This window comes from Nitrosopumilaceae archaeon (assembly GCA_035631875.1).
In the GTDB taxonomy this organism is placed as follows: domain Archaea; phylum Thermoproteota; class Nitrososphaeria; order Nitrososphaerales; family Nitrosopumilaceae; genus TA-20.
The window spans coordinates 287,382-332,633 of record DASQHX010000010.1 but is presented as its reverse complement, the minus strand read 5'-3'; the positions used below and the strand labels follow the sequence as shown (position 1 = coordinate 332,633).

The following is a 45,252-nucleotide window of genomic DNA, read 5'->3' as shown; positions in this document are numbered from 1 at the left end:
CGTTACTGTCAACGGTGGCGGTACACTTGTCAACGGTGGCAGCATTACTGTCAACGGTGCCGGCACACCTCTCAACGGCGGTGGCGTTAATGTCAACGGCGACGGCTCATTTGTCAACGGCGGCACCCTTACTGTCAATGGTGCCTCCATCAATCTGAGCGATACTGGTTTACTTGACATCAACGGCGGAATTCTCAACCTTAACGGCGGAACCATGACCATGAGTGGCAACGCCAAAGAAACTATCAGCGGTAACTCACTCGTTACCCTAAGTGGCAACACTCAAGAAATTTTCAGTGGTGACAACACCATCACTATAACTGGTAACAGCCAAAAAACCGTCAGCGGCAATGAAAATATCGTCATAACAGGTCAGAGAACAGAAACTATCAGCGGTGATGAAACCATAATCGTTCATGGCGACAGAACAGAGTCGGTGAGCGGTAAAGAAACCATTACTATACATGGTTCAAGAACAGAGACTGTTGACGGTAACGAAAAGATCACAATAACTGGCCAGAGAACAAAGACCATAGACCATGATGAAACCATAACAATACATGGCGACAGAACAGAGTCTGTCAGCGGTAAAGAAACTATTACTATACATGGTTCCAGAACAGAGACCGTAGACCATGACCAAACCATAACTGTAGGTGGCTCTAGAACAAAGACCGTAGACCATGACGAAACCATAACAGTGCATCACGACAGAACAGAGACTGTTGACGGTAACGAAACCATCACTATACATGGCAACAGAACAGAAACTGTGGACAAGAACGAAACCATCACTATACATGGCAACAGAACAGAAACTGTAGACCAGAACGAAAACATCACAGTTGGTGGTCACAAAACAGAAACTGTCAGTTCTGGTGGCACTCTTACCTTAGGTGGTCATGGAAAAGAAACTATCAGCTCAGGCACCACCATCACAGTTGACAAAGGTGGCACCATCACTAACTTATCAGATCATAGCATCGATAACTCTGGTACCATTACGATTGACTCTACCAGTACCCTAAACAACTTTGGTACCATCACCAACTATGGTACCATTAACGAAGAATGTGGATCCAATATAACAGGGAATCCCATTCAAGGTAAATCTCCAATCAATACATGTCCTACATCAATTCCAGATTTTCCATTTTCCTTTAGCTTGGTAATCATGTTTGTTGTTGTAGCAGCGGTGTATATGGGTATAAGACAAAAGATGATACCAAACTTCAAGCGATTTTAGCTACAAGAAATAATTCATAACATAAACGAGTCTTACAGGGTCTGGACTAGAAAATATTGATTCTAAAATTATGAATGACCATGTCTGTATCACTGAATAATTTTTGACATTTGCTAGATTGTTTTGGAGCAAATTTGTTTATGCAAGCGTTCCATTGCAAGATCTCTCATTTTTCCATCCAGCAGATCAAAGGTATCTATTTCTAGAGCTTGTATGTTCGTATTGTTTTTCTGGGGTTTATTTTCCACATACTATATTACAATCTGCCTATGATGAACTCTAGTGAGTCTTTTGTGGTTACATGCTGTTTCCACATTTGAAAATAAGATCTTCCCAACAAATCATAACGTATCTCATAATGTAACGAGTCTTACAGGATTCGAATCTTCAGTGAATTCAGTGCTGGTTCAGTTTTTTCCTTATAGATTCGACAAGTTCTGGAAATTCATCTTCCATGAAATGACCGCGATTTGTAAATTCATAGTATTCAGAATTTAATTTGCCATTAATATGACGTGCCTCGGATATTGGTATGTAAGGATCATCAGTTGAGGCAAACTGAATCATCCATTTTACATTTTTTCTAATTTTTTCCCAGTTCCAAGGCTCATCAAAATAGCCGCTGATTTTTTCCTTTTTATCGTTTAAATCAGTATGAGATGTGCCAACTAGCACAATCCCTTCAGCTTTGTTTTTTTCTAAATATCTCAATATTGCTACGGCTCCAGAAGAATGGCCAACAAGTATGGAATTATGATTTTTTACATGTTCTTCAATAAAGGGCAACCAAAACTGACTTCTTGCCAAATCAGGGTCTGGCATATTTTTGGCTATGACATCTAAACCAAGTTTCTCCAGTTCCTTTTTTACATATGGATACCATGATTCCGAAATATCCGTATTGTTGTTTCCAGGAATTATCATTGCGCGCATGCTCTTTGATTGTAAACCGAATTTAAAAATCTGATATAATATATCAAAGACTCATTTTTTTCTTTGAATAATTCAATACATACTGCATTAAATTATTTTGAGAAAAATGAGATTTAAATTTCAAAATTTTAATAGTTTCCAAAAGTGGAAGATCATTTTATATACTCTAGCGATCTGTCGATCATCGGGTTTGGGGTTTGGTAGGGTTAAAAAAATTTAATCAGTTTACGACCGTATTCATGGTTTCATTTTTTGCCCTAGCCTTCTTCTTAACATTTTCAATTCAAAATGCAAGTGCATCCAGTGAAGTTGTTCCATATGGAAGTGTATGGACACAGATTTCTCCTGGCAGTGGACCAGTGACCTTGCCTTTAGGTGATCAAGCTGGTTCTGGACCCGGAGGAACTGGATCTTTTACATGTTCTGGTTATGATTTTAACACATATTGGACTCCTGATTCTGAGATTGATATACAAAAAACCGTTATCCTTCCTCCAGGGACTAAAAACTTGGTTGTTGCTGGTGCACTTGACAATGACATCGATATCTTTGTTAACGGCCATGAAATTACACCTGGAAAACAAATTCGTGATGGCTGTGCTTTTCGGGATAACTTTGCATTTACCGCGCCAGATGCTGATTTGGTATCTGGCAACAACGTAATTACCATTAAAGCATATGACAGAGGAGTTGTGGATTTCCTAGATGTTCATGTAACTGCGGATCTTGGACAAACGTCAATTCCAGACTTTCCATTTCCATTTAGCTTGGTAATCATATTTGGTGCAGTCGCAGCTGTGTATATGGGCATAAGACAAAAGATGACAACCAACTTTAAGAGTTTCTAGCTAAAAATAATTCTTAAAATAAAAAATCAGTAAGAGTATTACAGGACTCGAATCAATGCAATTTATCAGCAATCCCTAAAAACACTGTAAACTGAAAATTAATGTGAAAACTCTACATCTATCCATAATTGTAATCTTGCTTGTAACTACTTTCTTTGGAATACATGATGTATTAGCACAGAATGTAACCAATTCTACAAATTCCATGCCGCCAAACGCAATCAGAACACCAAATGGAGGATGGATTACACCACTTCAAACAACTGATCAAAACGGCAAAAACCTCACCATACATTATGAAACAGGTGTTCAGGTTTCAAGCTCTGTCATGCCTCCGGGTCCTCCGCCAAATATTCAAATGAATTATTCACAAAACATTTCCCCCGTACTTTATATGCAACAAGAATTGTCTCCTCTACAACAGTCCAAATCAGGAATTGCGGCAAAAGATGTTGCGTGCAAAGAAGGTCTTCAATTAATTATCAAAGCAGAAGATGATTCTCCTGCATGTGTATCGTCTTACAACATCAATAAACTAGTAGAACGAGGATGGGCAAAACAAGAGCTTTACTATGTTGATTCTCACATGAATCCCAAGGTTACACTGTATGATTATTACTATGATGGAATATACAAAGATAACACAACAGTTTCAATTAACAATCAGACATACCATCAAACCACACTTGATTATGCAGATTATGATTTGAAAAAGGGAATCTCAATTCAGTTTCAAAACGTTACATTTGCATTTCCAGAGGGAACTATGAATACTCCAGGTGGTTCGTTCATAATGCTTGATATAAAATTCCAAGATGGTTCACAAGAAATCTATGGAGAAAATAAAAAAAATCCTGATGGTTCTGGTGCCATAGGTGGAATAGAAATTCCAACACAATATGGACCTCATTTAGCTACAAATTCAACTACTGTTCTTAGTAATCATCTAAATCCACAAGCAGGGTTGACAATCTATAATGATAAAATAAAACTTCTAGTCAGTACGGACAATCAAGCTTCATCTGCCCTCAAGCTTTACCTATCGGCTGATTCTGATATCATACAACCAGGAAAGTCAATTGGGATTACAATCTCAGTCAACAATACACTTGCAACTCCTGTAGACATTCCAGCTCAAAATAATTGGTCGTATTCAAATGTAAGTACAGGACCATGTGATACAATTGGATATGGAATTTCTATCCTTGATGGATTTTATGATAAAAATAATGTAACACAAGGAAAGATTTTGAATCTGTTTAATCCTGGTATTCTATGTCCAGTTTTTCAAGAGACTGCCAAGGTGTACAAATTCCAACCTAACAGTGGTGATGTAAAACAAGTCCAGTGCAAACCAATCGAAGGTTTGCAATGTGAAACTGGATCATACCAAATGGGACAAAATTACAAGTTCAATGGCTACTGGGATAGTGGCATGGTTCAACCCTTCAAGTCTGGCATCTATACTCTGGTTGGTAGTGATGAGTGGGGTCATGTTGCCATAGAACATTTTGTGGTAACTAACAGTACGATATTTGCAGGAGATCTTGGTACCACTAATTGTCCAATGATGTATAGTGGAGTCCAATTTGGTACGACAATAAAAAACTCGACAGGTTTTGCAAACTATTATAATTCTACTCAGTATGGTCATACGTTCTTCTTTTTACATCCAGGAATGCAGGGAACAATAAGTGTGCAATACACATCTCCTGCCAATGCAGCTTGGTTCCAAAACAATGGTAACGCACCTTTCAACATGACTAATGGCGCTGCTCTTTTCTACATGGCAAATGTAACCAATGGTAAGATGATAACATCATATGCTGTCTCACTCTACAATGATGAGACGGGGCATCACTCACAGATATGTCATTATGGTATGCCATATGGAGGATTCGAAGAACCATGCAATTCAGATAACAAAGGAGACATTCCGACATCGGAGCTGGCAGATGCCTCTAAATTACTACATCCTGGAATCAGCACTTCGTTTGAACCAAATTCTGTAATGTTTTATCCAAACAATAATCCCACCTTTACTGCTACTGTATATACAAATTCTGATGCCATGCCAGGAATCTACTGGCTCTCTCTTGAAAGAAGTATGTGCGGTCCTGGTGTACTAGCTAAACTTGTTGTCTTACCATAAGGAATTTAGAAAATGAAAACTCTACTCTCAATAATTGTAATATCTGGAATTGTTTTTGCCATCAATATACTTGCAAACACTAGTCTGGCATTTGCACAGGAAGCTATAACTGGTCCTCCTCCGGGCGAAACGCTTACTGTTGTTACTGATAGTCCATCCTATGAAACAAATGACATGATTACAATTCTAGGTGTATTAGAATCTGCTAATGATGGAAAGCCAGTAGTGATTCAAATTTTTAATCCCACAAATGTAATTGTAAAAAACTATCAAGTTCCTGTAGATAATAATGGTAAATATAATTTAAAAATAAATGGCGATTTTGGTGTCACAGGACAATACAAAGTTCTTGCGTGTATACACAATGGATGCTCTTCTACATATTTCAATTTCAATGTAAAACAAACGCCGCCTGTTATAATCACCAAAGTAGAGCTTGACAGCCCATTTTTAATAATGCCTGACAACAGAACATGCACTTTGCCAGCAAAACCAGGTTTCATAAATAACTGTCTTGCAGATTTGATTCCAGGGAAAAAGGTACAATGCGGATATTTTATTGGCAGCAAAACGTGTGAACCCATACACCAATCTACTGGCACCCACCACAATTGTTTTAATAATCATGATACCTCAAGTGCACCTCAATGGTTTGATGTGTATAATACACAAAATACGACAGTTAATTTGCAAAACTTTACCGTGGTAGAAAATTGGAATCAGCAATTCTATGGACAGATTGGACCATATGATATCGTTTTGGAATTGAAACCTCATGAAAAATGTACTTTTGCATTTTCTCCAGTTAATGAACCATTAGCCATGCCTTTGAATAACATGGCAATGGATATTTCATACAATTATAACAATAAAGATTACAATGTGTCTACGCCATCTTTGTCTGATAACTATAATGACATGAGGACGTGGCAATATGACGGAAATAAATGGACTTTTGCTGAAGAAAAAACTGCAATGGTTCCAGAATTTTCTCTCACACTTCCTGTCTTGTTGATTGGTATATTATCAATGATTGTATTTTACAGGATGAAATTTAGAAAATGAAAACTCTACTTTCAATAATTATTATAGAATTTAATTAAAATAATTTGGTGATTTTAAGATAGGATGATTTCACGTTTGCCAGACTCTTCGACATATTCTAATAACATGTCTGTAATGCCAGAAATTGCTCTGTCTATCTTTAAAATACGTTCTTGAACCCCTTTGTTATCTCTCTGCGATGTTCTAACCTTCAAGATCTCAACTTCAATTCTAATATCTGACAGGTATTTGTTGAATTTATGTGCCCATTTTGAATTATTTGTTTCATATTCTTCTAAAACCAAGTAACTCTTTGGTTCATAGTTTATTTCGTTTACAATGTTTGTTGAAGATTGGGTGCGCATCATTTGTAAATCACTATTATCACATTATCTTATTCACAATCATTAAAGAGCATGTGTATGTGCTTGATCTTCACAAGGTAAAGGCTATAATAGAATAATGTTACTAATCTTGATTCCATATGATTTTTCTATTTTCACTAGACCTGAACTTATCTGACTATAGATTAGGTTTAAAATAAAAAGTCAACATAGTAGATGGGTCTTAACAGATCCGAGTCTCCCATTTATCAGCAATCTCTAAAGGCATGATATACAAATTAAGCCTAGATTGCATTTTTGGTCAGGATATTATTGTCTAGATGACAGAGAGGGCGGCGTATCGGATCTTTCAAAGTATATGGCAATATCGGATGTTATTACGGTTGTCTCAGATTTAGGAAATAAAATTCCAGACAAATCATGGATGCTTTATCTTCTTGAGCTCTTTAACAAACAGCACATTCCTGTTGAACTTAATCTCATTTGTTCATTTAATGATGATGGCAAATTTCATGCAATATTTGAAGGTGAAAACAAATACGAATTTAAGATAAAACCAACAATAGGAAATTCATACCTGCGTCAAATAATCATGGAACCATCAAAACAAAGAATTGGTTACCATCTAAAAGATGAAATTTCTGGTCAGACTGATTCCTTCTTTTTTGATATAGATGAAAATTCATTTGATTTTTCCATATCAAAACATTTCACAGGTCTTGAATGGCACAACAGAGTAGGAAACATACCCTATCCAGTAAGATATGAAGTTGAAATATCAAATCTTGCCTATGGCATAAATGACCATGCTGATTTAGAATCTTTAGCATATTTTCCATATAATCAATTACTCTCTGATAGTGGAGGTTTTGCAAAAGAGTACCCTGTCTCTTTTCATAATTTTGAGATTAGAAATGGATTTATCACTTATATAATTGGTTCTGGCAAGCATCACATTGGTATAGTAAATAAATTCTTCAAGTCACATCTATAAGAAAATGAAAATTCTTCATAGAAAAGGATCGACAGATCTATAAACAATGATCTCATTAACCTAGAAAGAATTGAATCCCTGGTGGAAAGGTTTCAAGGAATTGGAATTAGATATCGAAGAATTATCTCTGGTTGAAACTGACAATGAAACATTGCAAACTAATTGATATTTTAATAATGTATCGTTGATTTTTGGTTGTTATTCTTTACTGCCAGCCTAGAATCAATCCAGTCCTAGCATTTACTTTAACCGTAATCGTTCGTTCCTTATCAAATGATGTCACTAGAAAATCAACAAGCCAAGTCCTGCCGTCTTCTTCCAAGACTGACTTTTCCAGCTTGATCATTGAATATTGTTGTTGTAAAAATCCTAGTGCTATCTCCTCAGCTTGCTTTGCTTCCATGCTGTATAGCAACATGTACTATTTTGATCCTAGAATTGATATTTAACGCTCTAGGTATATTATTACAGAAAACTCTTCTATTTTGCTCTCTATCTTGAGCATGTTTTACAGATAAATATTCTGAACATCATTTTACATATCTGACATGCTAAAATTAATACAGACAACATTTTTTATTATAATTTAATAATTTTCAACAAATCAACCCTAACATTTCTACTTACTAAAAGTTAATCTGCTTTCCATAAATGCCCTTTCCAATTTATATAGATTGCAGATGTATAGTGGATATACAAAAATGACAAATCAAAAAGTTGCTATTGTTACTGGCAGCTCAAGTGGCATAGGATATGAGACTGCACTTGTACTTGCAAGAAATGGTTTTCGTACATATGCAACTATGAGAAATCTAGAAAAAGCAAAAGCTATTTCAGATGTAGCAAAAAGAGAAAAACTTTCATTACATACCATAAAGCTAGATGTCACAGATGAAAAATCTGTAAACGATGCTATCAAAACCATCAAGTCTGATGCAGGAAGAATTGATGTACTAGTAAATAACGCAGGCTATGGTCTTATGGGATCTCTTGAAGATCTATTGATGAGTGAGATAAAGGCACAGTATGAAACAAATGTCTTTGGTCTGATAAGAGTAACTCAAGCAGTTCTGCCTATTATGAGAGAACAAAAAAGCGGCATTATTGTAAATATCAGCTCCATAGGGGGAAAAATGGCAATGCCGTTGTCATCACCATACATTGGTACAAAATTTGCAGTTGAGGGCCTCAGTGAATCTATTGCATATGATCTTGAACCATTTGGAATCAAAGTTGTTATGATAGAACCAGGTGCAATTAAAACCAATTTTGACACTGGCATGGTAGTGGCTCAAAAAAATCAAAATCCAAGTTCGCCTTATTATAAGAACATGCAGAAATTACAAAATTCCCTGAACTCAATTTTAAAGAATGGAACACCGCCTACCAAGGTTGCTGAAGTAATATTAAATGCAATTACAACACCTAATCCTAATCTAAGGTATACTGTAGGTGATGATGCTGCATTGCTTGCACAAAAAAGAAAAGAGCTACCAGATTCAGAATTTCAAAAACTTGTTTTCGAGTTTTTGAAATAAAAAATTTGAAAACTAGCAGAATCATGTGATAACTGTTCTAGTAGATTGCTCCTAAAAGAATAGATGAATGTTCTACTACCTCTCACTCGCTAAATATCAACAAAAATTCTCATCCTTCCAGTAATTACAGTTTTGGTTCTCGTCTTGTTATACAATAATGCATATGCATCTACCCTAACTGGTACTGCGACAAAATGCACAAATTTTAACGCTTGCTCCTATACAATCACAAGTGGCAGCAGTAATGGAGTTGCCTCTACCAATGGAGGCTTGAGTTTTCGGCTGCCTGGTGAAGCCAAAACTACTGCTACTCAATATAGCATATAAAAAATGTGGGTTTGGTCATTGCTGGGGGAGGATATGTTCACAATCATGTGCGCTCGTAGGATGCCCACAACCTACCACGCCTCATTCCGATCTGCTATTGATAAAGTCATTGTAAGATTCTTCTATGTTATTGATACCGATTAGAAATTCTATGCCAATTTTTTAAATTATAGACCAGATTGAAATCTATTCATGAAAACTACAATTTTACTATAACATTTGTACAAGCTGTTTTTAGCATATCTTGTCTATCTATCATTATGAAATATCGTGATATGAAAGATATTACTGCAATAATTCTACAGGTCATGATGATTTGATTACAACACAAAACAAAATGTCCATGGTTGCTGGAGACCAAAGCCAGATGAATATAGACTCACAACATGCAAAATCAATTGCAAGAAGGTTTCTTGAACAGTCTTACTCGCTAATTATATTCAAAAACGCAATCTTGGAAGAAAATACTTGGAATGTAATAACTGATGTGGGGCATCGTGATGAACATATCGTATGCACAAAAGTAGATGCTCATACAGGCAGAATACTAGAGTGTTTGTGAAATTGATTTTTTAACAATTCAGAGCCATCTCATAACAGTTTACGGCTTCCTTGCGTTTATTTAATTTTAGAAGGGCAAATCCCTTGTAACCTAATGCAGTTTTGGAATATGGGGTTAGTTTTAAAATTCTATCATAGTATTTTATTGCTTCCTCATATTTACCTGAACATAAATGAAAATTACCCTCATCATAAAGTGAGTTAATTTCCATGTTTTTTCTTTGTATCTCTTTTGGAGTGTTTATTGAATATTCCAATTTAATTAAGTATAAGGATAAATAGTCTTTAAAGAGATAGCAATTTTCATCAAGAAAAGTCTTACAGATAATTATTCAGAAAAACTGATGCGGGATTTGCCGGGTCTAATTAATTACCTGTCTTGATCATAGCAGGACTAAAGATAGATCATATATCAAAACGTGACAATTTTATAAAAATAGAAGAATATCATAGAACATTGTTACAACTCATTTTAATGCTAGTTTGTTATAGAATCTATATGCAATATGATAGAAGTTCCTATCAAATTGTGGGAAGGTAACTATGTTACTTCAAATTCCTGAAAACAAACAACTCCTCTTACAAAAGTCTACAATGATTGATCCAAGTATTATGCAAATTGGTATTATTAACAAAAAAGGTAGATTGGTAGAGTCCATGGGAACAGTCTCAACAGGCATGTCCAATCAGAAGAAAGAGATGTTTTTCATGGGATTTGCGCTTATCAGATCAATGCAAAAGGACTATGACGAAGACATGGGACCTATAAATTATATTCTGCTACAGCGTCAGAATTTAAAATTTATTTTAATCCCGATAGATGATGACGAAAGTGTTCTGATTATATCCAAAAAGGATTTTGATCATAAAAAATTTCTAAAAAACTATAACCAATTATTACAAAACGAAAATCACTTTTTGACATGAAAATATTGGAACGAGGAACGACAAATTGAATCTTTATGATACCAAACAGATCACGTGCTATAGATGTGGTAAGTTTATTGGAGAAGTTGATATAAATGCAGAAATTTTGTGTCCAAAATGTGGTGACTGCGCAGATCCATTTCCATATGGAGATGACAAGATATTGTATACTATGAATTGCATCATTAACAAAAAGAAAATCTAATAAAAGATCTAGTCAACATCCAGTAATTTCCTTTATCCTCTTACACGTGAAAACTCTACATTTTCCATTGAAAAGGATCGACAGATCTATAAAGAATGACGACTAGATTACAAAAAGGATTGAATCCGTGGTGGAAAGGTTTCAAGGAATTGGAATTAGATCTTGAAGAATTATCTCTGATTGAAACAAAAAGTAGAGAAAATAAGCTGATTTAGGGCAGAATAAGATTGAAAGTTTGATAAAGTTAAGCTCAAAAAAATAGGCTATTATTTTATTTCTAGTAATAGAAATAGTTTAAGAGCTAAATTATAATGAGTCAGGTGGAGTTATGCTTAACCCTTCAAAGAAAGTTTTCATTAGTCCAAATTGTTTGCAGGAGGAAAATAAGGAGAAATTCATACTGGAAAAACTTGCTAAACAAAAAATATCATCACAAAACATCTTCAAGAACGTGAATCTTGATATTGCCAATAATGGAGACTATATCATTCGATGTATTGATGATACTATTCAGGTTTTTATCTTGGAATTTATGTTAAACTTTGGTTTCGTAACAAAGAGAATAAGCGTACTATGATAACTTCTGTTAACTTATCGAGATTTGTTTACTAGAAATTTGTTGTGTTAACTTTCGAGGTTTAAGGTACTAGAACAGAACAAGATCAACGTTGTTTTTGAGAAGCCCACTTGATCAAGCTTTCAAGAAATATTTAGTTCTAATTTTATATGTGAAATTAGATCCTTAATACCGATTGGTTTTCGAATAAAACATTGTACATTAAGAGTTGGAAATATTCTTCTGAACTCATCATGGTATATTTCAAATGCCGTCATCAAACAGATCTTGGCATTGGTTTCCTTCTTTTTTATCTCTCGACACAGTTCAAAACCATTCATTTTGGGCATTCTGATATCAAAGAGAGATAAATCGTATACATTTGGCTTAAAGTCATCTAATGCTTTTAGTGGTTCAGTATATGCATCAACTTCAAAGCCATTATTTGTTAAACCATTTTTGAGGGATAAAGCAATATCAGGTTCGTCATCTACGACAAGAATTTTTGCCACGCTTCAAAACCTTGAAGGATGTATAAATCAATAATGGCAGATAGAACAATAGTATACAATGACATGATGTAAAATGATATGCCGCCTTTTTTATAATAATAAATAGTTGCAAAACAATTAGTTTTTAGGGTTTGGTATGATCAATAGGACGTTCATATGGACATAGATAAAATTCATCAATCAGAAGAATTCAAGTCCATCCTACATGTCAACTGTATGGAGATGGTAAATGAACTTCATTATAACCAAACCCAGATAATGGAAATGTACAAGCAGAATCCAACCTTCCCATCTGATTTCTATAATTTATCTTTGAGAGAAATTGATACAAAAATCCAAGTAATTAGAGAACTCTACAGACGGATCATACACGAAGAATTGTCGTAGACGATTTTTGACAGTTTGAAAGACCGATATAGATTTGACAGGACCGTTTTAAGATAATGCATTACAATCTGGTAGATTATAATAGAAAATTGTATCTATACTGCTTTACGTTATCGAATCCATATATGTAATGGATTGTAAACATGGAAAAAAATACCAATGATAGTAATCGTTGGCTAACACTAGTTTTTGTCTCGCTTCTTATATTGTCATCACTGGTCATTGTAGTGAACAATAATGCATTCGCATACACCGTAACAGTTACACCTGTGACCACACAGGTTACAACCATATCTGCAGACTTGGCTAAAAGGCTTGGAGGTAATGACACAGGCATCTATTATCCATTGTATGACCTAAACGAGCTTCCTCAAGTGCTTGCAGCAAAGATTGCTTTCCCTAATGTTCCATTTGGTGTAAACATAAATCCTGCATCAGGACCTGGAACTGCACCTTCAATAGAATGGACAAATGCAATTACCCAACTAAAGAGTGTTGGGGCTGTAGTTACGGGTTATGTGCCTACAGGATATGGAAAAATGAGCGTTACAAATGTAGAAGGTATGATATCCTCATATCAGCAGTTCTACCCAAATATGCTAGACGGTATATCACTTGATCAAGTCTCTGGATCTCAATCAAACTTTACCTATTACAAGACAATCTCAGACTATGCAAGGTCGATAGGTTTTTCATATATGGGAGCAAACCCGGGAAGTCCAATATATCAAGGAGATGTGCCGCTCTTCAACCTGATTGAGATATACGAATCAGCGGGTTATCCAAGTGAGTCAATACTTGCAACAAGAACTTTTTATCCTCAATATTCAAAGGATGTAGTTGGGTTTCAAGCCAAAATCCATACTCAGCCAACATATGATTCAGCTTGGCTTCATATGGCCACAAAATATGTCAAGTGGATATACATCACAGACAAGACAGAACCAAATCCATATGCTGTATTTCCATCATACTTTAACCAATATCTTTTTGATCTTTCTTCTTTAGCCGGAACAACACTAGGAGAATTACAAGTTGATAATTCCAATGGAGCATGCCAAGTGATAGGTGGAACTTGGGATTCTGGTACTAATACTTGTACTATTAATGCCAATCTTACTATTGATACTGGGAAATTGCTAACAATCGATTCAGGTGTAACATTAACGGTCACAGGCACTATCTCAAATTCTGGCACTATCTCAAACTCTGGTACCATAATAAATAGCGGTACTGTCTTGAACAGCCTCTCTGGCATCATCAACAACGCTGGAACAATCATAGATAGATGCGGTGCAACCTTTACCAATAACGGACGTCTCAATGGAAACCAAGTCCAAAATGCCTGTACATCAATTCCAGAATTTCCATTTTCCCTTAACTTGGTAATTATTTTTGCTGCAGTAGCAGCAGTGTATATTGGTATAAGGCAAAAGATGATTACTAAACTAAGCGAACAAAACCACTAGTCATACCTATATCTAAATTCTGTTTTCTGTCACTTCATCCCAAAGTATTTCTCGAATTATTGCAAGATATTCTATACTGCCTTGATGCTTTGTGTTAAAGTCAGGAATGTTTGTCATGAAATATCATACTTTGAAAATTATTTATGACCAGCTCGAGATTGTTATAGACGAACAATTCGTTTCCCTTGTAAGCAAATTTTATATGATATTAAAAATTTGACAAGTTGGTTGTTTTGTTATGCCAAGACAGGATACATGTTTTCTATCATGGACTGCCTTGTTTGATATGCGTCTGATTCCAAATGGCATCGGTGTAACCCCGCTTCAGTTCTAAAACCACATTGCAAACAAATATGCTGCATAACTTGCTTGCATATTGCACACAAGGAATATTTTGTGAGAGTTTCTCCGCATATTCTGCACGAATGATCTGGCAAATTACACAACTCCATTTTTTATTTGAGATGATCTTGTCATTTTATTTTGTTTTGGTTTTATGATTATTAAGTCGTGCTTACTATTGCAGTAAGTTAGATTGCTAGCTAGAATTATTTCATAAGATCAGTACAGTTTAGAAGTTCTATGCAAATTTTTTTAAACCAAATGACAAATTCCACTATGGATCTAAAATAAAATCAAAATAATAACTGCTCTTACCAGTTCCAAACGTTCAATTTCTCAGCAAGCTCTAAAAGTACCACAACTTTAGGTAAAAATAATGAAAAAAAATCAAGATGGTTTAGAGCCAAGTGAGAATAATTCTGTAAACTCTGTTTCGCCTTCTGCATGGCTTGCCCTTTCCATCATATGCGGACTAGCTCTTGTGACAATGTATGGAGAAACGATGGTCCTGCCTGCTATTCCTGATTTTATCAAAGATTTTAGCATATCATATAACACATCGTCCTGGATTCTTTCTTCATATTTGATAGCAGGCGCAGTAATGACGCCTATTGCAGGCAAGCTTTCAGACATCTATGGCAAAAAGAAGATTCTGCTAATTGTGATGATGATATATTCTGTGGGAATTTTGACTGGAGGATTTGCAAACTCTTTGCCTTTTTTGTTAAGTGCTAGGATTGCACAGGGTATAGGGATATCGATGTTCCCAATTGCGTTTGGCATAGTACGTGATATCTTTCCAATTCAAAAGCTTGGAATGGCTCAAGGAATATTTACTTCAACATTTTTTGGCGGCGCTGTAATAGGTTTGATAGCTGGAGCAAAAATAATTTCTGATTATGGCTGGCACGCAACTTTTTTTTCTGTATTTCCTATTGCGATAGGGTTGGCCTTTATAATGAACAGATTCATCAAAATAAAAAAAACGGAACAAGATACCATGACAATAGGAATAGATGTCAAGGGCACTCTGGCGTTATCTTCTACGGTAATTTTGTTTTTGATAGGCGTATCTTTTCTTCAAGAGATTAGTTCGGGGAATCTAGATTCTCTGGGATTTTTTGCAGGATCTGCCATATCATTGATAATTTTTGCAACTCTTGAAAAAAGAGTTGCTCATCCTCTAATTGATCTCAAAGTTCTTTCAGACAAGGTGCTATTACCATCAAATGTTATCATGATTATAGTTGGAGTTTCTACTTTTATGGTATACCAGACAATTCCTATACTGATACGCAGTCCAAAACCTCTTGGCTTTGGTGGTGATGTATTAACAATAGCTACAGTTCAGCTGCCTTTCATGATTGTCTCACTTGTAGTATCTGCGGCAGGAGGTTTTTTCCTCTCAAGAGTTGGTAATTTCAAGCTCACAGCACTTGGAACAATGTTTTGTACAGTTGGATTTTTTAGCATACTGACATTTCATTTTACCGAATATGCCATATCTGTCACATTGGCAATAATTTCTGTGGGGCTGTCATTTACTATTGTAGGTTGTTTTAACATAATTTTGATGTCATCACCGCAAAAGGTACAGGGAGTATCTCTTGGCATGAGTGTGCTGTTGATGCTTGTAGGGAACTCGCTTGGGCCTTCACTTGCTGGCATGTATCAGCAAATGTATCGGAGTACGATACCAAACCTTTCTGGCAGCTTTCCGTCTGCGCAAGCATATGATCAGATATTTCTAACTGCTGCATTGTTATCTGTAGTTTCAGTTTTTCTTGTAATTTTTTTGCGAAAAAATATGAGAGCTAAAACTAATACCATTCCAAGTTGAAACTCTACATCTCTTTGAAAAGAGGATACAAAGCTAACTGAACAATTCTCCTAAATGGGGTATGAATTGAAAATAAAGAATTGGAATGAACTAATTTATACATTTGATTAACAGAATATTATCTGTGCATGATATTACATGAGTAATAGCACAAATTCTGCGTCAGAGAGCCCTCTGAAGAATACGCTGTATAGATTTCTATGGGTTACAATGTTTGCATCAGATATAGGTGCTGCCATGCAAACTGTTGGATCTGGCTGGCTGATAACATCGCTTGCCCCATCTCCTTTTGTTGTATCACTTTTACAAGTGATGACAAGCCTATCCATATTTCTGCTTGCACTTCCTGCAGGAGCTCTTGCAGATATTGTTGACAGACGTAAGCTCTTTCTTGCCACACAATACTTTTCACTTGCAGTGGCTGCTACACTGAGCATCCTTACCTTTGGAGGTTTTACAACATCATCAATTCTTGTCGTGTTTACCTTATTGCTTGGCTTGGGCAATGCAATGAGCTTGCCTGTAAATATTGTAATTCAAACTGAGCTTGTGCCAAAGAAAAAAGCTCTTGCTGCAATGACTTTGTTTAGTGTAGCAATTTACATTGGACTTGCAGTTGGTCCCTTTCTTGGTGGCTTGGTAGTTGCCGCAGCAGGACCATGGGCCGTGTTTATGCTAAACGCACTTTCATTTGTTGGAGTAATTGTTTTTCTTCACAGATGGCACAAACCGCAAGAACGCAAGCTTCTTCCACCTGAACAGGTAATTGGAGCTATTCGCACAGGATTGAGATACATGCGGCACTCTTTGCATGTACGCGCACTCTTTGTTCGCGACTTTGCATTGACAATTTGTGGCAGTGCGCTGATTTCACTCTTGCCTCTCTTGGTTCGTAACCAAGCGGGATCAAACTCTATTCTTTTTGGAATTCTGGTGGGCGCGTTTGGCATAGGCGGAATGATAAGCGGTTTGGTTATAGTGCCGCGGATAAAAAAGATCTCAATAGAAAAGCGCGTATCAAGTGCAACAATTTTGTATGCTATTGCATTGGCTGTCTTGTCATTTCAGCATGACATCATTATTGTGTTTATTGGGGTATTTGCAGTTGGAACTGCCTTGATAATTATAACATCTAGCTTGAATTTTATTGCATACAATTCGGTATCATCATGGGTAAGAACACGTGTAGTTTCAGTTCACCAGCTGGTGTATTGGGGCGGAGTAGCTATTGGAAGTATGATATGGGGAATTGTTGCAGAAATCTGGGGAATTCCAACTGCATTACTTGCCGCATCTATTGGATTGATAATTGGTCTTGTTACCTCAACTCGTTACAAATTAAAGCCGCTCACAGATGTAGATATGACTCCATCAATGCATTGGTCTATGCCGCGCGCGATGATTGACATTGATGACCACGAGGAGGGATCCGTACTAGTAGAGATGGAATTTCAGATTGATCCGGCACGTTCGCACGAGTTTGAATCTGCAATGAACGGCTTACGTTCTGTAATGTTACGTGATGGCGCAATCAATTGGGAATTATTCCATGATGTTGAAAATCCAAGTAGATATGTTATGATGTTTACATCGGAATCCTGGACTGAACATTTACGCCAACATGAACGCATAACAAAAGCAGATCGTGCCATAGAACAACACGCCATTTCATTTCATATAGGAAAGGACCCACCACGTGTTTCCCATCTTATTAGTGAAAATATTTCCAAACAAAATCATAAAACGAAAAAGGAAGACAAATCTTGATTTTTTTAAAAAGAGAACTAAACTAACTTAACAAAACATCTGTCCTACAGAACTCATCTTTGAAGTTGTTAGTGTAATTTCATGATATTAATGGTCTGCCACATTTTGAGCATTTGATATGAAACATTTCCATGTATACTTGTTCTTTGGTATCTACTTCGATACACTGTTTGCCACCTTCTTTGCAAAAATGACAAAATTCCTTTTTCATATTATATTATCGCATTTTATTCATATAAAATTTCGCACAAATTTAGAATCAGTTTTAGTTGAATCCTTAATGTGATGATGCTTAGCTTTAGCTGGAGATTATCCTGATAGTCGTACTTTTCTTTTTATGCTGATCTGAATACTAGTGCTATGTAGCCGATAAGGACGCTACCCAAGATCAAGCCAGCTCCTTCAAAGAAAGCTAGCGGGTGAGCACCTCCTGCATATCCGTACTGTTCTGGATTTATTACAAAGATGGTTATCAGGGTACAGATAACCATCAGTGCAGCTCCTATTGGCATTAATTCGTGGTGTTTCCTTGCAGTTTCGGAATATCCTGAATGTATAGACATTAACTATTATAACGTGATTCAAAGATATACGGGTTTTGTCATAGATATATCTGATATAAAGCCAAATTACTTGTATATTTGTTCTTGAACTAAAACACGATTCTTTTCTACTAAAATATTATATGACCCACATACTATTGTTGTTTGAATAAGGAGACAACAGATAGACTGTCATTACCATGTGGGAACAAAATAAAAAATCCAACAAATTAAAAGTAATTATTCTTATTTCTATGATTTTTGTTTTTATTCCATTTACAATAGCTTGGTATGACTCACTAACTAATTTTGATTGTACAGAGTCAAAATCTCATGAATTAAGCCATATCAAAATAGGTTCGATTGAAGACAAGCAGCAAAATTGTTACCAAGAAACCGATCTCCATTGGGCCATGTTCTATGGCATTAATGGTATGATATACAGCTCCCCGTTACTAGTACTGGTTCTAAAAGTAAGAAATAATTCGCCTTAAATTATAAACAGAAAAATTGGTAGGGAGCTTTGTCACTTCTCAATGGAGTTTCACCATCTCGTGAATCTTGAAAATCAAATTTCTTAAAAAACCAAAATATCAGATATAAAGATCCTAGAGTAGTAATGAATACTGATTATACTTTATTAACTTCAACAATAGAATATCTATTATAAATAATATGAAGACCTCGAATTTGCAAAAGGCATCTTTTGCGGCTGTATCGTTTTTATCGTTATTTGCCATACATGATATGGATGATTTTTTTGGAAAAACTGACGAGTCTTCAGATGAGCAATATTTTTTGAACATCTCAAATTACTCCTATGGTAGTAATGATAATTCCAACGATCAAATCCGTAACCGTTTAATGAAAAAAACACTAGTCACATCCATTATAGAAAATGCATTGGTTAACATGGGAAAAGGTACCTATGCTACAGTTATCAATCAACTTGCTTCAATGCAAAATTGTACCTTGCAAGATTGTTTTGATCATCCAGAGTATTTGAAGGGTATACTAATGCGACATGGCTTTTACATATACAATTCCATCATCAGTTCAATCAAATCAAAGCTAAAGGAATTTGAATATGATAAAGAAATTGTAGATTTTATGAAGGGAATAAGCGAATAGCCTGATTTTAAAACTCTTTGTCGCTAAAAACTCTTGAAGCCTGGTATCATCTTCTGTCTTATACCCATATACACAGCTGCTACTGCGACAAAAATAATTACCAAGCTAAAGGAAAATGGAAATTCTGGAATTGATGTTTGAGAATTGAGACCTCCTACCAGTACATCATCAATACCATATCCATCACCACCTTGTCCATTCCCATGAATTATGATGGTTCTGATATGTGGAACAGTAAGACTAAAGGGATCTATATTGTTTAAACCACTGTCTGGTGAGTGTGGTCCAAATGTGTGCGTGTATAATGTATTACCAAGAGAGTCTTTTGCTGTTACAGTTACTGGATTCATGCCTATGCTAATAAGTTGAAATGAAATCGAACTTGCATCAGTTGGTAAATGTGAAACTGGATCAACAATATTGATGTCAAGATCTCCACTTCTGGTTTGATCCCATATTGCAGGAACAAGGATGTTGGGCTTGGAAGTTGCCTCGGATAAATCTAGAAAGATATGTGCATCAGATGTAAAGGAGACGCCGTCATTTTCATATTGATTAGTAATTAATGTTCCAGATGGGAAAGTGTCAAAAGTAATTGTGCTAGTTGCAAGGACATGTTGAGTTGAAACTGATGCAATAGCGATGAAGACTGCAATTACAGGTAAAACTAATATCTTTTTCAAATACCCAGACCCGTATTTAATTAAAAATAAGAAGTATTTATTGATGATCTTCCAACTTTGAAAGGTACAAACTTTGTATTTTAAATCTCGTATTTCTCAAAATAATTCATTAAAATTGGCAATTAGGATTTCATAGTTTGATTTTAGGTCCTGTAAGGCATGTGTTATGATTTGATAGAGAGTCTTTAAGATCATATAATGAAAATTATGATGTTGTGAGACGTAGTTATAAAATTCTGATTATTGGAAGCAGTATGGAACTTTTTGTTTTGTTTAATTTATTAATTTATCATATTTTCTTTTATCATGCTCCGTATAACTTGTTACTTGATGTTCTTGGCAATCTAATACACCCTATACTATTTGGTGGAATGGTTATTTTATTGATAGGAGCCATGATCTTCTTTAGAGACAGAAAAAGGATTCAGAAAGTGTAAGACTTGCTACAAAACTCTTTCCCAAATTTTATTTTAATTTAATTAGGAATTTATTCAAATTATGGAAAATGTGTTATGAAAAAAGCTAATACACACTATCGATTTAGAAAGAAATATCTGCATCATTGTAAGACTCCTGTCTTGAATACACCTCTAAGATTTGTATAAAATAGAAAAATGTTCTAGACAATTGTTACAATTTATTTTTATGATGGCCTTTGATTTAATGTTATAATGAAATTTAGTAAAATATTCTATAATGTTGCAGAAAAGCAAACCATCTCACTCCAAATCCATGAAAGCAAACAATTTCTTTTTGCGTCTCTAATTGCGCTCGTATTACTTGGTTCCATATTTGTTCCAACCTTATCCTCTTATGCAGATACAGGCAAAGAGAAACCAAAGAAGGATGATCCTCCAAAGAATACAAAAAACAACAAGGATAATCATGAAAATGAAGGAAAAGAAAAAGACAGAAAAGACAAAGACAAGGACGACCATCATAAACATTGTGAACATCAGGATGATGAAAAGTACAAACATCACTGTGATGAATAATCAAATTTCATCATTTTCTTTTTTATAATTACATTGTAAAAAGAATCAAATTTTTTTGTCGTTGCTGATGACCTCAAAGGTATTTCAAATGGATAATTGCAACTTGACAATCTCCAATTTTATAGGACCTTGAACCAGAGTTTTTTGTAATCAAGATTCTGCAAATGATTTTTGTGCTGCGGTACGTTATGATTTGTTCTAAAATAAAAAAAGGGGAATAATTTAGACTACTGGAGCTTCCCAGTCGTCTTGTGCGGTGATTCCGCCATCAGTCCAAGTCCATGTTATTTTCTGGTATGTGAAAGAGATCTCCTCATATTCTCCATACATGTTCAAGTGTGGATCATCTGCAGAATTTAGACTAGTCTGGCTGAGTGAAGAAATGTTGGCGTTGGTTAACTCTATTTTAAAGTACAAGGTTTCCTTGCCGTCCTGTCCAGTTTGATAATAATCAAGCTCAACAGTTGGAAGATTCTCGTTACTTGTTATAGCGTTGTAAAGTAGCGGTGTTGCCTTGTCTATGTGTGTTATAATCACTAGTGGTTGATGCACTCTCTTTCCAGTTGGCAGTCCAGATGCCGGATCCCTTGGACTTATTATCGCATGCTCTACTGCAATTACAGCAATCGTGCCTTCTTTTCCTTTTTGTGTCACACTGCCTGTGATAGCTCCCTGCTTTTGTCCAGTTACTTTAAGGAACTTTGTTATTGGTGGAGATTGCTCATCACTAGAACCGCCAGTACCAGATGAACCTGCTGGACCTTGTGGACCTGCGGGACCTTGTGGACCTGCTGGACCTGGAACTGTGCTAGCTGGACCTGCTGGACCTTGTGGGCCTGTCATGCCACAGTTTACGGTCTCATAGTTGTCAGAAATTATCTTGATGTTCAAGCTTGCTTTCTGTGCTGGTGTAAGAGAAAATTGAGTTGCCAAGGTATCACTGATTTCCTGTTTTAGGTTTGCCACAACACCTGGCTGATCAGATATTTTCAGATCAAGCTCTGTGTTGAGCATCTGTGCTGGAATATTTCCAATTGAACGTGGCCCATTATCACTTCCTTCCCTAAACGATTGTATCATAAAGACAATCTTGTCCCAGTGTTGGACTTGATCACCTGGAGGACATGCTGATGTAGTGGGAGGTGGTGATGTTTGAGCTAGTGCAGTACTAAGTGTGTTTGATGTAAGAATAACTCCGCTTAGAATTATTGTTGCTGCTATACTCAGAATGAGTATGGTCTTGTTTGTTTTGTATGTCATTAAACGGGTTTATGGAATAATGGGTATTTACGTATGATCTCTATAGAATTAGTTTTACCAAATTTGGAAATAAACTTGATACAGAAATATTATGATATAAAATAAACCAGTTTCAGAAAACTTTCTTAATAATTAAAATACCATTTCACTTTGAATTAACCAAAATCTCATCTAAAATGATTCCAAAGCAAGACGGTTTACCTAAAATTGCTAACATAAAACAATTAACCAAATATGACTATCAAGAAATCAATGTCAATCTATCATACGTTAGGCAAGACACTTTTGATAGCAGGAATAGCACTGGGAATAATTATAATATTTGATTATACTATATTTCTTGCAAATAACTCTGGAACTCTACATGTCAATCCATACGAGTACATCCAGTATTTTGTAACTGCACTTTTGATCATATCCGGGATTATACTAATTAAAAAAACTTGAAGAAACAAATTCCAAGATAAATATTAACAAGTACAATTATACAAAATAGCATGGGAGAGATGAGAGGAACCTGCATCATATGTGAATTTCAAGTGCGGGGAAACACATTAGACGAATTAGATATCAATTTCACATCGCATTTTGAAAATACTGGTCATGAGGCCTATTATACAGGTGAAGGAGACCAAAGAATAGAAAGAAGCGTTTCATGATACTTTTCATCAAATCAAAAAAGTGAAATAAGAAACTATGGAAAGTAAAGAAACGCAATACGTTCTTAGATCTTCAATTATTGGTGTTAAAACTAGTACCCACGCTTGCTAAGCCAGTCTGACACGATTTTGTTTGCAAGCTCATTTGGGTGTAGATCCTGACGTCTTGATTGTACATCTAGTCCACGTGTTTTTCTCTTTGACAGCCTTAATGAAACATTTTGTTGTAATGCCAATGATCTTGCCTTTTTCATTATCTTTTTGTGGGATGAATTTGGATTGCGTTCTAAAACTTTAAGATATCGCTTTTTTATTTGCGATTCGAGTTTTGATATTTGATTTGCAATTTTAACTGCTTTTGAAACATCTGGGATGATTTGATGCAACTTTGTTGCAGCATCCCTTGAGATTATCTTTGGCACAAGTTCTTTTAGCTTGTCTGGTACTCCTGCAAAACCATGGAATTTCTTAAATGTCGACATTGAAAGTCCTAACGACTGGGCAGCCTTTGACTTGCCCATCTGTTCTGCCAAAAATGCGCATGCATCAGCCATCTCCTTTACATTCATGTTTTTGCGGTGAATGTTTTCAACAACAGAAGCCGCCTTGGCATCTGGTGTGTCATATTCTGTTTTTCTGGTCAAAACCAAAACAGGAATCTTTTTTGCACCCAGTCTTTTCAGTGCAGCCAATCTACGTTGTCCTGACATCAAAAGATACCTATTTCCTTCTTTTTGTACCATTGGAGGATTTTGCAGTCCCTCTGTTCTAATTGACTTTGATAGTTCTGAAATTCCCGCCCTGTCAAGCTTTCTTGCCTGAGCCTCTTTCCAGACCTGAATCTGTTTTATTGGAATCTCCTTTAAACGATAGGAAACCTTTGACGTGTATCTTGTCTTTCTGACAGTACGTCTTTTAGCGACTCGTCTGAGTTTCTTTTTTTTAGCCTTTGTCAACCCTATGGTTTTATTTGAATTTTGTAAAAGGGAATTGGTTGAATCTGATTCGCTTGTGTGTAATGAATAATTAGGTAATAATAGATCTAAATGTCATCTCAAAAACCATCTGACCAGCACAACCCAGATTTTATGAATAAACCGAGTCCAAAAGCCCTTATGGGTGGTATAATCCCACTAGTGATGTCACTAGCGTGGGTTTGAAATTATTACAGAATAATATCTGGGTTTTACCCAAGCCAAATAATACAATTTGTAAGCAATCCCTAAACGTGATAACAGTACCATCTCTTACACATGAAAACTCTACATCTATACATAATTGTAATTCTTGCTTCAAGTCTTGCTATTGTTAGCAATACCGCATTTGCTGACGTGACAAAAAATGTAGGGATTCAAAATATCCAAGTGCAACCGCCTACAATCAAAGTCGGAGACACATTCACAGTCAATGTAACTCTAGCAAACAATTCTCCAAATCAGATATTACTTCAACATGGCGTTTGTGACGGACCGTTCTCTGTAGTCTTTGATAATCATGTTACAATTAACCAAAACCAAATAATATGTCCAATGATTGTCATGTTACAAAAAATTGAATCTGGTGAGAAAATTACAATAACTAGTCCTGGTTCAGCCCTTACCTATAGGGCAACAGTAGCTGGAACTGCAAATGCAACTGTAACGATTCCATACACCGTGAGAAATCAAGCAGACCAAAACCAGCCAGAAACCGTAAAAATCATCTCGAAATCATTCTTGTTTACAATATCTGATAACAATACAGGAACCAAAATAGTAAATGAAAACGTATTATCTCCACTAAAGCAATTCAAATCAGGAATTGCAGCACAAGATGTAAAGTGCAAAGAAGGTCTTCAGCTAGTTATCAAAACCAAAGACAGTTCTCCAGCTTGTGTACGATCATTAACTGCTGCAAAACTTGTAAGACTCGGCTGGGCAAAAACCCAAGAAAATACTGGAATCCTTGTAACGCTCATTGAAGGCCAAAGAGAAGGTCCGTTACTTGTGAAAAAGATCTTTCCAGATAATATTCAGGGTTTGGATTTTCGAGAATATCCTCTTGCAACAAATGTTGGTTACCCGATAACTTTGCACATTGGAGATAGTGCAAGCAATGGTTGTACTGTTGAGCTGACACTTGTCAAGATTAGTAACGGTACTGCTACATTTCTTAAAAAAGAATATCAAAATAGGCCATGCCCCATCTGTCTTTCTGAAAACACTGTAATTGATACGCCAAACGGTCCTGTCAATGTCAAGGATCTAAAGGTTGGAATGACTGTATTGACACAAAATAATTCTGGTCACAAGCAAGCTGGAATAATATTAAAGACAGGAAGAACTCTGGTTACTCAAAATCATATCATGGTTCATCTAGTTTTGGCTGACAAGAGAGAGCTGTACGTCTCACCAAATCATCCAACAGCAGATGGCAGACTCTTTGGAGATTTGTTGGTAGGAGATACACTTGATGGCTCTAAAATAAAAAGTGCAGAACAGGTGCCATACAATGGTACCTATACATATGACATATTGCCGTCTGGCCAGACTGGATTTTACTGGGCAGATGGAATTCCTGTTGCAAGTACGCTCAAATGAAAACTCTCACTAGTTTTTATGAAAAGTAGGACCAATTAATCCATCAAATCATATACTAAAATAAAAAAAATTGGATCTACTGAGTTCCTGTTGATGGAGCTGTAGTAGATGGTGTTGTGGTGGATGGTTGTTGTGATTTCCATGCATTGCCTCCCATGTGGTGTCCACGCATTTCATGTCCACCACCAAGAAGTTCTCCTAGATGCATTGGATGGCCTAGCGAAGTGTTTAACACTTTGCCGTCTCCTGCGTCTACTATTACAGAGTAGATGTTTGTACCATCAAACACTCTAAAGCTGTAGACGACAGATCCTTGGATCACTGTCAAACTTCCTCCTAACACCTGTCCATTAGTTACAGCGCCTGCAGCAGTGTTTGCCGCATCGGTGAACTTTGTATGGACACTAGACAAAAGCATCTGTTGAAGATTAACAGATCCTTGTATCTGTAGGGGTGTAGTTGGGGAAGTTGTCCCAGAAGTTGTTCCAGCAGTCTGTGCAAATGCTAATGTTGTTCCAACTGTAGCAATCACTGCTACACCTAGAATCATTGCAAGCAACTTTGTATTGCTGTTTAGATGTTTTGTGTTCATTTCATCATTGCTACTACAGTTGATTAATAAAGAATTGCGACACATTGTTCACTAACATGGTTAACTAACAGCTTTGTCATCATATTATTTCAGGTGAATACTGTTTTGATTTTGGGTCCAAAACAAGATCGGGCTTTATACATACACAAACTAGATTCTTACAATAACAAGTCTTACCGGATTCAAATCCGGATTAGGTTGACTATGGTTTTTTTGAAGGCAGAATTTTAATAACAATATTGTTTTTTTCTATGTTAATTTCTACATTTTCAAAAATTGATCTGTATTTTTTTACCCTTGTTCTATCAAACATGGTTACATATCCTTGAACTATTAGCAAACCATTATCAATCAAGGCGTTTACTTTTCTATAACCAGAGGTTTGTGGCATCTCTGCAATTTGAAGGATTTCTGAAATAATTCTTGGCTGATCTAAAACAGCATTTAGAATGTTTTTCGTATCTCTATCTCCCAAGGCATTGAAAATTAATTTGACGTAAGATGGATCTTGTATCGTAATCCAATCTGAATTTGGAGTTTTTGAATCATGTGCAATGATGTCTTTTAAAAACGGGTTCTCAACGCGTTCATGCATTTTGTGTGTTTGACTCACAATTGTAATTCATCACATGAACACATAAGCAGGCTGGAATTTTTGTGAAAAAATGCCTTCCTTTTTGGCATTATGTCATGGATTTCCAGTAAATCATAACATTCCATATTACGCTGTTAGGTTCAGTTTTTACAAGTTAGGCATGTTCATGATTTGTTGTGTTTCTTTATTTTTTCAATATATTCTTCTAAAAGTTTAATCATTTCCTGTTCTCTTTTTTGACGTTTTTTTTGTTTAATAAGATTATACAGTATAGAAATATCTTTGTTAGTTGTATGGGATGTCTCTAATGTTTCTCGCTTAATTCCGTATGTTTCTATGACTTTTATCATTTCTTCTAGCGATGGTTCTTTTCGCTTATACAAGGTAACTATAGGAAATAATTACACAGTCTAAATTATTTCTTCCTACCTCCATATTAATAACACATTTCATACTCTATTTTTTTTCCTTCTTCTCTGCCAGTTATTTTGTTTAATAAATTATACTTTTGATACATACATGTGAAGAAAACCTATTATGAGATTATCATAACAAGCAAAAAGATAAAGATGATCCATTTGGTTAATTCTAAAATTATGAATGAATTTGCGACTATCTCATTGAATTATTTTGAAAAAAATAAGATCTGAAAAATATTCTTGACATTACTACCACACCGATAATGCCTACAAGTATGATCATTTCAGCCACAGGGCCAAACTCTGGAACTATTTGTGTACCACTAATTACTACCACATGAGTCCCATCTATGAAGGGAATTGTAATAGTTCTTTCAGTTGATGTTTCTGAATTTTCTTTAGCATCTCCTGATATGTAACCGCCAATTACAAAAAAGAATGGGCTATCAATACCACGGTCCTTTCTGTCTATCAATTCTCTTGGTAGAGTTATTGTCAAAAGACCGTCTTTTGTTGCTTGCACAGTAATAACAAGAGATTTGGCTTGTACATCTGTTTTAGCAGATAAAATTTTGGCAATTCCTGTATTGCTGTACTGAATTGAAAAATTTGTGTATGTCACATTGACGACCTTATTTGGAGCCGTATTTGCTTGCTCCTGAGCAGATACATTACTAGACAAAAACACCGCTACTGAAATTAAAATACCAATAGCGACAAGCCAAGAAAATGACATGAAGGTAAGAGGATTTGCAGACTCAAAAGTATTTGGATGTAATTCTACTTTTGGACAGAAATCATAACATCATAATTTAGACTAAAACAAAATTATTGTTACTAGACAAAACAAAATCCAGTACAAAAATTTATGATTAACTTTAATTTAACCAATTCATATCTAAAATGGTATTAGCGCAAGAAATTCAATTATGGATACTATGCATATCATAAAGATGTTAAATTTTGACCTGTGATGATATGCCCACTCTGTGAATTTGTAGGTATTTCCGTTTAAAATTATATCATGAGATTTGTTCTCAATCTGGGCGTGAAGTATTTTTGCAACCCTTGACCAAAAAATTGCCATTCCAATTGGAATTACTATCCCCAAAATTACTAATCCGATATTGATTACAAACATGATATTATATGAAAAAAATGGTTAACAAACGGTTTAGATCAATTCCTTTTTCCATTTGCTTTAAAAATATTATTCTTAAACTTCTCATCTAAAATGTTCGTCAATTAATGTTTGCAATAAAAAATTTGTAGCTAGTCTAAAGAATCAGAATGAAAAATCCAAGTATTTATTTTATATTCCAGCTAAATTTGCTTCTAATGGAAACAAGTATTATCGAAATTAATCCTATTGTCAAAACCAGAACTGAAACTGGTCCAAATTCTGGGGTAGATGCCTGATTTTGTGTACTTGTTACAGTCGAATTATCTTGTATAGTTGCAAAAGGATTACTCGAGTTGTCTTGTGGCATTGCATAAGGATTACTGGAATTATCTTGTGGCATTGCAGAAGAGTCAGTGTAATTATATTGTGAAATTGCATTAGGATCAGTGGAATTGTTTTGTGGGATTGCATTAGGATCAGATGGGTTGCCTGCACCAGTGGCATCTGTCTGTGCAAAAGCAGAACCAAGAATAAAATCTGTAATGTTACTTTCGTTTGTAGTCATGTAATTTGCAAGACCTAAAACCAGGACAGCGCTTAGAACTAGTGCAATTCTTGCTGTCAAAATCATATGAAAGTGTCTTCTCGTTAATATATTTAAAACTTGATTAACAATGGTATGTATTACATTGTAATACATCAAATAAAATCTAAAATCAAGATTAGAAGTCAAACATAAATTTTTCATCATTTAAATATTTCTCAGGATTGAAACTAAACAAAGTTACGCAATACATTATATCTGCAAATTATAATTTCCAGCAATGAAGCAAAACTCACAAAACAACAACATAACATCTAGCAAATCTAAAATGAGTTTGAAAGCAGTATCAGGCTTTGCAATCGTAGTATTACTGCTTGGTTTTGCAGCTCATCCATTAGATTCTGTATTGGCTCAAGTCGGAGTCAACACTACCATTTCAGGTAGTGTAAGTACAAACGGTGCTGACATTCACGCAAAGGCACAAGTCAACCACCAAGCTTGGGTGACACTACAACAAGCTTTCCAACTTGATAGACAAACATATCAAGATGCTGCTACATCTGCACAAAATGCTTACCAACAATCCATACAAACTGCACGCTTTAACCACCAGCAAACTGAACAAAACATCTTGCAGACTTTCAAGACTGCAAGAGACGGTGTACTTGATACCTACAAGACATCAATAAAAAGTGCACATGGAAATGTTCAGGCAATAATTGCTGCAATGCAAGCACGGGACACAACAATCACTGCTGCTACTTTAACAAGAGCATCTGCAGATATGAATAATGATGTAACAAGAGACAAAGCAATTACATCTGCAGAATCTGCAAAAGCCAATGCAGATATTGCAGCAGCAGTAACCAGAGATACCAACGATGGTTCTGCCAGGCAAACATATGATTCTGCAATTGGAGCAAACAGCACAATTACTACAAGAGACCAGACTATCTGGAATGCTCATGTAACATATGATCAAGCCATAGGTGCTGCACGAGTGACCAAAATCAATGCAGACGGAAACACAACTGTGACTTTTGACCAAGCTATAGGTGCTGCACAGCAAACAAGAATTACTGCCATGGGAAGCGCAGATCAAACTAGAGACGGTGCATATAGTACAAATCCAAAGATAGATGCTCAAAATAACGCCGCAATGGCAACCGCTGCTGGAAATGCAAATGTAGCATTTGATCAGTCAGCAGGAACGGCAGCACAAGCTAGAGCAACCGCCAATTGGAATGCATTACAATCTAGAGATCAATCAGATGCAAATGCAGAAGCTGCGATGTATGCCACAATTGCAAGTGCATACCCATAATCCACAAAAACTCTTCCTCTTTTTTTATTTTAAGAATTAATCTTGTAAGACTCATATCTATGAGAATTGCTCACACTAATTAGATTCAGATTTCTGAATTATAAACAAGCTTAAATCTTCGAGCGTTAATTAATCCAACATGGCATATGAAAGTATAATTGTTATTGTAATAGCAATAGCGGTAATTATCATTGGCGCAAAAAAGATACCAGAACTTGCTCGCACCCTTGGCAAAGCAAAAGGGGAATTTGAAAAGGGCAAAATAGAATCAGATAAAGAACTCAGGGACCTCAAGGATAAAGAGACTTAGATAGAATTTTTAACCACAATTATCTATGAAATGAAGATTACTTACTAACCTACGGTAGTATTGGGACTTCCTGTAGTGATGGATCCAGTCACGATCTTTTGTGCTACAATATCTGTGGCATCAAGTTTTAGAAATGCAGCGTCGCCGGTAAATGCAGATTGACCTTCTATTTTTAGAAAACCAGTATCAGGAACATCCAGCTTTAGAAATGTAGCATCGCCATTCATTTTCAGGAAACCATTTTCAGGAATTGTCATTTTTAAAAATGCAGAATCACCTTCTATTTTTAAGAAACCATTTTCAGGAACTGATAGTTTGTGAAATGCAGAGTCACCAGTAAACGCAGATTGACCTTCCATTTTCAGAAAACCATCTTCAGGAATTGACATCTTATGAAATGTTGATTCACCGTTAATTTTCAGGAAACCATTATCAGGAACTGTTAGTTTTATAACTGCCATCTCTGGAACATTCATCTTTCCTGATATGACATCTGCAAATTGTCCTTGAAGATCACCGAGTTGTTTGCTTAGTTGATTTACCTTTTGTATTAGATTCGCAATGTCAGAATTATCGCCAGACTCTATATGTTTGCCTGAATCTTTATCTCCAAAAACCTTTTGCACTCCTCCAATTCCGGTTATTGCAACTGCTGAAATAACGCCTCCGGCAACCACCTTCTTTAAGAAATCTGATCTGGATATCGGTTCGTTTATGTCAATAATGGCGTCTTGAGTATCACCAGTAGGTTCGTCCCCAGACACACCCATGAAATACATTACTCAAAGTAATACTATAAAAGTATTTCACATATTATTACCATACAGTCATTTTCTATGCTATTATTTTTTAGGTATTACATTTTTTCATCTATATGTTACAAAATTTTAAAATTTTTAATTATGTTCCGCATAGACATGGTTTTATTGAGAAATAATTTGCGTTATTTTTTGTTCGTACCCACAGCAGATTGAACATCACAGAGAAAACGATATTTGATAATCTTTGATGTTGATATGTAGTTATTTCTCTCTGCCCTGTGGCAGGAAATTAGATAATCGTATATCTTTTTTGAATAATCTTGCAACGTTGGCATTATAGGATCAAGTGATTTTTCAAGATAAAATCCTGGACAGTCCCCTGTAAACACAAACTTTGCATGATATTCCACCTTCCACCATTTATCAACAGGCACCCGCCATGGGAGGAATGGATACATCCAGCAAACACCAGGTTTGTCTGGGTGGATACCGCAACTACCCGAAGTCAAAAACCTGCATGGCATTTTTTTCCCATCATCGTCTTTGGTTTCGTCCTTTTTTCGTTTCATAGACAGCATTGTATGAGTTATCAACATGTCATTGTTCATTTTGTCATCAAATGTTATCACGTTTGTCTCGTTTTTGATAAAATCAGATTTGGTTTTGTAACCTAGCTTTTTTGTCATTAGTTCTACATCGTCTTCAGTCATAGGCAATCTTATTGGTCTCTCGCAACAATTGTGGCAGTCTGGCCAGAGACATTTCCAAAGGACATAAAGCTGTGATTTTTCCAAAAATGGGATATGGAAACGAACTTCGCCAACCTGAACTATTTTTTCCGTCAAGTCATCTCGTTTTCCCATGTGTAAATCATAAATCTCATGAGGTATCTCCCATTTTTTTGAAAGATCATCAAGAGATTCTTGCATTGGGGAATGTGCGGTACTCAACAAATCATGGTGTTGCTTGTATGTTAAAACTTTTTACGTGTAGACAGGAAAAATTGAAAAATGGTTTGGATAAAAACAGAAGATTATTTGAAATATTGTTTCAACACACATCTGATGATTCTAAAATCATAGAATAGATTCTTGTAAGCATTAGAGGAACTAAATATTGCGCAAATTAGCTTGCACTAATGAAAAGTCAGGTTAAGGTTGCATCGTTTGTGATTATACTTTTGTCAGCTTCATCCATGCCAAATTTCGCTTTAAATTTTGTTTATGGTGAAGAAGAACACATCCCATCATGGATATCACATATTACTAGATGGAATGTACAAGGCAAGATTAGTAATTCTGAATATGATCATACCATAAAATATCTTCTCAATCAAGGATTCATATCGCAAGAATCAGCAGAGGAACTCTTAGAACTAGTACAACCAAATTTAACGCCAGACGCAGATGACAAGTGCATGGACAGAAATTTTCCAATTGTGAATTGGTCTAACTGTGATTTTTCAGAAGCTAATCTAAATCATATCAATCTTCATAATTCCAATCTCTCATATGCTGATTTTGAACATGCGAATATGGACAAGGCATATCTTTTCCATGTCAATCTAGTTGGGGCACATCTTCAAAATATTGAAATGATAAATGCACAACTAGCAGGAGCTAATCTGTCATATGCTAATCTCACAAATGCCAATGGTAAATTCGTTAATCTTAACGCTGCTATTCTTGCAGGTGCTGACCTATCTGGTGCTAATTTGCAAAATGGCGCACTCATGAATGCTACCCTAACAAATGCAACACTTTCAGGGACAAATCTCAGTTATACTGACATGACAGATGCGAACTTTGCAGGTGCTGATCTTTCAGGGGCAGATCTATCTGAGGCTCTTCTCAAAGGTGCAAATCTTCACAATGCAAATCTCACAGGTGCAAATCTGCATGATGCTGACATAAAGGGCGATGATATTAGCGGTGCAGACCTACACTGTCTTAATCATCCCATATGTATAAAATAAAATTTAATTAAAAAATAATGTCTTATGCCTATTTGTAAATGATAGGCAAACTCTTGATTTGAAACTACCGTATCTTTTAGAATCTTTTTTTTCACATGTGCATTATTTAAAAAAATTTTTAAAATTTGTAAAAGGTTTTGGGAATTTCCAAAACTGGAAATCATTTTGATATGTAAAGAATACGGATCATCTTTATATAATTCTAAAAAAATCAATCTTATAATGAAGAATTCCTTTATCATCATTGCTGCTTTATTGGGATTAATCTTAGTAGGAAGTTCAAACTCTTTTGCTGTTACTAGTACTCCAACTCCTCTTTCTGCAGGTGATCCAATTTACATGAATTATGATAATTTGAGTATCAAAGGTGAGGTAACTGCAACAGGACATCAGGATTGGATTGAGCTTAACAGTTTTCAATGGGGTGTTGGTAGAACTATATCATCACCGACAAGTGGTTCAGGTGACCGACAAGGAAGTGCACCAAGTGTTAGTGAAATAGTTGTAACAAAAGTAATGGATAAATCATCTCCATCGTTGTTACAGCAAGCTTTGGCGGGAGAAGGAAAACCTGTTGTAATTGATTTGGTAAAGGTGAACAATGGAAATCTTGTTGTCTATGCTCAATACAAACTTGAAAATGTGCTGATATCAGGATATAGTGTCTCGTCAGGAGGCGATAGGCCATCTGAAAGTATCTCTTTGTCATTTACCAAGATCACATTTATCTTCAATTCTCAAAATCCTGATGGAACTTTAGCCCCATCCCAAGTAACTTACGATCTTGCACTAGCCAAAGTGTCCTAATTTGTACTAGATTTTGATTTTGGGGGTATGGGTCTATGTTTTTTGTTCAAATAACTTCTGCCCCCTTTGAAAAAGATTTACGATTGTGGGGTAATAGGCTTTGATCAAAAACACTTTTCTTCTTTTGATAATTGTTGCCGTGACTCTGTTTTCCTTTTCAACATGCAATGCTTATGCAGATGTCTTTCTAAAGATAGACTCTATCCCCGGAGATGTAACAGCACAAGGATTTCAAAATGACATACAGCTAGATAGTTTTCATTTTGGTTCAACAAGAACAATATCATCACCTACCGGTACTGGTGACCGAACAGCAGGAGCACCAAGTGTTAGTGATCTTGATGTAACAAAACTGATGGAAAAATCATCAGTCCCGTTGGTAAATAAACTCCTTACTGGTAACACCATTCCCAAGATGGAAATTTTTCTGACAAAGAATCAAAATGGTAAACTGTTCACATTTGCACACTATACATTGGAAAATGTATTAATTTCAGCATATAGCGTTTCGTCAGGAGGCGATAGGCCGTCTGAAAGTATCAGCTTCAATTATGGCAAACTACAGACAGAATTTTTTCCACAAAATGCTGATGGTTCTACGGGGCAGCCAATAGCATTCTGCTGGGATAATATTGGAAACAAAATATGCACCGTCAGCAAACTAGACACCACCACTACTCTAACATCTGGTCCCAATCCATCCACATTTGGTCAGTCTGTAACATTTACTGCAACTATAAGCCCATCTGTTCCTGATGGCGAGACAGTAACATTCCTTGATGGAACCGCCATACTTGGAACAGGAACTACAAAAGGTAGTGTTGCTACATTTTCCACATCATCACTACTTGTAGGATTGGATTTCAAGACTGCAACATATTCTGGCGATTCCAACTTTAATCCAAGTACCAGTCCACAATTACAACAAACTGTAAACAAGGCAGACACTGCAACTATTGTAATATCCAGTCTCAATCCATCGTTATTTACCCAGTCTGTAACATTTACTGGATCAGTAAGTCCAGTATCTCCAGGAGCTGGAGCACCTAGTGGTACAATAGTTTTCTTTGATGGTGTAACTCAGCTTGGTTCACCTGTTACACTAACTGGAGGTTCTGCAACATTTACCACATCATCATTACTAGGAGGAACTCATTCCATTACTGCAAAATACGAAGGTGATCCTGATTTTAACACTAGTACCAGCTCAGAATATTTCCTCCAAGTAAAGCCAAACCCAACAGTTACCCTATCACCTCCATCTGGCACTGGACAGATAATATTTAACTCAAAAAGTGGAGGATTCATATCGCTTAATTCCATACTGCCACCAAACCTTACAACATCTCCTCCAGCTGGAGGGTCATACCCTCTTGGCTTTTTCTCATGGTCAATTTCAGGATTTTTGCCGCCAACATCTGGTACTGTAACAATCACATCTCCTGCAACACTTGACAGTAATGCAAAATACTTTAAGCTGATTGGAGGAAATTGGGTAAGCATTTCACCTATAACAATTAGCGGAAATAAAATGACAATCACAATAATAGACAATGGTCCATTGGATAGCAATCCGACATCTGGTGTGATCTCAGACCCTGGTACTATTGCTACCCCAACAAATGGTAGGGTAACAGGAGAAGGAAACATTGGAAAGGGCACCGACTTTTCATTTGAGGTAACGTCAGATATAGGAACTAAACATTCAACAAAAGGTAATCTGGAATATCACGACAAGTCTGCAAAGATCACACTAGATGGCAATAAGGTTTCATTTCTTTCAGTTGACCCAACTATAACACAAGCAACATTTGTGGGAAATGGAACCCTTGACAATCACAATAATGACAATAACAAGAATGACGACAAATCAAAAAATGATGTTAATCACCATGGCTATACATTTATCGCAAGTATAATTGATCCTGACAAGACAGGAGATCATGATGTTTTTTCAATTACAATAACTGATAGTTCTGGAAAGGTATTGTATCACAATTCTGGAAATGTAAAGGGACACATTGAGATACACAAGTTTGTAGACAAAGATGACAAGTCAGACAGTGGCAGTCATCATAATGACAATAATAACGACAAAAACAATAACAACAAAAAGTAAATTTTACTAAATGTAATGTATGTTTTATTTTTTACATACATCAAGTTAACTTTGTTAGTGAACAAAGCTACGCAATGTTTTATATGATAAAAAAATATCGACCTATAATGAATCCAACCGTAAAATACAGTGCATTTATTGCATCGTTAATTCTGGTGTTACCATACGCAGCATATGCAGACCAAGGATCTACTCAATATGCTTCCCAAAATATGCAAATACAACTGTCTTCTCTGACATGTATCAACACATACGCCACAGGTTACCTTAACGACGTTGTTAGTGCAATAAACAATTCAACAATCACATCCACTCTAACAAACACAGACATACCGAAACTTGGCACTGACTTTGCCGCTCTACAGGCAGATGCAACTGCTAATAACGTAGCTCAGTTCAAGACAGATGCACAAACATACAATGCTGATACAAGGACTGATAACCATGATACGATGACTGCTATCAAGATTGCACATAACAGAACCATTTACTCTACTTTAAAATCAGAGATTGGTCCTCTACATTTAACCGAAAAGAGTTGTCTCTATGCAACAAAACAACAACAAGCTCAGCACAAGATGCAGATGTTTAACACATCCCTATCACGTGTTCAGAACATGACAAATAAGCTTGGTTCACATGGCGTAAATACAACAGCACTCACTCAGACAATTAATCTTGCAAGTAACCAGATTCAGGCATTTCAAACAGCAATAAACAATGCACAGAACAGTACACAGCTTCAAGCTGCATTGAAAAGCTTTTGTTTATACAATGGATGCAAGACTGCCAACAACTTCCACTTTGCAGCAAATGTTGCAATCCAGGCAGATCAAGCAAAGCTGAATGTTCTTGCTGGAAAAAATACAACATCCTCATATCAAGGATTAGTTGGCCAAGCACAGACTGACATCAACAATGCACAGACTGCGCTAAATCAAGTAGGATCTAGCCAATATCAGGGAACACAATCAAGCACTGTTTGGGGTGACATCAAGGCTGCATCAGACCTCATTCATCAACTACAGATAGTGAATCACAAACATCACTAACCAAACCTTTCTTCTTTTTTTAAGTCAATAATATTAGTAACAATCACGTCATCATTTTGTTGTTCACAAGAATTCTTGTTGCAATTGATGGATCAGAATCAGCAAAAAAGGCGTTTGAAGAATCAATTTACCTTGCACAAAAATGTAATTCAAAATTAGATTTGGTGCATGTTGTATCATGTGAGTTGGGCGGTGATAGTGCTACAACATTTGAGCTAATAGATGAACTCAAAACCAAAGCCAAGAAAATGCTAGATGAATATGAATCTCTAGCGGCAAAAAATAATGTATCCATCGAAGTAATGGTAATACAAGGCGATCCTGCCCAAGTAATAATTGAGCTTGCAAAAACCAAAAGACATGACTTGATTATTATGGGAACTCGTGGCAAGAGTGCTTTTCAAGAATTGTTAATTGGCAGCGTCTCACAAAAAGTAATGCATCATGCTAGCTGCCCTGTCATGGTCATTCGCTAGAATTGCACAAATTATTTCTTGACAAAAAATGAAATTTTTACTGTGGGTCCAAAATAAGATGACTTTATTCAGATCTATTTCTTACGTAATAATTAGTTAGTTTTGTCTACTGTAAATCTTAAGATTTGCCTTCTGCGATTGCACAATCGTGGCATAACCTTGGTTTTAAGATTGCCAACTCTTTATGCTTCTTACAACGTTTGCATATTTCTTTCATTGTACAGATACCTCTTCATGATAATCTATTGAGTTTCAATAAAATAAAGTTATTCAGATTCTTTGCTGATCTCTACAAGTTGACTAAAAATCTGAAATGCTTAAATCATATCAGATCATAACACAAGTAATGTCTTCTAAAACAATCGGAATAATAGTAGGATCTTTTGTACTATGTGTAATTGTCATAGGAATTGCTATGATGGCAGGAGCTGGATGGGAAACACCTGGTCAATATACAGGAACACATAATGCAGCAAATACAGTTACTGATTCAAAGAATTGCTATTCATTTCAGACAGGTTGTACGAATGGTAATAACGGAGCCATATCTGCATCTACTGCAAAGTCTGGTGCAGCTCTGAGTGGCAACTACTATGGTTCACCCTAGCCTTTGAGCAATTTCAAGTTGTAGTGACTCATTTTACCTGCGAGTCAAAGATCAATTTTTTCCTTTTTGAGAATTTGATGAGATTAGCATTCCAAGAGCATTAAAATATGATTACAGGTATAGTGACATGTTGGCAAATTGTTTATGTGCTGACTGTAAATGCACTGAAGATTCCATGTGCGATATCTGTCCTACAGGAACGTGTTGTTGCATTTCAACTCCAGAAATAAAAAAATCTACGTTTTTTTTCAACCAAGTAAAAAAATCATACCCTTCTGCTGTTGGGATTATAGTTCTGTGCATACTTTCATCACAGATAGGACAAGGCATATCATTTGTACTATTTGGTTATCATGATGTGTTTGGAATAATCATGTCGTATGCTCTTGGTTATGGTCTTGCAAGTATGACTACATTTTGTACTATTATGGGAAGATACAATTCAAAACAAGGATTGGGTGCATGCTGTTCTGCTCTGGAACAAGGAAGTAATATCAGCTTTATTTCAAATCTCAAGAATACTTTTCAATATTGCGGTATTGGAATGAAGAAGATTCCGCATTTGTACAAGCTACCAAATCTAAAATATGTCATTAAGACTAGTCTTTACATTTTAGTTACTGCGGAAAGTGCATGCATACTTACAGCAGAAACAGTAAATCTGGCATTTTTTAGACAAGCAATGTGGTTATCAATGCCCTTAGGTTTGTTTGCTGCTGCCCTTGTAGTTACCATTATTGAAAGTTACAAAATGACTAGAACAAAAAAGTAAACAATGAATTGAACATGAAGAATTTCTAGGTAACCCTAAATCATGGTTTTAGAATGCAAAATTTTAGTGCAAAGGGGTAGTATTGTTTATTTATTGCTTTTTTGATATATTGATACCATATGAAGTGTATTAATTTTAAATCGTATAAACAATCAAAATTTCTTGCAAGCATAATTGTGCTCTGTCTTGCGGGATTACTAGTTAATTCTTCATCCTCTTTTGTGTTTGCACAAAAAGATCAAGTTGGTATAAATGCTGATGCTTCTGCGAAAATTAATTTAGGAAAGACAGAGATATCATCAAACTCTACAACTCAAGCTAATGCTTCTGCAGAAAATTCAGGTGAAAATACAACAGGTGGATCTAATGAAAATTATCAATCACAAGGAAATTCTCAATCACAAACAAATACGCAAGCAGAATATCATGAAAACTACAAATCATCTTATGAAAAAATGTCTGCAGATTCAGAAAACTCATTTACCGTTGAAACAGATAAGCATCTTTACAAACCGGGTGACGATGTAAAAATTGAAGGATCAGTTTGGTCTGGTTTGATTACGGAACTTGGCGGTGCAAACCTAATTTCGATACAGGTATTAGATAATAACGGCACTATAGTTAATGACGGAAAAGCTCAAGTCGGTGGAGATGGACAATACAGAGCAGACTTTACTTTGCCTGACAATGCAAAAACTGGCGCATATACAATAAATGCAAAAATTGATGTAAGTGCAGACTTGGTAGGTGGCTTGACACTAAAAACCCAGGCAAACCTACAATCCTCTGCAAAGTTTGTAGTTGTCAGTCCTAATGCATTTGCAATAAAAGCAGAAGGAAAAGATTTTGATGTAAAGTTAACAAGTAATTCTAATGTAAGCAATCTGCAATTTGATGAGCAAGCAAAAAAGATCTCTTTTACAGTCTCTGGTGAAACTGGTACAAAAGGAACAACAGACATCACCATTCCAAAATCATTACTAAGTGGTAACATTAGTGTGATGATAGACGGTCAGGTTATGTCACAAGCTGATGTCATTGAAACAGCTAATACACAAGATGAAACTACGCTTGAAATCAACTATCATCATAGCACACACACAATTGAGATAGTAGGAACAAACGCGGTCCCTGAATTTCCAACTGCAATATTGGTTATGGCTGCAGCAATTGGCTTGTTTGTGATATTTGCTTCAAGACAACACATTACAAAGTATCTGTACAAATTTTAATCTCCGCTAAAACCTATCTCATAAGCATTACGTAGCATAACTACACTTGATTTATTTGAAAAATTCACATATTGCATTTGTTGCAAAAAGAAATCATTTTACTTATCGTTTTGATTGCTGTTTTTACATCTGTCTCAACCATGCCTGCACTAGCTAGCAATGCCCAAGTTTACATAACAAATGGTAATTCCACAAATAGTTGTCCATCTATCTCTCCATGTTTTCTTCCTTACCAAGTAACAGTTTCTGCAGGAGGTACCATTACTTGGACAAATCTTGACAACAAAACCCATACTGCTACAACAGGAACGTCAAATTATGGACCGATGGGAACCTTTGACAGCGGTATAATTGAACCAGGTAAATCATTTACACAATTTTTTGGTACAGTAGGAAAATATCCTTATTATGATAAAATCAATCCTTTGGTTACTGGGATTATTGTAGTACAATCTGGTAAAGCTAATCATGCCGAGCTTGCATGGGTTAATGGCTCGTTAAACATTTCTGATCAATTTGGAAATACCACATCCCCAGTTTCAGGTAAATCTATTATAATAACAAAAGATGTTTACAATAGTGGCGGTACTGATGCCAGATCAATTATGTTTAGACTGAAAATAACAAACAGTACTAATCTTCTTGTATATGATACTTTTATCAATGCAAATATTGATGCAAAACAAACTGTACCAATAAGTTTCAACTGGATGCCAACAAAACCTGGAAACTATCAACTGTTTTTTGATGCAGACCCTTCAAATACAATAGGTGATACCAACGAAAATAATGACATTGCCTATAATAGTTTGATGATTTTTAATACAACTAGTTCTCAAATTGATAAGACACCTACTCAAATTAGTGATAATACTCCTGAATCCAACCACAACGCCACAATTGTACCAGAATTTGGTCAATTAGCACCAATTGTTCTTGCAGCATCAATAATGTCAATAATTATTCTTTCCTCAAAAAGAATAATCAACAGATAATTTTTGCAAGATACTAATAACGAGAAATAGATTAGCAGTAACTAGGGAAATTGTCTTCAATAAAATGGCTTATTTTAGTTGGCGTGATTGCATCAGTTGCAACACTCGCATTTACTATGGAAAATGTATTAAAATCAAACGAAAAAAACTCTGATAATAGCTTACCTCAAAGCTATAATGAAAATCAAAATAACAATCCATACATAAAAGAATATTCTCTACCTGCTGGAACTTGGCCTAACGGTATATTGGTTGATAAAAATGGAATTGTTTGGATAGCGGGATCTAAAACTGATTCATTATTTAGATTTGATACAAACCAGGGAAAAATATCATCATATCCAATCAGAGATGAAAATTCACAAAATTATACATCAAGTAATTCATTTATGGTGTGGACCATGTTGCAAGACAGTGATGGATTCATATGGTTCTCGCAGTTAGGAACAAACTCTATTTGGAAATTTGATCCTAATACTGATAAATTTACTGCATTTCACTTAATTCGCTCTGCACCTTTTCAAATGAAATCAGACAAAGATGGAAACATCTGGTTTACCACTCTTACAAGCAACACAGTTGGTATAATACAAAAAACTCAGAACAAAACTGAACCATACATGATTTCTGAATTTAAAATAGGAAATGACACTCAACCTGCTGGGTTGTTTTTAGAAAATAATTATTTATGGATTACCGAGATTGCCACACAAAAAATTGTGAAATATCATATCATATCTGATGGTGGAATTGTAACAAATATTGAAAAAACACTTGAAGTACCAACAGATGAAAAGATCTCACTTGGTTCCCCAACAGATCTTTTTGTACTAAATGACACTATTTGGTTAACTGAACATGGAACAAGCTTTATCACCGAATATCAGATAGACTCTAAAAGTCTAACAAGATTTCCCACATCACAAAATGCATATCACGTCACTACTTTGCCTTTTTGGATACGAGAAGTAAATGGCGGCAAAGAAATGTGGGTAAATGAACATGAAGGCAATAAAATTGCCTTTTTTGATACGGTAAATAAAACTCTCACAGAGTATGAAATTCCTTCCCGTCCAGCAGATGGATATCTGGTATATGCACTAAATATTGTAGCTGATCCGTTTGATGGCAACAAACTCTGGTTTTCTGAATGGAATACCGATAAATTTGGTGTAATAACTAACACAATTCCATCCCCACTTGATATTCATTCCAAGATTAACAAAATAGTATTTAGTGATTCATCCAAACAACAAACACTTGATATAGAAATTTCCAAAAATGGTCTTGTTAAAAATAACTTTGTATTTCTTAATGCGTCAAGTTCTATACAATCAAACGCAGGACTTGGAAATCTTGATGTAAAGTTTTCTAATAATGTGATTGATGTAACAAGGATGCATACTGTGCAGATTTTATTGCAAAATAACTCTGTACTTCCAGGAAATTATACACTTGGAATTAGCGCATCTGATGGAATGATGACAAAAACTATTTTTCTTGATCTGCAAATACTAAGATAGTTGGTTAAATCAGTTTTTATTTTTCAAAGAAACTAGCAGATATGATTTTATTTTTAAGTGCATAGTCTTTGATTTGGGACAATCGTAACTCTTCAATTATGAAATGAATGTAATCATTTCTATACAGTGGTAATTCTATCTGTTTCCCAGTTTCTCTTTCCTCAAAATATTCTGGTTCTGGTTCCCTGCCAAGTATATCAATACAAAGTTGTTTTAGTTGATCAAGTTCAAATTTGTTTAATAGATTATCTTTGTCAGGTAATTCCTGTTGGAAAATTCTATCTTCTTTCTCTATCTCATTTTTTATTCTTTCAATCTCTATTTGATTCTGATTTTTTTCACTATCTTTGTTATGACCAAAGAATTTCTTAAAACCCATTTAATTTAGGGATTTTTAACCTAAAATATAATTGTAAACATTACGATCTTCTATTGTGACTATTAGATCTTTTGTCTCATGACCATATGCAAACAATGTTTAAAGCATGAAAAATTGTTGTTGTATCATGAGTAGTGAAACTGGGGAACAATGGTCAGAATGGCTAGATTTTAATCAAGATACTGCTAAATCTGTTCCTGAGACATCTGGAGTTTTTGTAATGCATACAGCAATGAAGATACAGTTTATTGGCAGCGCTCAGAACCTAAGAGCATCACTTTTAGAATCATTAACAACAAAATGTTTAGAAAAAGCAAAGAGGTTTAGATATATGGTTACAGATTCACGGGAAAAAACAAAAGAACAACTCATTCAAGATTATACAAAAAAACATAATGGTAAATTGCCAGAATGCATGGAAATAAACTAATTTTTTAATTTTAATTTGACCACAAAGCTTACTTTATACAGTTTTGATCGTTCCTTATGAAGATGAATTGGAAATCCTGCAGTCATGTGGTGTTGTGGCTTGGTCTGATTGGAATAGGTGCTTTTTTATTTCTAAATTTGGATCTAGCACATCGTAAAAGAGAATTATATTTGATCTTTGGATTGGCAATGATTTTTATGATTAGCGGATGGGTAGGCGTATTTCGATTTTCGCGTATATGGAATATGATTAATTAAAATCTGATCAATGGTTTTGATTTAAATTTTAACCGCCCTTAGAACCACAAGAACAAAAGCCATATTCATCTATCCTAGACTTGCAAAAGGGGCACTTTTCTAGATATTCCACTTCCCATGGCTCTTTGCCAAAAAGTCTAAAATGATCATCAATTTCTATTGGGATGATTCGTTTTTTTGGTAATTGCTTCTTTATCATTGAATAATATATCTACATACTTGATAATTAATAATTGTACCAACTAGTTCTCATTAACTACAGAAAATGCATACTATTGACATAGGATGTATAGCTAGTTGATACGCTCAAATATTTGAAAAAAATCTAATCTATATCAATAAAATCATTTGTTTCTTTTATGTCAATGAATTTTGCCTCACATTTAAAACACTGCCACACAAAATCATTTCCGCGTTTTCCTTGGTACTGCATGGGTAAATTACATACACTGCAGATTAATTCTTTCACGATTTATGTTGGTTTTGAGTTTTATTTATCTTGATCACGTATTTGTAGGTCGATGTTTTTTGTTTAAGATAGCACTGCCAACAAATGAAATAACTAGATTCACTGCCAAAGCTATCACTGCTATGTAAAGGGATCCAAACATAGTATTAAAAAGTGAACTAGATAACGGCCCAAAATTATTTACAGATTCTACCATGAAAATTCCTAAAAATATACCTGTTACCAAACCTGCAATTAATGGTTCTTTTCTTAATGATTTCACATACATTCCAAAAAAAACCGCAGGCAAAATTTGTGCAATCAGAATTCCACCTAAAAGCTGAAGTGATATTGCATAAGTAGCTGGCACTGTAAACACAAATCCCAGGGCTACAAACTTGAAAATAGTTGATGAAATTTTTGTAATTCGAATTTCAGATTTTGGTGTCAGGTTTGGTTTTATCTCTTTGATGATGTTTCTTGTAAGCAAGTTTGCTTGCGCCATTGCCATAATTGCAGCTGGCACTAGGCCACCGACAAATATGCCAAGTAACGCTATTCCTGAAAACCAACCTGGCATAGAATACAAAATCAGAGAAGGCACAACAAGTATGCCACGTGAACTCTCAGGAAAACCAGATAAGAAATTCATTGCAGAAGGTACGGCATAA

52 protein-coding genes (1 of these 52 cut by a window edge) are annotated in these 45,252 nt (G+C 35.5%); 32 read left to right on the top strand and 20 right to left on the bottom strand.

Features of this window, described 5'->3' with window-relative positions; all coding sequences use genetic code 11:
- The coding region (locus tag VEU72_06890; protein HYL66865.1) for a hypothetical protein at positions 1-1,246 on the top strand (1,246 nt) is incomplete at its 5' end.
- A gap of 396 nt (positions 1,247-1,642) precedes the next feature.
- Here VEU72_06890 and VEU72_06885 read toward each other — a convergent pair.
- Positions 1,643-2,179, bottom strand: a complete 537-nt coding sequence (locus VEU72_06885) for an alpha/beta hydrolase (GenBank protein ID HYL66864.1) — start codon at positions 2,177-2,179, stop codon at positions 1,643-1,645.
- A gap of 239 nt (positions 2,180-2,418) precedes the next feature.
- Here VEU72_06885 and VEU72_06880 point away from each other — a divergent pair, with 239 nt between their 5' ends.
- The 3 genes from VEU72_06880 to VEU72_06870 all read left to right on the top strand — a co-directional run bounded on the left by VEU72_06880 (position 2,419) and on the right by VEU72_06870 (position 6,244).
- Positions 2,419-3,027, top strand: a complete 609-nt coding sequence (locus tag VEU72_06880; protein HYL66863.1) for a hypothetical protein — start codon at positions 2,419-2,421, stop codon at positions 3,025-3,027.
- Between the two features lie 103 nt (positions 3,028-3,130).
- Positions 3,131-5,179: a hypothetical protein gene (locus tag VEU72_06875; GenBank protein HYL66862.1), complete on the top strand. Its 2,049-nt coding sequence runs from the start codon at positions 3,131-3,133 to the stop codon at positions 5,177-5,179.
- 12 nt (positions 5,180-5,191) lie between these two features.
- A complete protein-coding gene (locus VEU72_06870; GenBank protein HYL66861.1) occupies positions 5,192-6,244 on the top strand; it encodes a hypothetical protein in 1,053 nt (350 codons plus the stop codon).
- A gap of 53 nt (positions 6,245-6,297) precedes the next feature.
- Here the strand turns inward: VEU72_06870 and VEU72_06865 are convergent, their stop codons facing one another.
- Positions 6,298-6,591 carry a hypothetical protein gene (locus VEU72_06865; protein ID HYL66860.1) on the bottom strand — a complete coding sequence of 98 codons (294 nt, stop codon included), beginning with the start codon at positions 6,589-6,591 and terminating at the stop codon, positions 6,298-6,300.
- 265 nt (positions 6,592-6,856) lie between these two features.
- Here VEU72_06865 and VEU72_06860 point away from each other — a divergent pair, with 265 nt between their 5' ends.
- A complete protein-coding gene (locus VEU72_06860) occupies positions 6,857-7,561 on the top strand; it encodes a hypothetical protein (GenBank protein ID HYL66859.1) in 705 nt (234 codons plus the stop codon).
- A gap of 205 nt (positions 7,562-7,766) precedes the next feature.
- On the opposite strand, the gene VEU72_06855 is transcribed toward VEU72_06860, so the two are convergent.
- Positions 7,767-7,979 carry a PepSY domain-containing protein gene (locus VEU72_06855; GenBank protein ID HYL66858.1) on the bottom strand — a complete coding sequence of 71 codons (213 nt, stop codon included), beginning with the start codon at positions 7,977-7,979 and terminating at the stop codon, positions 7,767-7,769.
- A gap of 283 nt (positions 7,980-8,262) precedes the next feature.
- Between VEU72_06855 and VEU72_06850 the strand changes: the two genes are divergently transcribed.
- The 3 genes from VEU72_06850 (at position 8,263) to VEU72_06840 (ending at position 9,988) form a co-directional block, all read left to right on the top strand.
- Complete coding sequence (locus VEU72_06850) at positions 8,263-9,099, top strand: SDR family oxidoreductase (GenBank protein ID HYL66857.1); 837 nt, start codon at positions 8,263-8,265, stop codon at positions 9,097-9,099.
- A gap of 144 nt (positions 9,100-9,243) precedes the next feature.
- Positions 9,244-9,426, top strand: a complete 183-nt coding sequence (locus VEU72_06845; GenBank protein ID HYL66856.1) for a hypothetical protein — start codon at positions 9,244-9,246, stop codon at positions 9,424-9,426.
- Between the two features lie 316 nt (positions 9,427-9,742).
- On the top strand, positions 9,743-9,988 hold the full coding sequence (locus VEU72_06840) for a hypothetical protein (protein ID HYL66855.1): 246 nt from the start codon (positions 9,743-9,745) through the stop codon (positions 9,986-9,988).
- Positions 9,989-9,998: 10 nt separating this feature from the next.
- Here the strand turns inward: VEU72_06840 and VEU72_06835 are convergent, their stop codons facing one another.
- A complete protein-coding gene (locus VEU72_06835) occupies positions 9,999-10,244 on the bottom strand; it encodes a tetratricopeptide repeat protein (protein ID HYL66854.1) in 246 nt (81 codons plus the stop codon).
- Between the two features lie 286 nt (positions 10,245-10,530).
- On the opposite strand from VEU72_06835, the gene VEU72_06830 reads away from it, so the two are divergent.
- The gene (locus tag VEU72_06830) at positions 10,531-10,914 is read left to right on the top strand and encodes a hypothetical protein (protein ID HYL66853.1); all 384 of its coding nucleotides are present in this window, start codon (positions 10,531-10,533) and stop codon (positions 10,912-10,914) included.
- 533 nt (positions 10,915-11,447) lie between these two features.
- On the top strand, positions 11,448-11,696 hold the full coding sequence (locus VEU72_06825) for a hypothetical protein (protein ID HYL66852.1): 249 nt from the start codon (positions 11,448-11,450) through the stop codon (positions 11,694-11,696).
- A 122-nt stretch (positions 11,697-11,818) separates the two neighbouring features.
- On the opposite strand, the gene VEU72_06820 is transcribed toward VEU72_06825, so the two are convergent.
- Complete coding sequence (locus VEU72_06820) at positions 11,819-12,187, bottom strand: response regulator (protein ID HYL66851.1); 369 nt, start codon at positions 12,185-12,187, stop codon at positions 11,819-11,821.
- Between the two features lie 156 nt (positions 12,188-12,343).
- On the opposite strand from VEU72_06820, the gene VEU72_06815 reads away from it, so the two are divergent.
- The 4 genes from VEU72_06815 to VEU72_06800 all read left to right on the top strand — a co-directional run bounded on the left by VEU72_06815 (position 12,344) and on the right by VEU72_06800 (position 17,992).
- Positions 12,344-12,574: a hypothetical protein gene (locus VEU72_06815; protein HYL66850.1), complete on the top strand. Its 231-nt coding sequence runs from the start codon at positions 12,344-12,346 to the stop codon at positions 12,572-12,574.
- A 143-nt stretch (positions 12,575-12,717) separates the two neighbouring features.
- The gene (locus VEU72_06810) at positions 12,718-14,043 is read left to right on the top strand and encodes a spherulation-specific family 4 protein (protein ID HYL66849.1); all 1,326 of its coding nucleotides are present in this window, start codon (positions 12,718-12,720) and stop codon (positions 14,041-14,043) included.
- Positions 14,044-14,761: 718 nt separating this feature from the next.
- Positions 14,762-16,225: an MFS transporter gene (locus tag VEU72_06805; GenBank protein HYL66848.1), complete on the top strand. Its 1,464-nt coding sequence runs from the start codon at positions 14,762-14,764 to the stop codon at positions 16,223-16,225.
- Between the two features lie 138 nt (positions 16,226-16,363).
- Positions 16,364-17,992 carry an MFS transporter gene (locus tag VEU72_06800; protein HYL66847.1) on the top strand — a complete coding sequence of 543 codons (1,629 nt, stop codon included), beginning with the start codon at positions 16,364-16,366 and terminating at the stop codon, positions 17,990-17,992.
- 335 nt (positions 17,993-18,327) lie between these two features.
- On the opposite strand, the gene VEU72_06795 is transcribed toward VEU72_06800, so the two are convergent.
- Positions 18,328-18,555: a hypothetical protein gene (locus VEU72_06795; protein ID HYL66846.1), complete on the bottom strand. Its 228-nt coding sequence runs from the start codon at positions 18,553-18,555 to the stop codon at positions 18,328-18,330.
- Positions 18,556-19,209: 654 nt separating this feature from the next.
- Here VEU72_06795 and VEU72_06790 point away from each other — a divergent pair.
- Positions 19,210-19,665, top strand: coding sequence for a hypothetical protein (locus tag VEU72_06790; protein HYL66845.1), 456 nt, complete (start codon positions 19,210-19,212; stop codon positions 19,663-19,665).
- Positions 19,666-19,688: 23 nt separating this feature from the next.
- Here VEU72_06790 and VEU72_06785 read toward each other — a convergent pair whose 3' ends face one another.
- A complete protein-coding gene (locus VEU72_06785) occupies positions 19,689-20,348 on the bottom strand; it encodes a hypothetical protein (GenBank protein ID HYL66844.1) in 660 nt (219 codons plus the stop codon).
- 671 nt (positions 20,349-21,019) lie between these two features.
- On the opposite strand from VEU72_06785, the gene VEU72_06780 reads away from it, so the two are divergent.
- A complete protein-coding gene (locus VEU72_06780; GenBank protein HYL66843.1) occupies positions 21,020-21,343 on the top strand; it encodes a hypothetical protein in 324 nt (107 codons plus the stop codon).
- A 222-nt stretch (positions 21,344-21,565) separates the two neighbouring features.
- Here VEU72_06780 and tssD read toward each other — a convergent pair whose 3' ends face one another.
- Positions 21,566-22,603 carry a type VI secretion system tube protein TssD gene (tssD, locus tag VEU72_06775; GenBank protein ID HYL66842.1) on the bottom strand — a complete coding sequence of 346 codons (1,038 nt, stop codon included), beginning with the start codon at positions 22,601-22,603 and terminating at the stop codon, positions 21,566-21,568.
- 234 nt (positions 22,604-22,837) lie between these two features.
- Here tssD and VEU72_06770 point away from each other — a divergent pair, with 234 nt between their 5' ends.
- Both VEU72_06770 and VEU72_06765 read left to right on the top strand, forming a co-directional pair.
- Positions 22,838-23,050, top strand: a complete 213-nt coding sequence (locus VEU72_06770) for a hypothetical protein (protein ID HYL66841.1) — start codon at positions 22,838-22,840, stop codon at positions 23,048-23,050.
- A gap of 50 nt (positions 23,051-23,100) precedes the next feature.
- Positions 23,101-23,262, top strand: coding sequence for a hypothetical protein (locus tag VEU72_06765; protein ID HYL66840.1), 162 nt, complete (start codon positions 23,101-23,103; stop codon positions 23,260-23,262).
- Between the two features lie 92 nt (positions 23,263-23,354).
- Here the strand turns inward: VEU72_06765 and VEU72_06760 are convergent, their stop codons facing one another.
- Positions 23,355-24,218 (bottom strand): ParB/RepB/Spo0J family partition protein, encoded by an 864-nt coding sequence (locus tag VEU72_06760; GenBank protein ID HYL66839.1) that lies wholly within the window; start codon positions 24,216-24,218, stop codon positions 23,355-23,357.
- Between the two features lie 297 nt (positions 24,219-24,515).
- Here VEU72_06760 and VEU72_06755 point away from each other — a divergent pair, with 297 nt between their 5' ends.
- Positions 24,516-25,841 (top strand): Hint domain-containing protein, encoded by a 1,326-nt coding sequence (locus tag VEU72_06755; protein ID HYL66838.1) that lies wholly within the window; start codon positions 24,516-24,518, stop codon positions 25,839-25,841.
- A 76-nt stretch (positions 25,842-25,917) separates the two neighbouring features.
- Here VEU72_06755 and VEU72_06750 read toward each other — a convergent pair whose 3' ends face one another.
- The 6 genes from VEU72_06750 to VEU72_06725 form a co-directional block, all read right to left on the bottom strand.
- The gene (locus VEU72_06750) at positions 25,918-26,433 is read right to left on the bottom strand and encodes a PepSY domain-containing protein (protein HYL66837.1); all 516 of its coding nucleotides are present in this window, start codon (positions 26,431-26,433) and stop codon (positions 25,918-25,920) included.
- A gap of 202 nt (positions 26,434-26,635) precedes the next feature.
- Positions 26,636-27,046, bottom strand: a complete 411-nt coding sequence (locus VEU72_06745; protein ID HYL66836.1) for a transcriptional regulator — start codon at positions 27,044-27,046, stop codon at positions 26,636-26,638.
- A gap of 146 nt (positions 27,047-27,192) precedes the next feature.
- Positions 27,193-27,411: a hypothetical protein gene (locus tag VEU72_06740; GenBank protein ID HYL66835.1), complete on the bottom strand. Its 219-nt coding sequence runs from the start codon at positions 27,409-27,411 to the stop codon at positions 27,193-27,195.
- A gap of 229 nt (positions 27,412-27,640) precedes the next feature.
- Positions 27,641-28,183 (bottom strand): hypothetical protein, encoded by a 543-nt coding sequence (locus VEU72_06735; protein HYL66834.1) that lies wholly within the window; start codon positions 28,181-28,183, stop codon positions 27,641-27,643.
- Positions 28,184-28,345: 162 nt separating this feature from the next.
- A complete protein-coding gene (locus tag VEU72_06730) occupies positions 28,346-28,588 on the bottom strand; it encodes a hypothetical protein (protein HYL66833.1) in 243 nt (80 codons plus the stop codon).
- Positions 28,589-28,754: 166 nt separating this feature from the next.
- Positions 28,755-29,201, bottom strand: a complete 447-nt coding sequence (locus VEU72_06725; GenBank protein HYL66832.1) for a PEFG-CTERM sorting domain-containing protein — start codon at positions 29,199-29,201, stop codon at positions 28,755-28,757.
- Between the two features lie 193 nt (positions 29,202-29,394).
- Between VEU72_06725 and VEU72_06720 the strand changes: the two genes are divergently transcribed.
- Together VEU72_06720 and VEU72_06715 are read left to right on the top strand one after the other, a co-directional pair.
- Positions 29,395-30,438 (top strand): hypothetical protein, encoded by a 1,044-nt coding sequence (locus VEU72_06720; protein ID HYL66831.1) that lies wholly within the window; start codon positions 29,395-29,397, stop codon positions 30,436-30,438.
- A gap of 139 nt (positions 30,439-30,577) precedes the next feature.
- Positions 30,578-30,748, top strand: coding sequence for a twin-arginine translocase TatA/TatE family subunit (locus VEU72_06715; GenBank protein ID HYL66830.1), 171 nt, complete (start codon positions 30,578-30,580; stop codon positions 30,746-30,748).
- Positions 30,749-30,792: 44 nt separating this feature from the next.
- On the opposite strand, the gene VEU72_06710 is transcribed toward VEU72_06715, so the two are convergent.
- Both VEU72_06710 and VEU72_06705 read right to left on the bottom strand, forming a co-directional pair.
- Positions 30,793-31,518: a hypothetical protein gene (locus VEU72_06710; protein ID HYL66829.1), complete on the bottom strand. Its 726-nt coding sequence runs from the start codon at positions 31,516-31,518 to the stop codon at positions 30,793-30,795.
- Positions 31,519-31,691: 173 nt separating this feature from the next.
- A complete protein-coding gene (locus VEU72_06705) occupies positions 31,692-32,459 on the bottom strand; it encodes a YkgJ family cysteine cluster protein (GenBank protein ID HYL66828.1) in 768 nt (255 codons plus the stop codon).
- A gap of 188 nt (positions 32,460-32,647) precedes the next feature.
- On the opposite strand from VEU72_06705, the gene VEU72_06700 reads away from it, so the two are divergent.
- From VEU72_06700 to VEU72_06655, 10 genes are all read left to right on the top strand, one after another.
- Complete coding sequence (locus tag VEU72_06700) at positions 32,648-33,484, top strand: pentapeptide repeat-containing protein (protein ID HYL66827.1); 837 nt, start codon at positions 32,648-32,650, stop codon at positions 33,482-33,484.
- A 222-nt stretch (positions 33,485-33,706) separates the two neighbouring features.
- A complete protein-coding gene (locus VEU72_06695; protein ID HYL66826.1) occupies positions 33,707-34,291 on the top strand; it encodes a type VI secretion system tube protein Hcp in 585 nt (194 codons plus the stop codon).
- Positions 34,292-34,391: 100 nt separating this feature from the next.
- Complete coding sequence (locus tag VEU72_06690; GenBank protein ID HYL66825.1) at positions 34,392-36,410, top strand: Ig-like domain repeat protein; 2,019 nt, start codon at positions 34,392-34,394, stop codon at positions 36,408-36,410.
- Between the two features lie 107 nt (positions 36,411-36,517).
- On the top strand, positions 36,518-37,462 hold the full coding sequence (locus tag VEU72_06685; protein ID HYL66824.1) for a hypothetical protein: 945 nt from the start codon (positions 36,518-36,520) through the stop codon (positions 37,460-37,462).
- A gap of 56 nt (positions 37,463-37,518) precedes the next feature.
- Positions 37,519-37,938: a universal stress protein gene (locus VEU72_06680; GenBank protein HYL66823.1), complete on the top strand. Its 420-nt coding sequence runs from the start codon at positions 37,519-37,521 to the stop codon at positions 37,936-37,938.
- A gap of 346 nt (positions 37,939-38,284) precedes the next feature.
- On the top strand, positions 38,285-38,545 hold the full coding sequence (locus VEU72_06675; protein ID HYL66822.1) for a hypothetical protein: 261 nt from the start codon (positions 38,285-38,287) through the stop codon (positions 38,543-38,545).
- 127 nt (positions 38,546-38,672) lie between these two features.
- Positions 38,673-39,317, top strand: coding sequence for a hypothetical protein (locus VEU72_06670; protein HYL66821.1), 645 nt, complete (start codon positions 38,673-38,675; stop codon positions 39,315-39,317).
- 119 nt (positions 39,318-39,436) lie between these two features.
- Positions 39,437-40,549 carry an MG2 domain-containing protein gene (locus tag VEU72_06665; GenBank protein HYL66820.1) on the top strand — a complete coding sequence of 371 codons (1,113 nt, stop codon included), beginning with the start codon at positions 39,437-39,439 and terminating at the stop codon, positions 40,547-40,549.
- Between the two features lie 80 nt (positions 40,550-40,629).
- A complete protein-coding gene (locus tag VEU72_06660) occupies positions 40,630-41,544 on the top strand; it encodes a CARDB domain-containing protein (protein HYL66819.1) in 915 nt (304 codons plus the stop codon).
- 50 nt (positions 41,545-41,594) lie between these two features.
- A complete protein-coding gene (locus VEU72_06655; protein ID HYL66818.1) occupies positions 41,595-43,067 on the top strand; it encodes a hypothetical protein in 1,473 nt (490 codons plus the stop codon).
- A gap of 16 nt (positions 43,068-43,083) precedes the next feature.
- On the opposite strand, the gene VEU72_06650 is transcribed toward VEU72_06655, so the two are convergent.
- Positions 43,084-43,446 (bottom strand): hypothetical protein, encoded by a 363-nt coding sequence (locus VEU72_06650; protein ID HYL66817.1) that lies wholly within the window; start codon positions 43,444-43,446, stop codon positions 43,084-43,086.
- Between the two features lie 127 nt (positions 43,447-43,573).
- Between VEU72_06650 and VEU72_06645 the strand changes: the two genes are divergently transcribed.
- A complete protein-coding gene (locus VEU72_06645; protein ID HYL66816.1) occupies positions 43,574-43,876 on the top strand; it encodes a hypothetical protein in 303 nt (100 codons plus the stop codon).
- A 285-nt stretch (positions 43,877-44,161) separates the two neighbouring features.
- Here the strand turns inward: VEU72_06645 and VEU72_06640 are convergent, their stop codons facing one another.
- On the bottom strand, positions 44,162-44,332 hold the full coding sequence (locus VEU72_06640; GenBank protein ID HYL66815.1) for a hypothetical protein: 171 nt from the start codon (positions 44,330-44,332) through the stop codon (positions 44,162-44,164).
- Between the two features lie 304 nt (positions 44,333-44,636).
- A protein-coding gene (locus VEU72_06635; protein ID HYL66814.1) for a sodium:solute symporter crosses the window boundary here: on the bottom strand, positions 44,637-45,252 show its final stretch. Its footprint extends 878 nt past the window's final position; the window shows 616 of its 1,494 coding nt (coding positions 879-1,494); the start codon falls outside the window, past its right edge; it ends in the stop codon at positions 44,637-44,639.

What these genes read in the sequence shown, in the direction of transcription:
- VEU72_06685 (HYL66824.1), top strand. Translation starts at nt 36,518, where the DNA reads ATGAATCCAACCGTAAAATACAGTGCATTTATTGCATCGTTAATTCTG.
- VEU72_06830 (HYL66853.1), top strand. Translation starts at nt 10,531, where the DNA reads ATGTTACTTCAAATTCCTGAAAACAAACAACTCCTCTTACAAAAGTCT.
- VEU72_06770 (HYL66841.1), top strand. Translation starts at nt 22,838, where the DNA reads ATGACTATCAAGAAATCAATGTCAATCTATCATACGTTAGGCAAGACA.
- tssD (HYL66842.1), bottom strand. Translation starts at nt 22,603, where the DNA reads ATGACATACAAAACAAACAAGACCATACTCATTCTGAGTATAGCAGCA.
- VEU72_06795 (HYL66846.1), bottom strand. Translation starts at nt 18,555, where the DNA reads ATGTCTATACATTCAGGATATTCCGAAACTGCAAGGAAACACCACGAA.
- VEU72_06850 (HYL66857.1), top strand. Translation starts at nt 8,263, where the DNA reads ATGACAAATCAAAAAGTTGCTATTGTTACTGGCAGCTCAAGTGGCATA.
- VEU72_06645 (HYL66816.1), top strand. Translation starts at nt 43,574, where the DNA reads ATGAGTAGTGAAACTGGGGAACAATGGTCAGAATGGCTAGATTTTAAT.
- VEU72_06640 (HYL66815.1), bottom strand. Translation starts at nt 44,332, where the DNA reads ATGATAAAGAAGCAATTACCAAAAAAACGAATCATCCCAATAGAAATT.
- VEU72_06700 (HYL66827.1), top strand. Translation starts at nt 32,648, where the DNA reads ATGAAAAGTCAGGTTAAGGTTGCATCGTTTGTGATTATACTTTTGTCA.
- VEU72_06880 (HYL66863.1), top strand. Translation starts at nt 2,419, where the DNA reads ATGGTTTCATTTTTTGCCCTAGCCTTCTTCTTAACATTTTCAATTCAA.
- VEU72_06855 (HYL66858.1), bottom strand. Translation starts at nt 7,979, where the DNA reads ATGTTGCTATACAGCATGGAAGCAAAGCAAGCTGAGGAGATAGCACTA.
- VEU72_06825 (HYL66852.1), top strand. Translation starts at nt 11,448, where the DNA reads ATGCTTAACCCTTCAAAGAAAGTTTTCATTAGTCCAAATTGTTTGCAG.
- VEU72_06815 (HYL66850.1), top strand. Translation starts at nt 12,344, where the DNA reads ATGGACATAGATAAAATTCATCAATCAGAAGAATTCAAGTCCATCCTA.
- VEU72_06805 (HYL66848.1), top strand. Translation starts at nt 14,762, where the DNA reads ATGAAAAAAAATCAAGATGGTTTAGAGCCAAGTGAGAATAATTCTGTA.
- VEU72_06810 (HYL66849.1), top strand. Translation starts at nt 12,718, where the DNA reads ATGGAAAAAAATACCAATGATAGTAATCGTTGGCTAACACTAGTTTTT.
- VEU72_06720 (HYL66831.1), top strand. Translation starts at nt 29,395, where the DNA reads ATGAAGCAAAACTCACAAAACAACAACATAACATCTAGCAAATCTAAA.
- VEU72_06790 (HYL66845.1), top strand. Translation starts at nt 19,210, where the DNA reads ATGAAGACCTCGAATTTGCAAAAGGCATCTTTTGCGGCTGTATCGTTT.
- VEU72_06725 (HYL66832.1), bottom strand. Translation starts at nt 29,201, where the DNA reads ATGATTTTGACAGCAAGAATTGCACTAGTTCTAAGCGCTGTCCTGGTT.
- VEU72_06780 (HYL66843.1), top strand. Translation starts at nt 21,020, where the DNA reads ATGAAATTTAGTAAAATATTCTATAATGTTGCAGAAAAGCAAACCATC.
- VEU72_06755 (HYL66838.1), top strand. Translation starts at nt 24,516, where the DNA reads ATGAAAACTCTACATCTATACATAATTGTAATTCTTGCTTCAAGTCTT.
- VEU72_06675 (HYL66822.1), top strand. Translation starts at nt 38,285, where the DNA reads ATGTCTTCTAAAACAATCGGAATAATAGTAGGATCTTTTGTACTATGT.
- VEU72_06735 (HYL66834.1), bottom strand. Translation starts at nt 28,183, where the DNA reads ATGTCATTTTCTTGGCTTGTCGCTATTGGTATTTTAATTTCAGTAGCG.
- VEU72_06870 (HYL66861.1), top strand. Translation starts at nt 5,192, where the DNA reads ATGAAAACTCTACTCTCAATAATTGTAATATCTGGAATTGTTTTTGCC.
- VEU72_06650 (HYL66817.1), bottom strand. Translation starts at nt 43,446, where the DNA reads ATGGGTTTTAAGAAATTCTTTGGTCATAACAAAGATAGTGAAAAAAAT.
- VEU72_06695 (HYL66826.1), top strand. Translation starts at nt 33,707, where the DNA reads ATGAAGAATTCCTTTATCATCATTGCTGCTTTATTGGGATTAATCTTA.
- VEU72_06865 (HYL66860.1), bottom strand. Translation starts at nt 6,591, where the DNA reads ATGATGCGCACCCAATCTTCAACAAACATTGTAAACGAAATAAACTAT.
- VEU72_06670 (HYL66821.1), top strand. Translation starts at nt 38,673, where the DNA reads ATGTTGGCAAATTGTTTATGTGCTGACTGTAAATGCACTGAAGATTCC.
- VEU72_06885 (HYL66864.1), bottom strand. Translation starts at nt 2,179, where the DNA reads ATGCGCGCAATGATAATTCCTGGAAACAACAATACGGATATTTCGGAA.
- VEU72_06750 (HYL66837.1), bottom strand. Translation starts at nt 26,433, where the DNA reads ATGAACACAAAACATCTAAACAGCAATACAAAGTTGCTTGCAATGATT.
- VEU72_06710 (HYL66829.1), bottom strand. Translation starts at nt 31,518, where the DNA reads ATGGGTGTGTCTGGGGACGAACCTACTGGTGATACTCAAGACGCCATT.
- VEU72_06765 (HYL66840.1), top strand. Translation starts at nt 23,101, where the DNA reads ATGGGAGAGATGAGAGGAACCTGCATCATATGTGAATTTCAAGTGCGG.
- VEU72_06800 (HYL66847.1), top strand. Translation starts at nt 16,364, where the DNA reads ATGAGTAATAGCACAAATTCTGCGTCAGAGAGCCCTCTGAAGAATACG.
- VEU72_06715 (HYL66830.1), top strand. Translation starts at nt 30,578, where the DNA reads ATGGCATATGAAAGTATAATTGTTATTGTAATAGCAATAGCGGTAATT.
- VEU72_06730 (HYL66833.1), bottom strand. Translation starts at nt 28,588, where the DNA reads ATGTTTGTAATCAATATCGGATTAGTAATTTTGGGGATAGTAATTCCA.
- VEU72_06665 (HYL66820.1), top strand. Translation starts at nt 39,437, where the DNA reads ATGAAGTGTATTAATTTTAAATCGTATAAACAATCAAAATTTCTTGCA.